This window comes from Palleronia aestuarii (assembly GCF_003253995.1).
GTDB classification, from domain to species: domain Bacteria; phylum Pseudomonadota; class Alphaproteobacteria; order Rhodobacterales; family Rhodobacteraceae; genus Palleronia; species Palleronia aestuarii.
In genome coordinates this window covers 225,917-282,473 of record NZ_QKZL01000003.1, presented here as the reverse complement: position 1 = coordinate 282,473, position 56,557 = coordinate 225,917, and the positions used below count along the sequence as shown (strand labels likewise).

Annotated in this window: 54 protein-coding genes and 2 tRNA genes (2 of these 56 cut by a window edge); 20 read left to right on the top strand and 36 right to left on the bottom strand. The window is 64.8% G+C overall.

Going from position 1 to position 56,557, the window contains the following annotated elements; all coding sequences use genetic code 11:
* From LX81_RS05440 to iscR, 12 genes are all read right to left on the bottom strand, one after another.
* Positions 1 to 299: the start of an ABC transporter permease gene (locus LX81_RS05440; RefSeq protein ID WP_111536272.1), read on the bottom strand. The gene continues 574 nt to the left of window position 1, outside the view; only the first 299 of its 873 coding nucleotides appear in the window; it begins with the start codon at positions 297 to 299; its stop codon lies beyond the left edge, outside the window.
* A gap of 65 nt (positions 300 to 364) precedes the next feature.
* Positions 365 to 441: transfer RNA gene (locus LX81_RS05435), tRNA-Arg, on the bottom strand.
* A 52-nt stretch (positions 442 to 493) separates the two neighbouring features.
* Positions 494 to 1,714, bottom strand: a complete 1,221-nt coding sequence (locus tag LX81_RS05430) for a cysteine desulfurase (RefSeq protein WP_111536271.1) — start codon at positions 1,712 to 1,714, stop codon at positions 494 to 496.
* 13 nt (positions 1,715 to 1,727) lie between these two features.
* A complete protein-coding gene (locus LX81_RS05425) occupies positions 1,728 to 2,321 on the bottom strand; it encodes a YIP1 family protein (protein ID WP_111536270.1) in 594 nt (197 codons plus the stop codon).
* A complete protein-coding gene (locus tag LX81_RS05420) occupies positions 2,318 to 2,806 on the bottom strand; it encodes a YIP1 family protein (RefSeq protein ID WP_111536269.1) in 489 nt (162 codons plus the stop codon). The genes LX81_RS05425 and LX81_RS05420 overlap by 4 nt, the downstream gene beginning before the upstream one ends.
* Positions 2,807 to 2,808: 2 nt before the next feature.
* Positions 2,809 to 4,104 (bottom strand): SufB/SufD family protein, encoded by a 1,296-nt coding sequence (locus LX81_RS05415; protein WP_111536268.1) that lies wholly within the window; start codon positions 4,102 to 4,104, stop codon positions 2,809 to 2,811.
* Complete coding sequence (sufC, locus tag LX81_RS05410) at positions 4,104 to 4,859, bottom strand: Fe-S cluster assembly ATPase SufC (RefSeq protein ID WP_111536267.1); 756 nt, start codon at positions 4,857 to 4,859, stop codon at positions 4,104 to 4,106. Before sufC ends, LX81_RS05415 begins: the two co-directional genes overlap by 1 nt.
* Before the next feature lie 23 nt (positions 4,860 to 4,882).
* Complete coding sequence (locus LX81_RS05405; protein ID WP_111536388.1) at positions 4,883 to 5,203, bottom strand: heavy metal-binding domain-containing protein; 321 nt, start codon at positions 5,201 to 5,203, stop codon at positions 4,883 to 4,885.
* Positions 5,204 to 5,229: 26 nt separating this feature from the next.
* A complete protein-coding gene (locus LX81_RS05400) occupies positions 5,230 to 5,433 on the bottom strand; it encodes a hypothetical protein (RefSeq protein WP_111536266.1) in 204 nt (67 codons plus the stop codon).
* A gap of 33 nt (positions 5,434 to 5,466) precedes the next feature.
* Positions 5,467 to 7,008: a Fe-S cluster assembly protein SufB gene (gene sufB / locus LX81_RS05395; RefSeq protein WP_111536265.1), complete on the bottom strand. Its 1,542-nt coding sequence runs from the start codon at positions 7,006 to 7,008 to the stop codon at positions 5,467 to 5,469.
* Between the two features lie 13 nt (positions 7,009 to 7,021).
* On the bottom strand, positions 7,022 to 8,068 hold the full coding sequence (locus LX81_RS05390; RefSeq protein WP_111536264.1) for a cysteine desulfurase family protein: 1,047 nt from the start codon (positions 8,066 to 8,068) through the stop codon (positions 7,022 to 7,024).
* On the bottom strand, positions 8,065 to 8,538 hold the full coding sequence (iscR, locus tag LX81_RS05385; RefSeq protein ID WP_111536263.1) for a Fe-S cluster assembly transcriptional regulator IscR: 474 nt from the start codon (positions 8,536 to 8,538) through the stop codon (positions 8,065 to 8,067). The genes LX81_RS05390 and iscR overlap by 4 nt, the downstream gene beginning before the upstream one ends.
* A 167-nt stretch (positions 8,539 to 8,705) precedes the next feature.
* Between iscR and LX81_RS05380 the strand changes: the two genes are divergently transcribed.
* Positions 8,706 to 9,359 (top strand): alpha/beta hydrolase, encoded by a 654-nt coding sequence (locus tag LX81_RS05380; RefSeq protein WP_111536262.1) that lies wholly within the window; start codon positions 8,706 to 8,708, stop codon positions 9,357 to 9,359.
* Positions 9,360 to 9,402: 43 nt separating this feature from the next.
* On the opposite strand, the gene wrbA is transcribed toward LX81_RS05380, so the two are convergent.
* On the bottom strand, positions 9,403 to 9,996 hold the full coding sequence (gene wrbA / locus LX81_RS05375; RefSeq protein ID WP_111536261.1) for an NAD(P)H:quinone oxidoreductase: 594 nt from the start codon (positions 9,994 to 9,996) through the stop codon (positions 9,403 to 9,405).
* A 193-nt stretch (positions 9,997 to 10,189) separates the two neighbouring features.
* On the opposite strand from wrbA, the gene LX81_RS05370 reads away from it, so the two are divergent.
* From LX81_RS05370 to typA, 4 genes are read left to right on the top strand one after another with little or no spacing between them, the layout of a single operon-like run.
* Positions 10,190 to 11,401: an NADP-dependent isocitrate dehydrogenase gene (locus LX81_RS05370; RefSeq protein WP_111536260.1), complete on the top strand. Its 1,212-nt coding sequence runs from the start codon at positions 10,190 to 10,192 to the stop codon at positions 11,399 to 11,401.
* 49 nt (positions 11,402 to 11,450) lie between these two features.
* Positions 11,451 to 11,780, top strand: a complete 330-nt coding sequence (locus LX81_RS05365; protein WP_111536259.1) for a DMT family transporter — start codon at positions 11,451 to 11,453, stop codon at positions 11,778 to 11,780.
* Between the two features lie 30 nt (positions 11,781 to 11,810).
* The gene (locus tag LX81_RS05360; protein ID WP_211322709.1) at positions 11,811 to 12,731 is read left to right on the top strand and encodes a mechanosensitive ion channel family protein; all 921 of its coding nucleotides are present in this window, start codon (positions 11,811 to 11,813) and stop codon (positions 12,729 to 12,731) included.
* A gap of 52 nt (positions 12,732 to 12,783) precedes the next feature.
* Complete coding sequence (gene typA, locus LX81_RS05355) at positions 12,784 to 14,601, top strand: translational GTPase TypA (RefSeq protein WP_111536258.1); 1,818 nt, start codon at positions 12,784 to 12,786, stop codon at positions 14,599 to 14,601.
* 196 nt (positions 14,602 to 14,797) lie between these two features.
* Here the strand turns inward: typA and alaS are convergent, their stop codons facing one another.
* The 7 genes from alaS to coaD form a co-directional block, all read right to left on the bottom strand.
* Positions 14,798 to 17,452, bottom strand: coding sequence for an alanine--tRNA ligase (alaS, locus tag LX81_RS05350; RefSeq protein WP_111536257.1), 2,655 nt, complete (start codon positions 17,450 to 17,452; stop codon positions 14,798 to 14,800).
* A 99-nt stretch (positions 17,453 to 17,551) separates the two neighbouring features.
* Positions 17,552 to 18,640 carry a recombinase RecA gene (gene recA, locus LX81_RS05345; protein WP_111536256.1) on the bottom strand — a complete coding sequence of 363 codons (1,089 nt, stop codon included), beginning with the start codon at positions 18,638 to 18,640 and terminating at the stop codon, positions 17,552 to 17,554.
* 147 nt (positions 18,641 to 18,787) lie between these two features.
* Complete coding sequence (locus LX81_RS05340) at positions 18,788 to 20,980, bottom strand: hybrid sensor histidine kinase/response regulator (protein ID WP_234822499.1); 2,193 nt, start codon at positions 20,978 to 20,980, stop codon at positions 18,788 to 18,790.
* Between the two features lie 171 nt (positions 20,981 to 21,151).
* On the bottom strand, positions 21,152 to 22,318 hold the full coding sequence (locus LX81_RS05335) for an RsmB/NOP family class I SAM-dependent RNA methyltransferase (protein ID WP_111536255.1): 1,167 nt from the start codon (positions 22,316 to 22,318) through the stop codon (positions 21,152 to 21,154).
* Positions 22,319 to 22,363: 45 nt separating this feature from the next.
* Positions 22,364 to 22,439 (bottom strand) — tRNA-Val (locus tag LX81_RS05330).
* Between the two features lie 51 nt (positions 22,440 to 22,490).
* Positions 22,491 to 23,423 (bottom strand): Gfo/Idh/MocA family protein, encoded by a 933-nt coding sequence (locus LX81_RS05325; RefSeq protein ID WP_111536254.1) that lies wholly within the window; start codon positions 23,421 to 23,423, stop codon positions 22,491 to 22,493.
* A 114-nt stretch (positions 23,424 to 23,537) separates the two neighbouring features.
* Positions 23,538 to 24,029, bottom strand: a complete 492-nt coding sequence (coaD, locus tag LX81_RS05320; protein WP_111536253.1) for a pantetheine-phosphate adenylyltransferase — start codon at positions 24,027 to 24,029, stop codon at positions 23,538 to 23,540.
* A gap of 269 nt (positions 24,030 to 24,298) precedes the next feature.
* Here coaD and LX81_RS05315 point away from each other — a divergent pair, with 269 nt between their 5' ends.
* On the top strand, positions 24,299 to 25,807 hold the full coding sequence (locus LX81_RS05315) for a malonate--CoA ligase (RefSeq protein ID WP_111536252.1): 1,509 nt from the start codon (positions 24,299 to 24,301) through the stop codon (positions 25,805 to 25,807).
* Positions 25,808 to 25,822: 15 nt separating this feature from the next.
* On the opposite strand, the gene LX81_RS05310 is transcribed toward LX81_RS05315, so the two are convergent.
* The 6 genes from LX81_RS05310 to mgtE form a co-directional block, all read right to left on the bottom strand.
* Entirely contained in the window at positions 25,823 to 26,563 is a 741-nt protein-coding gene (locus LX81_RS05310; RefSeq protein WP_111536251.1) for a YebC/PmpR family DNA-binding transcriptional regulator, read from the bottom strand.
* Positions 26,564 to 26,624: 61 nt separating this feature from the next.
* Complete coding sequence (locus tag LX81_RS05305) at positions 26,625 to 26,984, bottom strand: hypothetical protein (protein ID WP_111536250.1); 360 nt, start codon at positions 26,982 to 26,984, stop codon at positions 26,625 to 26,627.
* Positions 26,984 to 28,756, bottom strand: a complete 1,773-nt coding sequence (locus LX81_RS05300; protein WP_111536249.1) for an SLC13 family permease — start codon at positions 28,754 to 28,756, stop codon at positions 26,984 to 26,986. Before LX81_RS05300 ends, LX81_RS05305 begins: the two co-directional genes overlap by 1 nt.
* A gap of 70 nt (positions 28,757 to 28,826) precedes the next feature.
* Positions 28,827 to 29,651, bottom strand: coding sequence for a TIGR00282 family metallophosphoesterase (locus LX81_RS05295; RefSeq protein ID WP_111536248.1), 825 nt, complete (start codon positions 29,649 to 29,651; stop codon positions 28,827 to 28,829).
* Between the two features lie 65 nt (positions 29,652 to 29,716).
* Positions 29,717 to 30,274 (bottom strand): 5-formyltetrahydrofolate cyclo-ligase, encoded by a 558-nt coding sequence (locus LX81_RS05290; protein WP_111536247.1) that lies wholly within the window; start codon positions 30,272 to 30,274, stop codon positions 29,717 to 29,719.
* On the bottom strand, positions 30,271 to 31,665 hold the full coding sequence (gene mgtE / locus LX81_RS05285) for a magnesium transporter (protein ID WP_111536246.1): 1,395 nt from the start codon (positions 31,663 to 31,665) through the stop codon (positions 30,271 to 30,273). Before mgtE ends, LX81_RS05290 begins: the two co-directional genes overlap by 4 nt.
* Before the next feature lie 130 nt (positions 31,666 to 31,795).
* On the opposite strand from mgtE, the gene guaD reads away from it, so the two are divergent.
* Positions 31,796 to 33,094: a guanine deaminase gene (gene guaD / locus LX81_RS05280; RefSeq protein ID WP_111536245.1), complete on the top strand. Its 1,299-nt coding sequence runs from the start codon at positions 31,796 to 31,798 to the stop codon at positions 33,092 to 33,094.
* Here the strand turns inward: guaD and LX81_RS22705 are convergent.
* From LX81_RS22705 to LX81_RS05265, 3 genes are all read right to left on the bottom strand, one after another.
* Positions 33,077 to 33,943, bottom strand: coding sequence for a CAP domain-containing protein (locus tag LX81_RS22705; protein WP_234822498.1), 867 nt, complete (start codon positions 33,941 to 33,943; stop codon positions 33,077 to 33,079). The genes guaD and LX81_RS22705 overlap by 18 nt on opposite strands.
* A 121-nt stretch (positions 33,944 to 34,064) precedes the next feature.
* Positions 34,065 to 34,862 carry an inositol monophosphatase family protein gene (locus LX81_RS05270; protein ID WP_111536243.1) on the bottom strand — a complete coding sequence of 266 codons (798 nt, stop codon included), beginning with the start codon at positions 34,860 to 34,862 and terminating at the stop codon, positions 34,065 to 34,067.
* An 80-nt stretch (positions 34,863 to 34,942) separates the two neighbouring features.
* The gene (locus LX81_RS05265) at positions 34,943 to 35,320 is read right to left on the bottom strand and encodes a helix-turn-helix domain-containing protein (RefSeq protein WP_111536242.1); all 378 of its coding nucleotides are present in this window, start codon (positions 35,318 to 35,320) and stop codon (positions 34,943 to 34,945) included.
* A 194-nt stretch (positions 35,321 to 35,514) separates the two neighbouring features.
* On the opposite strand from LX81_RS05265, the gene LX81_RS05260 reads away from it, so the two are divergent.
* On the top strand, positions 35,515 to 36,477 hold the full coding sequence (locus LX81_RS05260) for an NADPH:quinone oxidoreductase family protein (RefSeq protein WP_111536241.1): 963 nt from the start codon (positions 35,515 to 35,517) through the stop codon (positions 36,475 to 36,477).
* 9 nt (positions 36,478 to 36,486) lie between these two features.
* Here the strand turns inward: LX81_RS05260 and LX81_RS05255 are convergent, their stop codons facing one another.
* Positions 36,487 to 37,383 carry a LysR family transcriptional regulator gene (locus tag LX81_RS05255; RefSeq protein ID WP_111536240.1) on the bottom strand — a complete coding sequence of 299 codons (897 nt, stop codon included), beginning with the start codon at positions 37,381 to 37,383 and terminating at the stop codon, positions 36,487 to 36,489.
* Between the two features lie 69 nt (positions 37,384 to 37,452).
* Between LX81_RS05255 and LX81_RS23295 the strand changes: the two genes are divergently transcribed.
* The 3 genes from LX81_RS23295 to LX81_RS05240 all read left to right on the top strand — a co-directional run bounded on the left by LX81_RS23295 (position 37,453) and on the right by LX81_RS05240 (position 39,280).
* A complete protein-coding gene (locus LX81_RS23295) occupies positions 37,453 to 37,713 on the top strand; it encodes a DUF1127 domain-containing protein (RefSeq protein WP_111536239.1) in 261 nt (86 codons plus the stop codon).
* A gap of 138 nt (positions 37,714 to 37,851) precedes the next feature.
* Positions 37,852 to 38,628 (top strand): Bax inhibitor-1/YccA family protein, encoded by a 777-nt coding sequence (locus LX81_RS05245; protein WP_111536238.1) that lies wholly within the window; start codon positions 37,852 to 37,854, stop codon positions 38,626 to 38,628.
* 208 nt (positions 38,629 to 38,836) lie between these two features.
* On the top strand, positions 38,837 to 39,280 hold the full coding sequence (locus LX81_RS05240; protein WP_111536237.1) for a lipocalin-like domain-containing protein: 444 nt from the start codon (positions 38,837 to 38,839) through the stop codon (positions 39,278 to 39,280).
* A 217-nt stretch (positions 39,281 to 39,497) separates the two neighbouring features.
* Here LX81_RS05240 and LX81_RS05235 read toward each other — a convergent pair whose 3' ends face one another.
* The gene (locus LX81_RS05235) at positions 39,498 to 41,156 is read right to left on the bottom strand and encodes an NAD+ synthase (protein ID WP_111536236.1); all 1,659 of its coding nucleotides are present in this window, start codon (positions 41,154 to 41,156) and stop codon (positions 39,498 to 39,500) included.
* Between the two features lie 141 nt (positions 41,157 to 41,297).
* Between LX81_RS05235 and LX81_RS05230 the strand changes: the two genes are divergently transcribed.
* Both LX81_RS05230 and LX81_RS05225 read left to right on the top strand, forming a co-directional pair.
* Entirely contained in the window at positions 41,298 to 42,818 is a 1,521-nt protein-coding gene (locus LX81_RS05230; protein ID WP_211322708.1) for an MORN repeat-containing protein, read from the top strand.
* Positions 42,819 to 42,873: 55 nt separating this feature from the next.
* Positions 42,874 to 43,869 (top strand): LLM class flavin-dependent oxidoreductase, encoded by a 996-nt coding sequence (locus LX81_RS05225; RefSeq protein ID WP_111536235.1) that lies wholly within the window; start codon positions 42,874 to 42,876, stop codon positions 43,867 to 43,869.
* 40 nt (positions 43,870 to 43,909) lie between these two features.
* Here the strand turns inward: LX81_RS05225 and LX81_RS05220 are convergent, their stop codons facing one another.
* From LX81_RS05220 to LX81_RS05210, 3 genes are read right to left on the bottom strand one after another with little or no spacing between them, the layout of a single operon-like run.
* Complete coding sequence (locus LX81_RS05220) at positions 43,910 to 45,433, bottom strand: cryptochrome/photolyase family protein (RefSeq protein WP_111536234.1); 1,524 nt, start codon at positions 45,431 to 45,433, stop codon at positions 43,910 to 43,912.
* Positions 45,430 to 46,092, bottom strand: a complete 663-nt coding sequence (locus tag LX81_RS05215; protein ID WP_111536233.1) for an SDR family NAD(P)-dependent oxidoreductase — start codon at positions 46,090 to 46,092, stop codon at positions 45,430 to 45,432. Before LX81_RS05215 ends, LX81_RS05220 begins: the two co-directional genes overlap by 4 nt.
* A 3-nt stretch (positions 46,093 to 46,095) precedes the next feature.
* On the bottom strand, positions 46,096 to 46,797 hold the full coding sequence (locus LX81_RS05210) for an SDR family oxidoreductase (protein ID WP_234822497.1): 702 nt from the start codon (positions 46,795 to 46,797) through the stop codon (positions 46,096 to 46,098).
* A gap of 226 nt (positions 46,798 to 47,023) precedes the next feature.
* Here LX81_RS05210 and LX81_RS05205 point away from each other — a divergent pair, with 226 nt between their 5' ends.
* From LX81_RS05205 to LX81_RS05175, 7 genes are all read left to right on the top strand, one after another.
* Positions 47,024 to 48,595 carry a 2-isopropylmalate synthase gene (locus LX81_RS05205; protein ID WP_111536231.1) on the top strand — a complete coding sequence of 524 codons (1,572 nt, stop codon included), beginning with the start codon at positions 47,024 to 47,026 and terminating at the stop codon, positions 48,593 to 48,595.
* Between the two features lie 215 nt (positions 48,596 to 48,810).
* Positions 48,811 to 49,848, top strand: coding sequence for a rod shape-determining protein (locus LX81_RS05200; RefSeq protein ID WP_111536230.1), 1,038 nt, complete (start codon positions 48,811 to 48,813; stop codon positions 49,846 to 49,848).
* 53 nt (positions 49,849 to 49,901) lie between these two features.
* Complete coding sequence (gene mreC, locus LX81_RS05195; protein WP_111536229.1) at positions 49,902 to 50,807, top strand: rod shape-determining protein MreC; 906 nt, start codon at positions 49,902 to 49,904, stop codon at positions 50,805 to 50,807.
* Entirely contained in the window at positions 50,800 to 51,339 is a 540-nt protein-coding gene (locus tag LX81_RS05190) for a rod shape-determining protein MreD (RefSeq protein WP_111536228.1), read from the top strand. Before mreC ends, LX81_RS05190 begins: the two co-directional genes overlap by 8 nt.
* Positions 51,336 to 53,258 (top strand): penicillin-binding protein 2, encoded by a 1,923-nt coding sequence (gene mrdA, locus LX81_RS05185; RefSeq protein ID WP_111536227.1) that lies wholly within the window; start codon positions 51,336 to 51,338, stop codon positions 53,256 to 53,258. Before LX81_RS05190 ends, mrdA begins: the two co-directional genes overlap by 4 nt.
* Positions 53,255 to 54,400, top strand: a complete 1,146-nt coding sequence (gene rodA / locus LX81_RS05180; protein WP_111536226.1) for a rod shape-determining protein RodA — start codon at positions 53,255 to 53,257, stop codon at positions 54,398 to 54,400. The genes mrdA and rodA overlap by 4 nt, the downstream gene beginning before the upstream one ends.
* A gap of 131 nt (positions 54,401 to 54,531) precedes the next feature.
* Complete coding sequence (locus tag LX81_RS05175) at positions 54,532 to 55,461, top strand: 2-hydroxyacid dehydrogenase (protein ID WP_111536225.1); 930 nt, start codon at positions 54,532 to 54,534, stop codon at positions 55,459 to 55,461.
* 1 nt (position 55,462) lies between these two features.
* Here the strand turns inward: LX81_RS05175 and LX81_RS05170 are convergent, their stop codons facing one another.
* Together LX81_RS05170 and LX81_RS05165 are read right to left on the bottom strand one after the other, a co-directional pair.
* Complete coding sequence (locus tag LX81_RS05170; RefSeq protein ID WP_111536224.1) at positions 55,463 to 56,239, bottom strand: SseB family protein; 777 nt, start codon at positions 56,237 to 56,239, stop codon at positions 55,463 to 55,465.
* Positions 56,236 to 56,557 carry the 3' portion of a uracil-DNA glycosylase family protein gene (locus LX81_RS05165; protein WP_111536223.1) on the bottom strand. Its footprint extends 263 nt past the window's final position, so 322 of the gene's 585 nt are visible here — the last part of the coding sequence; the start codon falls outside the window, past its right edge; it ends in the stop codon at positions 56,236 to 56,238. The genes LX81_RS05170 and LX81_RS05165 overlap by 4 nt, the downstream gene beginning before the upstream one ends.

Genomic DNA, 56,557 nt, shown 5'->3' with positions numbered 1-56,557 from the left:
GGCACATGGAAGGACAGGAAATAGGCGACCGGATAGGCCAGGATCACGGTCACCGCCGTGACCGTGGCCGCGATCCAGACCGAACGGAACAGGAGCTGTCGGTAGAGCGGATCGGTCAACGCCTCGCGATAATTGGCGAGCGTGAACGTCCGGTCGAGGGTCAGGAAATCCTGCGACCAGAAGCTGAAAAGCACGATGACGGTGAGCGGGACCGCGAGGAGGAGAAGGGCGAAGAGAAACGGCGGTGCGACCAGAAGGCGTCCCCTGGTCCGATCGGCCCGCGATGCGCCTGTCGCCATGCCCCTCCGTCCGTCTTCAGGGGCCGGTGTCCGGCCGGTTCCGTTCCGCGGCAGGACGCGGGATTTGGCGGACCCAAGAGGATTCGAACCTCTGGCCTCTGCCTTCGGAGGGCAGCGCTCTATCCAGCTGAGCTATGGGTCCACTCGGCACGTGCATACAAGCCCGTCCGGGAAGCCGCAACGCCAAACCGGCGTCACGCGAAGAGGTCGTGGCAAAGCTCGAGCGCATCGGCGAGCGCGTCGACCTCGCCTTTCGTGTTGTAGAGCCCGAAGGACGCCCGGCAGGTCGCGGTTACCCCCAGATGGTCCATGAGCGGGCCCGCGCAATGATGCCCGGCCCTGACCGCGATGCCGCGCTTGTCGAGCACGGTGGAGATGTCGTGCGGATGCGCGGCACCATCCAGGGTGAAGGAGAAGATCGCCCCCTTGCCCGGCGCGTTGCCTTGAACATCCAGCCAGTTGAGCCCGCCGAGCCGGTCCTGCGCATAATCGCGCAGACCCGCCTCGTGGGCCGAGATCGCCTCCATCCCGAGATCTGACATGTAGTCGAGGGCGGCGCCGAGACCGATCTGCTGCACGATGCCGGGTGTTCCGGCCTCCAGCATCATCGGCATTGACGCATATTCGATCGTATCGCGGTGAACCTCGCGGATCATGTCGCCGCCACCCATGAAGGGCCGCATCTCGGCATGACGGTCGGGATGGATGTAGAGCGCGCCGGAACCCGACGGACCGTAGAGCTTGTGTCCGGTAATGACGTAGAAGTCGCATCCGATGGCAGCCACGTCGACCGGCAGGTGGACCGCCGCCTGGCTCCCGTCGACGAGGACGGCCACCCCCCTTTCATGGGCGGCGGACGTGATCGCGGTCACGTCGACCACGGTTCCGAGCACGTTCGACATGTGGGTGATGGCGACGAGCTTCGTGCGCGGGCCGATCGCGTCGATCACCGCCTGCGGGTCGAGCGCGCCGGTCGCGTCCACATCCACCCATTTTAGCACCACGCCTTGCCGTTCGCGCAGGAAATGCCACGGCACGATGTTCGCGTGATGCTCCATCACCGAAAGGACGATCTCGTCTCCCGGCTCGAATCGCGGTGCGGCCCAACCGTAGGCGATCGTGTTGATGCCTTCGGTCGTGCCGGTGTTCATGACAATCGAACTCTCGTCCGCCGCACCGAGGAAACGCGCGATCTTGCCGCGCACGGCCTCGTAATTCTCGGTAGAGATGGTCGAAAGCGTGTGCAGGCCGCGATGGACGTTCGCGTAATCCTCGGCATAGGCCCGGTTCATCGTCTCGATCACGCTCAGGGGCTTCTGCGCGGAGGCGCCGTTGTCGAGATAGACGAGAGGCTTGCCGTTGATCTCGCGCGCAAGGATCGGGAAATCGGCGCGCACGTCGGTCACGTCGTACATGCTGACGGTCCTTTTACCTGGAGACGGTGACGCCCGCGAGCGTCGCGATGAGCGAAAGGGCGAGGCCGACACCGACTAGGACGAAGAGGATCATGCCGAAGACCCGCCCGAGGGAGGAAAAGCCGTGCAGTTCCGCCACAAAACAGGTGAGCAGCACCAGAAAGAGGACGAGGCCGGCGGTAACGACGAGCGCACCCAGCGAGGGGACGAGCAGGATGACCACGCTCTGGACGACCTGAAGGCAAACCATGATGAATTGCAGCCAGGTCACGGCCAGAAGGGCGCCGCGCAGATCACCGGTACCACCGAATTTCCGTCCGACCCCGTCGATCAGAAAGACGGTGGAAAGTAGGACCACGAACTGAATCGCACCGAAGATGAAAGGTGCTGCGAATCCCGGTCCCGCGGGACCATCGGTCTCGGCGGCGAAAAGGAGGAGATTGGTCGCTTCGGCGAGAAGGATCGACAGTACGACGACAAGAAGAAGCGCTTGCCACAACGCCTCGCGTCCGACCGGCAGTTCCATGAGGCGGGCAAAGGTGCGCCGGGGCGCGCGCAGGGTCTCGCCCGCAAGGGGCAGCAACGTAGAGAACGACAGGAGGTTCATCGTGTCGTCTCCACACTCCAGAGGCCCGCGAGCCACAGACCGAAAAACGCCAGCAAAGCGACGAGCCCGGTCAAATCCTGCGCCGGACCGGGGCCGACGAAACCCGCGACGAGCCCCCAGAGAAGCCAGAGCGGAGAAGCCGCGAGTAGCCCCCAGAAAAGCGCCATGCGCGCCTGCAGGAAGTTAGCCCGCCCGCCGAAGAGACGCGCGACAAGATGGCTGAGCCCGGCAACCCCGTAGAGAACGAGCGGCGCGATGAAGAGCCAGCCGAGAAGCGCCGCGCCGATCAGCATGTCGAGCTCTCGCCCCGTCAAATAGCTTTCCCGCGACAGGCGCGGCCATTGCGCCACGAAGATGAGCGCGCAGGCGAGCATCAGCGTGATGAGCGCCCGCCCCTCGCCGCGGCCGTCGGACGTGTCGAGCCTGCGGCGCAGGACCTGACCCGGCCGACGATAGCTGGCGGCGATATCGGCGGTGAGCGCCATGCTCAACGCGTTGCGTGACGCGAGAGCCAACCCGAGAGCTGGTCGCGAAGCACACCCGCAATATCGGGATCGTCGATCTCGTCGAGCGCCTCGGCGAGGAAGGCCAGAACCAAGAGATCGGTCGCCGGTCCCTCCGGCACACCGCGCGAACGGAGATAGAAGAGCGCTTCCTCGTCGATCGCGCCCGTGGTCGAGCCATGGGAGCAGGCGACGTCGTCGGCGTAGATCTCGAGCTCGGGCTTCGCGAGGAACTGGCTGTCCTCATCGAGGAGGAGCGACTGGCTGATTTGGTAGCCGTCGGTCTTCTGGGCCCCCTCACGGACGAGGATCTTGCCCTGAAAAACGCCCACCGCGCCGTTCTTCAGGACCTTCTTGAAGACCTGCCGGCTTTCGCAATCGAGCGCGTCGTGGGTGATGAAGACGGTGTCGTCGTGGTGGAACGGATGGGCCGCCGCATCGCCGATCGCCGCTCCGGCGACATGCGCGATGCCGCCGTTGCCCAGACATTCGATCACGTGCTCGTTCCGGGTCAGCGCGCCGTTCGCGCTCAGCGTGAAGGACTTGTAGACCGCCGCCTCTCCGAGTCGGGCGAAGCCCGCCGTCGTCGCGGAGCGATCGTGCTCCCGCCCCTGATCCCGAACATGGTGAAAGGCACCGCCCTGGGCGATATCGGCCTCGATCACGATGTTCGAACGTGCCCCTGCCGGACCGGCCTCCACGAGGGTCAGTGCGGCATCCGCATCGATACGGATCACGTGATGCAACAGCACGTCGGACCGTGCATCGCGATGACGGTACACGATGGAGACGGGTCGCGTGACCTTGCCGCTCACACGGATCAGGACGCCATCGGTCGCGAAGGCGGTGTTGAGCGCCGCGAGCGGCCGGTCGACCGGATCCTGGCCACGCGCTTCGAGCGTGCCGTAGAGGTCGCGCGCCCAGTGGATGTCCGGCGCCCCGGCGAGGCGCGCGATCTCCATCCCCTCACCCTCGAGCGCGTCGGATGCATCGGGATCGAACACGCCGTCGGTAAAGACGACCGTCAGACGATCGGCTTCCGCGCCGAGAGGGATCTCGTCGGGAAGATCGCGTGACGGCGCCTCGGCGACCTCCGGAGCCGTGAACGCCGACGGATTGGTGAAGCGCCAGTACTCGTCCCGCCGCTGCGGCACGCCCTGGGCCTGGAGACGTGCGAGGGCGTCTTCCCGCGCGGCCCGGCTCCATCCTGCATCGGCAGGTAGGCTCAATCCCGCGAGGCGGGTCGCCGTCGCGTCCTCCTTGGCCTTCGGCAATGCCATCACGCACCCTCCGCGATCAGGTCCGTATAGCCATTCTTCTCGACCTCTAGAGCGAGATCCGGGCCGCCGGTCTTCAGGATGCGACCGTCCGCCATGATGTGGACCACGTCGGGCGTAATGTGGTCGAGCAGGCGCTGATAATGCGTGATGACGAGAAAGCCCCGCCCCTCGTCGCGCAACGCGTTCACGCCGGAGGCCACGAGCTTCATCGCGTCGACATCGAGCCCGGAATCGGTCTCGTCTAGGATACACATCTTAGGCTCGAGCATCGCCATCTGCAGGATCTCGTTGCGCTTCTTCTCGCCGCCCGAGAAGCCGACATTGACCGGCCGCTTCAGCATGTCGGCGTCGATCTGCAACTCCTGCGCGCGGGCACGCACGAGCTTGAGGAAATCGGCGGAGGAAAGCTCGACCTCGCCGCGCGCCTTGCGCTGAGCGTTCACCGCGGTGCGCATAAAGGTCATGTTGCCCACGCCCGGTATCTCGACCGGATACTGGAACGCGAGGAAAAGGCCCTCGGCCGCGCGCTCTTCCGGCTCGAGCGCGAGGATGTCCGTCCCGTCGAGCGTCGCGGAGCCTTCGGTAACCTCGTAGCCTTCACGGCCAGAGAGGACGTAGGAGAGCGTGGACTTGCCCGATCCGTTCGGGCCCATGATCGCGTGGACCTTGCCCGCCTCGACGGTCAGATCGACCCCCTTCAGGATCTGCTTGTCCTCTTCCTCGAGCTTGACGTGCAGGTTCTTGATTTCCAGCATATTTCCTCTTGTACCTTCTGCGGTCAGCCGAGCACGACGGCGGTGCCCGATGCGGACACCATCAACATGCCGTTCTCCTTGCCGACGACCTCGTAATCCAGATCGACGCCGACGACCGCATTGGCCCCGGCATCCCTCGCGCGATCCTCCATTTCCCGGATCGCCGTTTCCCGTGCCTCGTTGAGGCTCTTCTCGTACGCGCCCGAACGTCCGCCCAGGATATCGGTGATGCCCGCGAAGAGATCGCGGAACACGTTCGCCCCGAGGATCGCCTCGCCGACGACGATGCCGCGATATTCGCGGATCGGCCGCCCTTCGATGCTCGGTGTCGTCGTGACGATCATGTCGGACTTCGATTTCGACCAGAGACTCATCGTTTCCCCCTGAACATCATCCGACCCGCGATCCAGCCGATCGCCGCCGAGACGGCGATCACGATCAGGACCCGCGGCATCGGCGATTGCAGCCACCATTGCAAGCTCGCGATGAGCCCGAGCGCCAGCGCCACGCCGATCGCGAGCCGCCGGAAGAAGCGCGGCCGTTCCGGTGCGCGGATCGGGTCGAGCTCACCCATCCTGTGCTCCCAGCCTTGCGTCCAAGCGCATCATCAGCCGACCGAACCCTCGAGGCTGATCGCGACCAGTTGCTGTGCTTCCATCGCGAACTCCATCGGCAGGGCTTGAAGCACCTCCTTGCAGAAGCCGTTGACGACGAGCGCCACCGCCTCCTCCTCGTCCATGCCGCGCTGGCGGCAATAGAAGAGCTGGTCCTCGTCCACCTTCGACGTCGTGGCCTCGTGTTCCACCCGCGAGGAATTGTTCTTCACCTCGATATAGGGAACGGTATGGGCCCCGCAGGTGGAGCCGATGAGAAGGCTGTCGCACTGCGTGTAGTTGCGGCTGTCCTTTGCTTTCGGGTGCATGGAGACAAGGCCGCGATAGGTGTTCTGCGCATGGCCCGCGCTGATCCCCTTCGAGACGATCCGGCTTCGCGTCCGCTTGCCGAGGTGGATCATCTTGGTGCCGGTATCGGCCTGCTGCCAGTTGTTCGTGATGGCGATGGAATAGAACTCGCCCTGGCTATCGTCGCCCCGCAGGATGCAGGACGGGTACTTCCACGTCAGCGCGGAGCCCGTCTCAACTTGCGTCCAGCTCACCTTGGAGCGGTCGCCTCGGCAATCGGCGCGCTTCGTGACGAAGTTGTAGATGCCGCCCTTGCCGTTCTCGTCGCCCGGATACCAGTTCTGGACCGTGGAATACTTCACCTCCGCATCCTCCAGCGCAACGATCTCCACCACCGCAGCGTGCAACTGGTTGGTATCGCGCATCGGTGCGGTACAGCCCTCGAGGTAGCTGACATAGGCCTGCTTGTCGCAGATGATCAGCGTGCGCTCGAACTGACCGGTATTCTCGGCATTGATGCGGAAATAGGTCGAGAGCTCCATCGGGCAGCGCACGCCCTCGGGGATGTAGACGAAGGAGCCGTCGGAGAAGACCGCGGAGTTCAGCGTGGCGAAGTAATTGTCCGAAGCCGGCACGACGGAGCCGAGATACTTGCGCACGAGCTCCGGGTGCTCACGGATCGCCTCCGAGATCGAGCAGAAGATGACGCCCGCTTTCTCGAGTTCTTTCTTGAAGGTCGTCCCGACGCTTACACTGTCGAAGACGGCGTCCACGGCCACCTTGCGCTCGCTGTCCTTGGCCTCCGACGGCGCGGCCTCCGCGCCCTCGACACCCGCGAGCACCATCTGCTCCTTGAGCGGAATGCCGAGCTTGGCATAGGTCTCGAGAAGCTTCGGATCGACGTCGTCGAGGCTCTTCGGCTTCTCCTTCATCGAGGCGGGCTTGGCGTAGTAATACTGCTCCTGGTAGTCGACCGGCGCGTATTTCAGCATCGACCAGTCAGGCTCCTTCAGCGTCTGCCAGCGGCGAAACGCCTCGAGCCGCCATTCGAGCATCCACTCCGGCTCCTCGTTGCGCTCGGAGATGAGGCGCACGATATCCTCGGTAAGGCCCTTCGGCGCGAAATCCATCTCGATCTCGGTATTCCAGCCGTGCTTGTACGCACCCGAAAGCTGGGCCACCGCATCGACCGTCTCACGGTCGACGGATTCTTTTGCCTTGTCGCGCAACGTCGTCTGGTCGGTCATCTTCGTCTCCTTCTCAGGCGGCGCGGGCCTGGTGTCTGCTTCTCCGGCTCAGCCAGCATTCGGCGAACCGGTCAATATCCTCGTCCGTCGTCATCAGGCCAAGCGATACGCGGATCGCCGAACCTGCCGTCAACTCGTCGTGGCCCATCGCGGCGAGCGTGCCGCTCCCGCGGAGCTTGCCGCTCGAGCAGGCGGATCCTGCCGAGATCGCGAAACCGGCGAGATCCAGCTGCATGACCTGCGTCTCGCCCTTCCAGCCCGGCGTCGCGAGCATCGTCGTATTGGGCAGGCGCGGTGACGTTCTGGCTATGCAGATAGTCCCCGAAGCCTCCGATTCCAACGCCCGTTCGAGCCTGTCGCGACGTTGCGCCACTGCGTCCCACGCTCCGGCGCGCAAATCGCGCGCGGCCGCCTCGGCGGCTGCGCCGAAGCCCGCGATCGCCGCCACGTTCTCGGTACCCGAGCGCCGCCCCATCTCCTGACCGCCGCCGCGGATACGTGCGCGCAGATCGAGGCCGCGGCGCAGGACGAGTGCGCCTACGCCTTTCGGCCCGCCGATCTTGTGCGCCGAAACGAAAATCATCTCGATACCGCTGGCGTCGAAGGCGAACGCGACCTTGCCGAAGGCTTGGGTCGCGTCCGAGACCGCGAGACCGACGGGCAGGTCCTGAAGCACACCGGTTTCCGGATTGGCGGCTTGGAGAGCAGCGCGGGACGGATCAGGTGGAGCGATCGATCCGTCGCGGGCCACGGGAAGCTCCGGTCGGCACCAGGCCCCCACCGCCGCATGCTCCACCGGCGCGCAGACGAGATCTCGACCGGCGCACGCCAGCGCCGCGGCCTCCGTCGCGCCGGAGGTGAAGACGATGTCGGCCCCCTCCGCCCCGAGCGCCGCTGCCACCTGGGCCCGGGCGTGCTCCACGACGGCGCGTGCCGTGCGTCCCTCCGCATGGATGGCCGAAGGGTTGCCCGCAAGATCGAGCGCCGCGAGCATCGCGTCCCGCGCCTCGCCCCGCAAAGGTGCGGAAGCGTTATGGTCGAGATAGACGCGGCCGCTCATGCGGGATCCGCCGGATCGTCCACCAGTTCGAATAGGTTCGGCACCGCCGGACAGGGGGCGAGCTCGTTGCCCACCACGTCCGAAAGTCGGGTCTGGTGCAGGAAGACATAGACATGGGCGCTCATGCTCTCCCACAGGCGGTTCGTCAGGGATTGCGCCTTCGTTCCCGAAAGCCCCCCCGAAGCGCCGGCGCCCTGATGCAATGCGCTCACCGTCTCGTCGACCGCACCCAGTATCTCGCAGATGCGGATCTCCGCGGAGGGCCGGGCGAGGCGGTACCCCCCTCCCGGCCCGCGCACGGATGTCACGAGCTGGGCACGCCGCAGCTTCACGAAAAGCTGCTCGAGATAGGGGAGCGAGATGTTCTGCCGCTTGGAAAGTTCGGAAAGCGAGACGAGGCCCCTCCCGTCGTGGAGCGCGAGATCGCAGAGCGCAACCATGGCGTAGCGGCCCTTCGTGCTCAGCTTCATCCGCGATCTCTCCCTCCGAAACCGGGCAGTTGACGATAGAGCGCCCGTTAATTACCTGCAATCCAGTCCGGGCTGCACGCGGCCCTCTCTTTAGAAACGTTCTAAGGTTTTTGGCCGATACCGTCAAGGATGTCGGCCGAACCTCACCCCAAAAGTCGGAGCCGTACATGCCCGAAGTCATTTTCGCCGGTCCAGAAGGCCGGCTCGAAGGGCGATACCATCCCCAGAAGCTCCGCGACGCCCCGATCGCGATCATTCTGCACCCGCATCCGCAATTCGGCGGCACGATGAACAATCGCGTGGTCTACAATCTGCATTACGCGTTCCGGAACCTCGGGTTCACGGTCCTGCGCTTCAATTTTCGCGGGGTGGGAAGATCTCAGGGCGAGTACGACCAGGGGATTGGAGAGCTGTCCGATGCCGCTTCCGCGCTCGATTACCTGCAATCGATGAACAACAACGCGAAACATTGCTGGGTCGCGGGCTTCTCGTTCGGGGCCTGGATCGGGATGCAGCTCCTGATGCGGCGGCCGGAGATCACCGGCTTCATCTCCGTCTCGCCGCCGGCCAACATGTACGATTTCAGCTTTCTCGCGCCCTGCCCGAGTTCCGGCCTCATCGTGAACGGTGCGGCCGACCGTGTCGCGCCGCCGAAGGATACCCACGCGCTCGTGCGCAAGCTGCACGAGCAGAAGGGGATCACAATCAGCCATGAGGAAATCGAGGGGGCAGGACACTTCTTCGAGGATCCCCACATGGAGCCGATGATCGGCCTCGTGCAGGATTACGTGAAGCGTCGCATGGGCGAGACGACGAGATAGGCCTTACCGGCGCCGCCCGGAAAGCGGCGCCGGGTCTTTTCGATCAGGCGATGATCTTGCCGGTCATCTCCACGAGGCGGCGCGCCTGGTAGGAGATCGATTTCTCGTCCGTCCCGTCGAGCTCACCGGCCTTCTTCGAGAAGCCGTAGGGATTGCCGTTATCCTCGAACTTGATCGGGTCCGCATATCCCGGCGGAACCAGGATCGCGCCCCAGTGCATCGCAGAGATGTAGAGCGACAGGAGCGTCATCTCCTGCCCGCCGTGGCTGGTGTTCGAGCTCGTGGTCGCGGTGAAGCCCTTGTTGGCGAGCTTACCCTCCTGCCAGAGCCCACCGAGCGTATCGATGAAGGCGCGCATCTGGCTGCAGACCACGCCGTAGCGCGTCGGGGCCGAGAAAAAGTAGCCGTCGGCCCATTCCATGTCGTCCGGCGTCGCCTCCGGTATATCCTGCATGGTTTCGTGCTGCGCCTTCCAGGCATCCTGTGCCTCGACGACCTCGCGCGGCGCGGTTTCCTTCACGCGGCGCAGGCGAACCTCCGCCCCAGCGGCTTCAGCCGCCTCGGCAGCGACCTTCGCGACCGCATGGTTCGTGCCGTAGGTGGAATAGAAGATGACTGCGATCTTCGGCGTCGGCATGTTGAGATCCTTCTCTCAGTGGATGCGCGAAAGATAGTGCCATGCGCTCCGCTGCGCCACACGGCCCGGTGAACCGCTCCTGTGCGTGAATGCGGGAGGTTACGGTATACATCGGTACACCCTTCCATCCCGTTCGCCACTGGTCTAGACCCGGGCACAAGCCACCACCTGAAAGCAACGAGGGACCCGCCCCATGTCGAAGATCAAGGTCGAGAACCCCGTCGTCGAGCTCGACGGCGACGAGATGACGCGGATCATCTGGGACATCATCAAGAAGAAACTGATCGAGCCGTATCTCGATATCGATCTTCTCTACTACGATCTCGGGATCGAGGAGCGGGACCGCACCGACGACCAGATCACAATCGACGCGGCCGAGAAAATCAAGGAGATCGGCGTAGGCGTGAAATGCGCCACGATCACGCCCGATGAGGGGCGGGTCGAGGAATTCGGCCTGAAGAAGATGTGGCGCTCGCCCAACGGGACGATCCGCAACATCCTGGGCGGGGTCGTCTTCCGCGAGCCGATCATCTGCTCGAACGTGCCGCGGCTCGTTCCGGGCTGGACGAAACCCATCGTCATCGGCCGCCACGCCTATGGCGATCAGTACCGCGCCACCGACATGAAGTTCCCCGGGCCCGGCACGCTCACGATGAAGTTCGTGGGCGAGGACGGCACGGAGATCGAGGAAGAGGTGTTCAAGGCGCCCTCCTCCGGCGTCTTCATGGGGATGTACAACCTCGACGATTCGATCCGCGACTTCGCCCGGGCCTCCTTCAACTACGGCCTGAACCGCGGCTATCCGGTGTATCTCTCGACGAAGAACACGATCCTGAAGACCTATGACGGCCGCTTCATGATCCTCTTCCAGGAGGTCTTCGACGCCGAGTTCAAGGATGCGTTCGAGAAGAAGGGCCTGACCTACGAGCACCGCCTCATCGACGACATGGTGGCCGCGTCGATGAAGTGGTCCGGCGGCTATGTCTGGGCTTGTAAGAACTACGACGGGGATGTGCAGTCCGACACCGTGGCGCAGGGCTTCGGCTCGCTCGGCCTTATGACCTCGCGGCTGATGACGCCCGACGGAAAGATTGTGGAGGCGGAAGCGGCCCACGGCACCGTCACGCGGCACTTCCGGCAGCACCAGAAGGGCCAGTCGACGTCGACCAACTCCATCGCCTCGATCTTCGCCTGGACGGGCGGGCTGCGCCACCGGGCCGCGCTCGACGACAATTCGGAGCTCAATACCTTCGCCGACACGCTCGAGAAGGTCGTGGTCGACACGGTCGAGAGCGGTTTCATGACGAAGGATCTGGCCCTTCTCGTCGGCCCTGACCAGGAATGGCTCACGACGGAAGGGTTCCTCGACAAGATCGACGCCAATCTCGACAAGGCGCTCGCCTGACATCGCGGCGCGGGCGGAGCTTCTCCGCCCGCCTCCCCGGAGGTTTCGGATGGTCTATGTCTATCTCGTCCTGGCCGTCCTGGCCGAAACAGTCGGCACGTCCGCCCTCCAACTCAGCCAGCAGTTCACCCGCCCCCTCCCCTCGCTGGTGGTCGTCCTGGCCTACGCCATCTCCTTCTATCTTCTGTCGCACGCGCTTGCCTCGATGCCCGTGGGCGTCGTCTATGCGCTCTGGTCGGGTCTCGGTATCTGCTTCATCGCGGTGATCGGCTTCTTCGCCTTCGGCCAAGTTCTCGACACCGCCGCGATCATAGGTCTGCTCCTCATCATCGCGGGGATCGCCACCCTGCACCTGTTCTCCGACACCACCCCGCACTAGATTTCCGCCGTGGCGGGAGGAACATGGATGATGCGTGAGATTTTTGGCTCGCTCTGGGCCTATTTCCCGGAACCGCTGCGCGAGCAGTTGAACGGATACGGCGCCGTATTCTGGAAGGCATTGCCCAATGTCGTCCTTTCCGCCGTTTTCCTCGTCGTCGTCCTCTTCGTGGTGCGGATGGTGCAGTGGCTGGTCCCGCGCACCTTGCGCCGCGCGCACATGCGGCGGGCGCTGCGGGATGTCATCGTGATGCTGCTCACCGTGGGCATCTGGCTTGTGGGGATCCTGATCGCCGTGACCATCGCCTTTCCTACGATCACGCCGGGCCGGACGCTCACCGCGCTCGGAGTTGGCGGCGTGGCCATCGGCTTTGCCTTCAAGGACGTGTTCGAGAACTTCATGGCCGGCATCCTCCTCCTGATCCGGGAACCCTTCTCGGTGGAGGATTACATCGAATGCCAGGGCATCGACGGACAGGTCGAGGACATCACTATCCGCGACACCCATGTGCGGCAGACAGATGGTCAGCTCGTCGTTGCGCCAAATGCGATGTTCTTCAAGAACCCCGTCACGATCCGGACGTCGACGAGCTTCAGACGGACGACGATCATCTGTGGCGTTGCCTATGGCGAAGACGTGGATCGCGCGCGGGACGTCATCACGGAGGCGGTTCGTCATGTCGATTCCGTGCGGGACGACGTCCGCGATGTGCAGATTTTCGCCCAGGAATTCGCCGACAGCTCGATCAATTTCGAGGTGACCTGGTGGACCGGTTCCCGCCCCGTCGACATCCGTGCGAGCCGTGACAAGGTGGTCGCAGCGGTCAAGCGCGCCCTCGACGATGCCGGTATCGAGATCCCCTTCCCCTACCGGACTCTCACCTTCAAGGAGCCCCTGTCGATGCAACGCGCGCCGCGTGACGAAGACAAGGACGGCTTTTCTTCTGGCTAATGCTGCGGATGCACGGTAAGCGCTCGGCCAATCCCGTCATCGAAGGCTTCTCATGGATCTGCGTAACATCGCCATCATTGCCCATGTCGACCATGGCAAGACCACCCTCGTCGACGAGCTCCTGAAGCAGTCGGGTGCGTTCCGCGAGAACCAGGCCGTGGCCGAGCGGGCCATGGATTCCAACGATCTCGAGCGCGAGCGCGGCATTACGATCCTCGCCAAGAACACGTCTGTCGAATGGAAGGGCACGCGGATCAACATCGTCGACACGCCAGGCCACGCCGATTTCGGCGGCGAGGTGGAGCGGATCCTGTCGATGGTCGACGGCGTCGTGCTGCTTGTCGATGCTGCCGAGGGGCCAATGCCCCAGACGAAGTTCGTTACGTCAAAGGCATTGGCGCTCGGCTTGAGGCCCATCGTTGTCCTGAACAAGGTCGACAAGCCCGATGCGGAGCCGGATCGTGCGCTCGACGAGGTCTTCGACCTTTTCGCCAACCTCGATGCGGATGACGACCAGCTCGATTTCCCGCATCTCTACGCGTCCGGCCGCAACGGCTGGTGCGATTCAGAACTCGACGGGCCGCGAAAGGATCTCTCCGCCCTCTTCAATCTCGTCGTCCGCCACGTTCCTGCGCCGAAGCAGCAGAAGCGGCAGGACGAGGATTTCCGCATGCTTGCGACGACCCTCGGCGCCGATGCGTTCGTGGGGCGCATCCTCACCGGACGCGTTGAATCGGGAAAGCTGAAAGTCGGCGCGACGGTTCAGGCACTGAGCCGGATCGGCCAGAAGATCGAGCAGTTCCGTGTTTCCAAGATCCAGGCGTTCCGCGGCCTCGCTCAGCAGGACATCGAAGAGGCGCAGGCCGGCGACATCGTCTCGCTCGCGGGCATGTCGAAGGCGACCGTCGCCGACACGATCTGCGCGCTTGCCGTCGACGAGGCGCTGCCCGCGCAACCGATCGACCCGCCGACCATCACGGTGACCTTTGGCATCAACGACAGCCCGCTCGCGGGCCGTGACGGAAAGAAGGTCCAGTCGCGCGTCATCCGTGAGCGGCTTCTGAAGGAAGCAGAATCGAACGTGGCGATCAAGGTCACCGACACGCCCGGCGGAGAGGCGTTCGAGGTCGCGGGCCGCGGAGAACTGCAGATGGGCGTTCTCATCGAGAACATGCGGCGCGAGGGGTTCGAACTGTCGATTTCCCGCCCGCAGGTCCTCATGCGCGACATCGACGGGCAACAACACGAGCCGATCGAGGAAGCGACGATCGACGTCGACGACGAATATTCCGGAGCCGTGATCGAGAAGATCACCGGTCCCCGGAAAGGCGAACTGGTCGAGATGAAACCCGCGGGCGCCGGCAAGACGCGGATCGTTGCGCTTGTCCCCTCGCGCGGGCTCATCGGCTATCACGGCGAATTCCTGACCGACACGCGCGGCACCGGTGTGCTGAACCGGGTCTTCCATTCCTGGGCACCCTATCGCGGGACAATTCCGGGTCGGCGGCAGGGCGTGCTCATCTCGATGGAGAACGGTACCTCCGTCGCCTACGCGCTCTGGAAGCTCGAGGATCGGGGCAAGTTCTTCATCGGCGCGCAGGAGGCCGTCTATACCGGCATGATCATCGGCGAACACAGCCGGGACAACGACCTCGAGGTGAACCCGCTCAAGGGCAAGCAGCTGACAAACGTGCGCGCGTCCGGCACGGACGAGGCCGTGCGGCTCACCACGCCGGTCACGCTCTCGCTCGAGCAGGCGATCGCCTATATCGACGACGACGAGCTGGTCGAGGTCACGCCGAACGCGATCCGGCTCCGGAAGCGGTTCCTCGATCCCCACGAGCGGAAGCGACAGGCAAAGAGCGCCTGACGGATTTCGGGCCGGATCACTCCGGCCCGAGTCGTCGGATTGCGGGCCGGATCATTCCGGCCCAAGACTTCGAGATGTGATATCGATCAGTCAGCGCGGCCGTGGTCGGAGTATCTCCCGATACGGAATGCATCGAAGGCCGTGAGGTCTTGTGACGGGCGCGCCGGTTCCCAATGATCGGATCCGGCTGCCCCGTTCAGGCGCTTTCGACAAGACGCGTAGCCGCGCTGATCGCTTCCTCGGCACGGGAGGCATCCTTGCCGCCGCCCTGCGCCATGTCCGGGCGACCGCCGCCACCTTTCCCGCCGAGTTCCGCCACGGCTGCGCGAACGATATCGACAGCCGAGTAACGCGCGGTCAGATCGTCCGTTACGCCGGCCGCGACAGCCGCCTTGCCGTCGGTGTCCGCGATCAGAAGAACGATCCCACTCCCGAGCCGCGCCTTCTGCTCGTCGATCAGGGCCGGCAGATCGCGCCCGCCGACCCCGTCCAAGGTCTTTGCAAGGAACTTGGTCCCGCCCAGATCCATTATTTCGGGGCCACCTTCACCGCCCCCCATCGCGAGACGCCGACGCAATTCGGCCGCTTCCGACACACTCTGCTTCGCTTTTGCCGCGTCGGATTTGATACGCTCCACGACCCGATCTGGTACGGTCTTGAGCTCGTCGGCGGCGCCCTGCGCGATCTCTCGCAGCGTGGTGAGATAGCCGAGCGCAGCCTCTCCCGTCAGCGCCTCCAGGCGACGGACACCTGAGGAAGACGCGGAATCCCCGAGGATCACGCAAAGTCCGATATCGCCGGTTCGCGCGACATGGGTTCCGCCGCAGAGTTCGATCGACCATGCCTGACCATCGGCGCCCTTGCCGGTCGCGGCGCGTCCCATCGAGATGACACGCACCTCCTCGCCGTACTTCTCCCCGAAGAGCGCCTGCGCACCGAGTGCGCGGGCCTCGTCGGGCGTCATGATGCGGGTCTCGACGGCCGAGTTCTGCCGGATGAATGCGTTCACATCGGCCTGCACGCGCGCGATCTCTTCGGCCGACATCGCTTCGGGGTGAGAGAAATCGAATCGCAGACGGTCGGGTGCGTTGAGCGACCCGCGCTGCGCCACGTGCGTACCCAACACTCCGCGCAACGCTTCGTGAATCAGATGGGTCGCGGAATGGTTGGCACGAATGCGCGCCCGCCGATCCGCGTCCACGGCCAACTCGACGGACATCCCCTCACGCGCGCCGCCGGATGCGATCTTGCCGAAGTGGATGAAGACGCCGGCGATCTTGCGCGTGTCGGTGATCTCTACCTGCAGACCGTCACCGGTCATGCGACCGGTATCACCGACCTGGCCCCCGGCCTCCGCGTAGAACGGGGTCTGGTTCGTGACGATCTGTACCTCGTCACCCGCCTGCACCGATCCGACCCGTACCCCATCGCGGACGAGGGCGAGAATGCCCGCTTCCGCCTCTAGCATATCGTAGCCAAGAAATTCCGTGATGCCGTGCTGTTCCGAGATATCTAGCCAGATCTCGGCATCCGCCGTCTCGCCCGACCCGGACCACGCGGCACGCGCCTGCGCCTTCTGCTTGGCCATCGCGCTGTCGAAGCCCTCGGTGTTCACTCCGCGCCCCTTCTCGCGCAAAGCGTCCTGCGTGAGGTCGAGCGGGAAACCGAACGTGTCGTAGAGCTTGAATGCCGTCTCGCCCGGAAGATCGACGGCCTCGGGAAGTTGCGCGAGCTCGTCATCGAGAAGCCGCAACCCACGCTCGAGCGTCTGGCGGAACCGGGTCTCTTCTCCCAGGAGTGTGCTTTCAATCACGGATTGGGATCGCACGAGTTCCGGGAAGGCCTGACCCATCTGGTTCACCAGCGCCGGCACCAGGCGATACATGACCGGATCGGCGGCACCGAGAAGATGGGCGTGACGCATGGCCCGCCGCATGATCCGGCGCAGGACGTATCCGCGACCCTCGCTCGACGGCATCACCCCGTCCGCGATCAGGAAGGCGGTGGAGCGGAGATGGTCCGCGATGACCCGGTGATGCACGTTGCCCGGACCGTCGGGCTCCGTCCGCGTGGCGAGGGCGGAGGCCTCGATCAGGCTTCTCAACAGGTCGGTGTCGTAATTGTCGTGCTTGCCCTGGAGAAGCGCGCCGATCCGCTCGAGACCCATCCCGGTATCGATCGACTGGTTCGGCAGATCGCGCTGCGTTCCGTCGGCGAAACGCTCGTATTGCATGAAGACGAGGTTCCAGATCTCGATGAACCGGTCGCCGTCCTCGTCCGGAGAGCCCGGCGGGCCGCCCGGGATGTGATCGCCGTGATCGTAGAAAATCTCGGAGCACGGGCCGCAGGGACCGGTCTCTCCCATCATCCAGAAGTTGTCGTTGGTGGCAATGCGGATGATCCGCTCGTCCGGCAAGCCGGCATGCGCCTTCCAGATCCGTACCGCCTCTTCGTCGGTATGATAGACGGTGACGAGAAGTCGGCTCGGATCGATCCCGAATTCCTGCGTGATCAGATCCCAGGCGAAGGGGATCGCGGCCTCCTTGAAGTAATCACCGAAGCTGAAATTCCCGAGCATCTCGAAGAATGTATGATGGCGGGCCGTGTATCCGACATTGTCGAGATCGTTGTGCTTGCCGCCCGCGCGCACGCATTTCTGGCTGGTCGTGGCACGGACGTAGTCGCGCGTCTCGTGACCGGTGAACAGGTTCTTGAACTGCACCATGCCCGAATTGGTGAACATCAACGTCGGATCGTTACGCGGCACGAGCGAGGATGACGGGACTTCCGCATGCCCGTTCCGAACGAAGAAATCGACAAAGGTGGAGCGGATGTCGTTCAGGCTTGGCATGGGGCACGGCTCCTTCGGGGCGTCGACAGACATGCCATCTATCGTCCGGATCCGTTCCGGGCAAGCGGAACGCATCCGGCTGACGCTACCCCCGCGGGATCATTCCTCGGCGAATGCCGATCCGCTGTCATCCACGACCGCGTCGTCCTGTCCCTTGGCGAAATCGAGCCCGTGGCTCGCACGGATCTTGTCCTCGATCTCGAGCGCGATGGCGCGGTTTTCCTTCAAAAAGGTCTTGGCGTTCTCGCGACCCTGGCCGATCCGCTCGTCACCGTAGGAGAACCACGAACCGGACTTCGCAAGCACGCCCGCCGTGACGCCGAGATCGAGGAGTTCGCCCATCTTCGAGATCCCCTCGCCGTACATGATGTCGAACTCGACGATCTTGAACGGCGGCGCGACCTTGTTCTTGACGACCTTGACCCGCGTCTGATTGCCGACGACCTCGTCGCGGTCCTTGACCGATCCGATCCGGCGGATGTCGAGCCGCACGGAGGAATAGAATTTGAGCGCGTTGCCGCCTGTCGTCGTCTCCGGGCTGCCGAACATGACGCCGATCTTCATCCGGATCTGGTTGATGAAGATCACCATGCAGCCGGAGCGGTGAATGGACCCGGTAAGCTTGCGCATCGCCTGGCTCATCAGGCGGGCGTGAACGCCGACGCTGCTGTCGCCCATATCGCCTTCGATCTCGGATTTGGGCGTCAGCGCGGCGACCGAATCGACCACCACCATGCTGACGGCACCCGAGCGCACGAGCGTATCGGTGATCTCGAGCGCCTGCTCCCCGGTATCGGGCTGGGAAATCAGCAGGTCATCGAGATCGACGCCAAGCTTGCGGGCGTATTGCGGATCGAGGGCATGTTCCGCATCGACGAAGGCACAGACGCCGCCCTTCTTCTGTTCTTCCGCGACGGCGTGGAGCGTGAGCGTCGTCTTGCCCGAACTCTCGGGGCCATAGATTTCAATGATCCGGCCCTTCGGAAGGCCGCCGATACCGAGCGCGATGTCGAGGCCGAGCGAACCGGTCGAGGTCGACTCGATATCCGGGATCGGGTTCTCGCCGCCGAGCTTCATGATAGAGCCCTTGCCGAACTGACGTTCGATCTGGGCCAGGGCGGAATCCAGGGCCTTCTGCTTGTCCGCGCTTCGTCTGTCCGCCATATCCAGAATGCTCGCTGTGCCCATGATCTCGATCCTTATTCCATGCCCGCGAAGGGGCGGCAATGCCGGTACGTGTTCACCTCTCGTTCACTTCGATATGGGATCAAACCGGGAACAGATCAACGCCTAAGTGGTGATCCGCCCCGTAATTCGCGTTCGACGGTTAATGCCTCAGGATTCCAGCTGGGCACGCACGGTCTTCGTTAGGTCGACGAGCGAGAACGGTTTGGGCAGGAAAACGGAGTTCGGGATCCGCGCCTGATTGCCCGAAAAGCTCTCCTCGGCGTAGCCCGAGACGAAGATGACTTTGGTGTCCGGACGCTCCACCAGCGCCTCTCGCACCCAGGCGGGACCGTCTTTCCCAGGCATGATGACATCCGTAACGAAGACATCGACGAAGAGATCGGGATCGGAGAGGATCTCCAGCGCAGCCTCGGCATGCTCGGCTTCGAAGACGGTGTAGCCCTGCATCCTCAGCGCGCGGGCCGCGAAGGCGCGTACCGGCGCCTCGTCCTCGACGAGGAGAACGACACCCTCCCTTTGTTCGACGACCTCCTTCTTGGATGCGGCGATTGACTGCGCCGGCGCGATAGGACCGGCATCCCCGAACGACGGGAAATAGAGCGAGAAGGTCGCCCCTTCCCCGAGTACGCTGTCGGCGAAGATATAGCCGCCGGTCTGCTTCACGATCCCATAGGCCGTCGAGAGGCCGAGGCCGGTTCCCTCTCCCGTCTTCTTGGTGGTGAAGAAGGGTTCGAAGATCTTGTCGAATTTGTCGGGCGGAATTCCCTTGCCCTTGTCGATCACCTGTACGAGCACGTAGCTGCCCGGTGGGACCTGGACGCGATTGCGCTTGAGCGCTTCCTCGAGGACCAGCTGTTCCGTGCGGATGCGGATCGGGCCGCCATCCGGCATAACGTCACGCGCGTTCACGACGAGGTTCATGATCACCTGTTCGAGTTGTCGGCGGTCGGCTCGGACCATTTGCAGCGCCGGGTCGTTCTCGAAGGACAGGCGAATGCGTTCACCAACGAGGCGATTGAGCAGATGCGTCAGGTCGGACAGGATGTCGCGCAGGTCGATGGGCTCTGGCCGCAGGTTCTGCTTGCGGGAGAATGCGAGGAGCTGCCCCACGAGGCTCGCGGCGCGGCTGGCATTCTGGTTGATTTGTTCCAGATCGGCGAAGTCCTGGTCCCCGGGCTCGTGGCGCAGCAACAAAAGGTCACAATGTCCACTGATCGCGGTCAGCAGGTTGTTGAAATCATGAGCCACGCCGCCGGCAAGCTGTCCGATCGCCTGCATCTTCTGGCTCTGCACGAATTGCGCCTCCAGCGTCTTCAACTCGGTCGCATCATGCAGGACGGCCATCATCTGCCCGTCATCCTCCGATCCGGCATAATCGAGCGTGATCTGGACGTAGAGGTCATCAACCGATCGCGATGCGCGGACAACTTCGGGGTTAAGAGCCCGCCCTTCGAACGCATCCGTGAGCCAATCCGCGACCGGCCGGCCGAGGCCTTCGACAAGGTCGGAGAGAAAGACCGTCTCACCCTTGCCGATCGTTAGAAGCTCGCGCGCCATTCGGTTGGCGAGCTTTACGGCACCATCCTTTTCGAGTTGCAGGATCGGTACAGGCAGGCGGTCGAAATGTCCGCTCGGTTCGCTTGCATCCGTCGGGACGATCCGGGCAAGCTTTTCGTCGGCGTTCATCTGCTCGATCGCGACGAAACAGGGCAGCCTGACCTCGCCCATCCGCACTTGCTGAAAAGCGTTGGGCCGAAGTGGCGGATCGCAGAGCAGCGCGTCGATCGTCGCGGGAACCGTGCCGATCGCATCTTGCAATGCCGCCGACATCCAGCCGATCCGTCCTTCCGCGTCGAACCTGACGCCCAGATCGGCCTCCGCGACGCCGGCCCCGGCGCTGTCGCCGATACGCCACAGATATCGCCGGGACGCGATCTCGCGAACCGAAAGCTGGGCTGGACCGGACGGCAGGATCACGCGCTCCGCGGTCCGCACCTCGCTCCCGGCACGGGCAAGCAGACGCTGCAGGCTGCGCTGCGTATCGGCGTAGAGGGTGGCGAGCGTTGCGTCCACCGAAACGCCTTTGCACAGATGGGGCTCCGCATCTGCGCGTTCGTTGGTCCAGAGGATACGGCCATCCGAATCGGTCGTGAAAACGATCGCACCATCGGACCGGAATGCCTCGGCGATCGTCGCATCGACACGGCGGAGCCGCAGCAGAGGCAGGACGCCGATGACCCCTGCCGCAGCGATGAAGAACAGTCCCAAGACGAACAGGACGGGGACCACTGGGCCGGAGAACATCGAAAGCCCCGCAAGCGCAAGAAGAGAAGTGACCACGGCTATTGTCGTCAGGACCGGAGGGAGCGATCTGCGTGGAACCGTACCGGCTGCGGCATGAGACATCATCGATACGGAGCCCCCTCTCGGTGCCGATCGACTGACCGGCATGATGCCCCTACAAGCGGAGCGATGCCGCCAGGATCTGACAAAACCAGAAATAAATCAACCTCAGGTTGCTAGTTGTAGAACAGAGAGATGAAATCCGTCGCCTCCGTCGAGCGGAGTCCAGCTTTGCGAAAGCTTCAGTTCCGCTAGGGGGGTCGCGTTCAGGAGGTGCGAAATCTGCATTTCGTTCTCAGCCGGAAGCAAGGAACAGGTCGCATAGGCGAGCAGGCCTCCGGGTGCGACATGGGTGCAGGCTCGTTCCAGAATCTCGCGCTGAAGCGCGAGCAGTCGCTCGAGCTCCGCCCTGTCGAAGCGTATCTTGCCCTCTGGAGACCGTCGCCAGGCGCCGCTGCCCGAACAGGGTGCGTCGACCACGACGAGATCGTAAGGGGCCTGCTTTCGCAATTCCGCGGAGCCGAGAACGTCGATCCGCACACCCGATCGCGCGGCACGCGGTGCGATGTCGCGCATCCGCTCCGGCGCGACGTCATGCGCGTGGATCGTGGCGTCGGTCCGTGCGGCGAGGGCCAGCGATTTGCCGCCACCCCCGGCGCAGTAGTCGAGGATCCGCCCGACACCGTCCAAAGGGATCGCGTCGACGACCGCCTGGCTTGCCGCATCCTGGATTTCGACGAGCCCGTCCCGGAATGCCGTAGTACGACTTGCCATTCTCGGATTGTCGATGACCTCGATGGCCGTGGGCGAGAGGTCGTGAGCCCGTGACGCGACGCCGTCCCGGGCGAGCGCCTCCATCGCCGCTTCCCTGTCGGTTCGCGCGAGATTGGCCCTGAGGAACAGCGGCGCCCGGCTCTGCAGGCTGGTCATGATCGGGGCGAAATCCTCTCCGAATGCCGACCGGAGATCGTCGGCCAACCAGGTGGGGCAATCGAGAGCGGCCAGGGGATCGGGCGCATGGCCGGATGCCGCCTCGATCTCGTCGATCGGCGCCGGATCGTAGCCCCGTCCGGTAAAGAACGCGGCCGTATCATGCCCGTCGAGGCGGAGCAGACCGATCATCCTCGCGCGTCCGCTCTCTCCGCCGCCAATCGCGGCCGTAGACCACCAACGGCGCAATACGTCGAAGACGTGATCGCGCACGGCGGCGCGATCCTTCGACCCCGCGTGGCGTGCGCCCCGCGACCAACGCAGGAGCGCCTGCTCCGCCGCCTGCCCCTCGGCAATCCGGTCGAGGCACTCGATCGCCGCCTGGACACGTGCACCCGGCGTCATCGAGGAAGGACACGCATTACAGCAACAGCCGAAGGTAGAACGCAATGGTGGGCGATGACGGGTTCGAACCGCCGACATCTTCGGTGTAAACGAAGCGCTCTACCAGCTGAGCTAATCGCCCCCGCGCAAGTATCGCGAAGTGCCGGCGACAGGGCAAGTCGATCCTGCCGCATCACCAGTCAAATGGCTCGACGATCGACCGCCGCCCGATCAGATGCGCATCCGCGGTGTGATGCAGTGGCCGCAGATCGAAATCGCTCTCGCCCGCATCGACCAGTTCGGCGAGCCGTCGGTAGAGGAGCGGATATTCTTCGCTCTGATTGCCCGGGACATCGCCATCGTCGGCCTCCAGCCGCGACCCGCTATCGCGCAGGGCGAACCGGCCCGCTTTCGTCTCGATCCACATGTCCCAGAGCGGATCGCCGTCGTGGCGGAAATCGAATACTCCCGAAATCTCCGCACCGGAAGGATGGGTAAAGGCGAAATCGGCGGCGATGGGCGTCTGTCGGTTCGACGGGATTTCCATGCTCACCTCGCGAAGCGCGATCGGCATGTCGAGGATCTCCCCGAGGATCGAGAAGGCGTTGATCCCCGGATCGAAGACGCCGAGACTGCCTTCCTCCCAAATCCAGTCCTGACGCGGATGGGTCTTGCGAACGTCCTCGCGCCAGTCGATCCGGATACCGACGAGCCCCTCTTCACGAATGCGCGCGGCCGCGCTTTCGACGGCGTGCCCCATGCGGGAATGCCACGTGGCGAAAAGCGTGACGCCAGCCTCCGCCGCGAGGGCTTCGAGCCGCAGGCATTCGGCCATCGTACGGGCGGGCGGCTTCTCGAGCATCACGTTGCGGCCGGCGCGGATCGCGGCCTCCGCATAAGCGGTGCGCGGTCCCGGCGGGAGGGCGAGCGAGATCGTGTCGATATCGGGCCGGGCCTCGAGGAAGCTCTCGATATCGGCGTGGCTCTCGATCCCCTCGACCTCGGAATTCCTGCTGATCGTCGCCTCCAAGGACCAGTCTTCGCTGTCCTCCAGAGCAGGAATATGTCGATCGCGTGCAATCTTGCCGATCCCGGCGAGGGCGATGGGGCGTCGGTCGGCGGTCATGGAAACTCCTGGTACTGTCTTGCGGCAACACGGCCCCGTTCAAGGCCTCGACCCGCAATGATAGATTGCCGCGGCGCGGCGACCAGAAGTCTGGAAATGCAGGTGGCGTTCGTCCTAGCCGAAACGCTGTCGCAGGGCTCGCCCGACGGCGCTCGGAACGAAGGGGCTGACATCACCCCCAAGCCTGGCGATCTCCTTGACGAGCTTGGACGCGATTGCCTGATGTTCGGCCTCCGCCATCAGGAAGATGGTCTCGATCTCGTCATCGAGCACGCGGTTCATCCCGACCATCTGGTACTCGTACTCGAAATCGGCCACCGCTCGCAGGCCGCGGACGATCATCATGGCGCCGACGTCGCGCGCGCATTGGATGAGCAGGTTCTCGAACGGGTGGACGACGATCTCCGTCTTCGATCTCTCGCGGATCACCTGGCATTCCTGCTCGAGCATCGACACGCGCTCGTCGAGCGAGAAGAGCGGGCCTTTCTCGCGATTGATCGCGACGCCGATCACCAGACGATCGACCAGAACGGCCGCGCGCCTGATGATGTCGAGGTGACCGAGCGTCACCGGATCGAACGTTCCCGGGTAAAGCGCGACACGCATACCGTCCTCCTCATCCCCTCGTGCGTCACGCAATAATATTGCGCGGAAGATTGCAAGCCTGCAGCGCGGGATCCATACCGGCCTCGCGGTCGAAAAGGGCACGTTACGACCCGACGTCGCGATCCGTTTTGCAAGATCGGCCGAAACGTGGTCGTCTGGCGCGCAAGAAAAGACGAGGGAGGCATCCGCATGAAAGGCGTCATACGATTGGCCGGCAGGGCCGGTTCTGTCGAACGTCATCCCGTAACACATCCGGGACGAGGCGACGCATGACGAACCATCTCTACGACGGCTTGCTGCGGGCCGGACTTGCCGAACGCGAGCGCGTCTTCGCGTTTCTGCCCGGGGATCGCGAGATTTCCTTCGGGGATCTCGAAACACGGATCGCGCGCCTTGCGAACGTGCTCGTCGAGAATGACGTCGCACCGGGTGACCGGGTCGCGATGCAGGCGGGCAAATCCATCGAGGCCCTCGTACTCTATCTCGCGGCGATCCGTGCGGGGGCGGTCTTTCTGCCGCTTAACACAGGCTACACGCCGACGGAGATCGCCTATTTCCTCGGGGATGCGAAACCCGCCCTTTTCGTCTGCCCTCCCGACCGGGAGGAGGCGCTCGCGCCTCTCGCCGCCGATGCCGGCGCCCGCCTCTTCACGCTCGACGAGGACGGGACCGGAGGCACGCTCGCCGAGCACGCGGCAAAGGCCGGTACGGATTTCACGACGATTTCGCGGGGCCCGGACGATCTTGCGGCGATCCTCTACACTTCGGGGACGACCGGACGGTCGAAGGGTGCGATGCTCAGCCATGCGAACCTTCTCTCGAACGCCGAGGTCCTGCGGGAAACCTGGCGGTTCGACGCGGACGACGTCCTTCTCCACGTGCTGCCGATCTTCCATACGCATGGCCTATTCGTCGCGACGAACACGCTCCTCGTGGCCGGCGGCGCGCTCCTCTTCCTGCCGCGCTTCGATCTCGACGCGGTCTTCGCCCACCTGCCAAAGGCCACGTCGATGATGGGCGTGCCGACATTCTATACCCGGATGCTCGACGATCCGCGACTGACGCGGGACGCCACGGCGCATATGAGGGTCTTCACCTCCGGCTCCGCGCCGCTTCTTGCGGAGACCCATACGGCCTTCGAGGCGCGGACGGGCCAGCGCATCCTGGAGCGTTACGGCATGACCGAGACGAACATGAACACGTCCAACCCCTATGACGGCGAGCGCCGCGCGGGGACGGTCGGCTTCCCGCTCGCGGGGACGGAATTGCGCATCGTGTCGCCCGACGGGGATCCGCTGCCCGACGGCGAGATCGGCGGGATCGAAGTTCGGGGGCCGAACGTCTTCCGGGGCTACTGGGACATGCCGGAGAAGACCGCGCAGGAGTTCCGCGAGGACGGATTCTTCATGACCGGCGATCTCGGACGGATCGACGCGGATGGCTACGTGATCATCGTCGGTCGCGACAAGGACCTCGTCATATCCGGCGGCTACAACGTCTATCCGAAGGAAGTTGAGGAGGTCATCGACGCTCTCCCGGGCGTGGTGGAGAGCGCGGTGATCGGCGTCCCCCACCCCGATTTCGGCGAGGGTGTCGTCGCCGTCGTCGTCGCGCGGGAGGCCCTAGAGGAAGCGCGGGTCATCGCACCGCTAGAAGAAAGCCTCGCGCGCTACAAGCAGCCGAAACGCGTTGTGTTCACCGATGAGCTGCCGAGGAACACGATGGGCAAGGTCCAGAAGAACATTCTGCGAAAGACCTACGCGGATCTCTTCGCCTGACGTTCTCCGCGGGCCTCAGAGCTGCGACATCACCTCGTCCGAGGTCTCGAAATTGGCGGTGACGGATTGCACGTCGTCATCGTCGTCGAGAGCATCCATGAGCTTCATCAGCTTCTGCATCCCGTCGAGATCCATCTCCGTCGTCGTCTGCGGACGCCAGACGAGCTTCGTCGTGTCCGATTCACCGAGTTGTTCCTCGAGCTTCGCCGCGACCTCCGCGAGATCGGTATCCGCGCACCAGATCACGTGGCCCTCCTCGCTGCTCTCGACATCTTCCGCGCCCGCCTCGATCGCGGCCATCATGATGCCGTCGGCATCCCCGGCATCGGCCGGATAGGTCACCTGGCCCTTGCGGTCGAACATGAAGGAGACGGAGCCCGTCTCGCCCAGATTGCCGCCGTTCTTGGAGAAGGTGGACCGGACCGTGGAGGCCGTGCGGTTGCGATTGTCGGTCATCGCCTCGACGATCAGGGCCACGCCGTTCGGGCCGTAGCCCTCGTAGCGGATCTCCTCGTAATTCTCGCCGTCACCGCCCTGCGACTTCTTAATCGCGCGATCGATCACGTCCTTCGGCACCGATTGCGCCTTGGCCTCCTTCACCGCGAGGCGCAGGCGCGGATTCTTGTCGGGGTCCGGGTCGCCCATCTTGGCGGCCACGGTGATCTCCTTGGCGAGCTTCGAGAAGAGCTTGGAGCGCGCGGCGTCCTGACGGCCCTTCCGATGCTGGATGTTCGCCCATTTGGAATGGCCCGCCATGCGTCGTCTCTCCCGATGTCTGCGATCCGGACCGCCCTATACGCCAGCCCGGCGGGTCGGTTCAAGTCCCGGGAACCGCGTTCCGCGGTTCCGGTGCGAAACCGAGGGGGCCGCGGCCCGGCGGGGTGACGGTCACCCACGGGTCGGACGCGGCAGGCGACAGCGGAAGGCGGGGCACCGGTGCGGTACGCTCGACGGCCACGGGCCAGCCATGCGGGCAGCCGCCAAACGCCGTGCGCCACGGACCCGACCGGGCATCGCGGACCCCGGTGCAGAGCGTGCCGTCGCTCATGCGCGCGGTGACCGTATCGCGGTAGAGTGTGACCGCGACCGGCGACACGTCCCCCGATGGCGGGACGGTCGAAAGGTCTGGCGCGGCGCCGCAGGCACCAAGCGCGAGGCAGATCAGGATCGCACGCATCACAAAGGCCATATCAGCGGAATGAAGAGGCTCGCGGAAATGCCGAGCATCAGGTTCATCGGTATGCCGACCTTCATGTAGTCGGTAAAGCGATATCCGCCTGGCCCATAGACCATCATGTTCGTCTGGTAGCCGATCGGCGTGGAGAACGCGGCCGATGCCGCGAACATCACAGCGACAACGAGGCCGCGGGGATCGAGACCGAGCGATGCGCCCAGTTCGATGGCGATCGGGGTCAGGATCACCCCCACCGCATTGTTCGACACCATTTCCGTGAGCGTCGTCGCGATGAGGTAGACGGCGAAGAGGAGAAGCACCGGCGGCGCATCGGCCAGGAGGGGCGAGAGCCATCCCACGAGCAGGGCGATCGCGCCCGATTCCTGCAAACCGACCCCCACGGCGAGCATCGCGAAGATCAGCGCGAGGAGCCGTCCCTCGATGAACGAGAACGCCTCGTCGGCATCGATGCAGCGCAGGAACAGGATCACCGCCACCGCAACCATCGCCAGGCCCAGGATCGGCGCCACGCCCAGCGCGGCCAGCACGACGACGGCGGCGAGGGAGCCGATGGCGACCGGGGCGAGGTTGCGTCGGTAGGCCTGCGCGGTCGGACGCGCGATGTCGAGAAGCTCCATGTCCTGCGCGAGCCGCCGGATATCCGCACTCGCCCCCTCCAGAAGCAGCGTGTCGCCAACGCGGACGACGACCTCGTCGAGCTGGCGGCCGATATTCTCGTTGCGGCGATGGACCGCCAGGGGATAGACGCCGTAGCGCCGCCGCAGACGCATCGCGCCGAGCGACCGCCCGATCATCCGGCAGCCCGGGGAGATCAGGACCTCGACCGTCTCCGTTTCGACGGAGGAGAGCTTGTCGACGCCGCGCAATTCCTGCTGCAGGCTCAGGAGTTCCGCCATCTCCGTGCGCAACACGACGCGGTCGCCCTCGGCAAGCTCGACCGATCCGAGGTCGCGGCGGAGCGAGGCGTCGCCGCGCAGCACGTCGATCAGACGTACGCCCTCGCGCTTGAAGAGCTCGACGCCCAGCACGGGCCGTCCCGCAAAGCTCGATCCTTCCGGAATCGCGACCTCGGTGAAGTATTTCATCTTGCTGCGATCGCTCAGCATGACACCCAGGGATTGCCGCTTCGGCAGCAGGTGGCGGCCGACCAGGGTCATGTAAAGACCGCCCAGCGCGACCTGGATGATCCCGAGCGGCGCGATTTCGAAGATCGAGAAGGGCTCGAGCCCCTGGGACCGGGCCACGCCGTCGACGAGCAGGTTCGTGGAGGTCCCGATGAGCGTGATCGTCCCCCCGAGGATCGCCGCGTAGCTGAGCGGGATGAGGAGTTTCGAGGGGGCGACCCCGAGGCGTTTCGAAAGCTGGATGAAGACCGGGATCATCACCACCACGACGGGCGTGTTGTTCATGAACGCCGATCCGACCGCCACGGCGCAGAGCAGCAGGACGAGCGTCAGCCTCGGATTATGGGCCGCCCGCGCATCGGCAACGCCCGTCAGCCATTGCAGTGCCCCGGTACGCACGAGCCCCCCCATGATGAGGAACATCGCCGTGATCGTCCAGGGCGCGGGGTTCGACATGACGTCGAGCGCCGCGTCGTAGGGCAGAAGGCCCAGCGCGAACATGAGTGCAGCCCCACCGATCGCCACGACTTCGGTGGGATAGACCTCGCGTGCGAAGAGGACGAACATGCCGATCACTATGCCGAAGGCGAGAATTGCCTGGAGCGTCGGATCGAGGATCATGGGCAGCATTGCGGCGATCCCTTCGGAAACGGGCGCGGCGAGGGCCGCGAGACGGCGGGGGATGCGGGCATCCGGGTGGCTATTGTACGGCAGACGGGCCGGACGTCTCCAGCTTTCCACCCTGCCGTACCGGAACCGCACGGATCGCCCGACCGCTCGCATCGTCGGTCTCGACGTAAAGACCGCAAAGGGTGGCGGCCCCGCGCGCCGGCTCGAACCGGGATTTCGGCATGCCGGTCACGAAGCGGCGCAGCGGCTCCTCCTTCTGCATGCCGATGACGCTGTCGTAATCGCCACACATGCCCGCATCGGTGAGATAGGCGGTTCCGCCGGGCAGCACGGTCGCGTCCGCCGTCGGAACATGGGTATGGGTTCCCACGACCACGCTCGCCCGCCCGTCGCAATAATGGCCCACAGCCATCTTCTCCGACGTCGCCTCGCAATGGATGTCGACAAGCGCCGCCTGCACCGCACCGCCCCGCGGCGCGGCGCGCAGCACCGGATCGAGTGCCGAGAACGGATCGTCGTAGGGCCGCTTCATGAAGACCTGGCCCAGAACCTGGGTCACAAGCACGCGCTTCCCGCCGGGCGCCGCATAGACTCGAGCGCCCTTGCCCGGCGCCGATTTCGAAAAATTCAGCGGCCGGATCACGCGGGGCTCCGTTTCCACGAAACGAAGCATGTCGCGCTGGTCGAAGGCATGATCGCCGAGTGTCAGAACGTCCGCCCCGGCATCGAGAAGCCCCTTCGCGTGATCGGGCGACAATCCCGCGCCGTTCGTCGCGTTCTCGGCATTCACGACGACGAAATCGAGCGACCACGCCTCCCGCAATGCCGGCAGGCGGTCGACGATGCCCGTTCGGCCGGAACGGCCCATGACGTCCCCGAGGAAAAGAAGTCTCATGCGATCGCCCTAAATCACGCTTGCGCGAAGGGCAATCGGCGCTGCGACGACCCCGCGCGGAATGCTCATGCGGGATCGATGATCGCGCGTTCCGTCACGATCAGGTCGAGCGGCTCGTCGGTCGGCTCGAGCGGCAGATCGCACGCCTCCTGCGCGGCGAAGGCGAACCCCACGGCGAGTACGTTTCGATTCCGGCGCAGAAGCGCGAGCGTCCGGTCGTAGAAACCACCGCCATAGCCGAGCCGTCCACCCCTCTGGTCGAAGGCCACGAGTGGCACGATGACGATCTCCGGGATCATCCAGTCGCCCGTCGCCGGCACGGGGGCGCCGAATGGACCCGAGGTCATCTCGACGCCCGAATGCCAGGATCGGAAGCGCAGAGGCTGCCCTGCCCCGACGACGACCGGGAGCCCCACTGTCGCGGAGCGCGCGGCCCGCGCCAAAGCCTCCGACGGGTCGATCTCGGTCCGCAGGGCGGCATAGCCCGCGACGGGCCGCCCCGGATAGCGATCGAGAACCTGCGAAAGAAGATCGGCCTCCCCGGGACCTGCGGCGGCCCGTGCGGCCGTGCGGCGGAGGAAAGCCGCTTTCCGCGCCTCGTCCTTCCGCGCCGCGAGGCTCATAGCAATACGATGCCGGCAAGTCCCAGGAAAGCGAAGAACCCGATCACGTCGGTCACGGTCGTGACGAAGGTCCCGGAGGCCAGTGCGGGATCGACGCCCACGCGGGCAAGGCCCAGCGGCACGAGAACGCCCGCGAGACCCGCGACGATGAGGTTGATGATCATCGCGAGCCCCAGCACCACCCCCAGCATCATCGTGCCGAACCAGATCCAGCCGATCACGCCCATGATAACGGCAAAAACCAGTCCGTTGAGAAGAGATGCCGTCACCTCGCGCCGCAAGACCCTGAGCGCGTTCGAACCGGTGAGGTCGCGGGTGGCGAGGCCACGGACGGCGACGGTCATAGATTGCGTGCCGGCATTGCCGCCCATCGAGGCCACGATCGGCATCAGCACGGCAAGCGCCACGATCGCAGAGAGCGTCGATTCGAATTGTGCGATGACGAGCGAGGCGAGGATCGCAGTACCGAGATTGACGAGGAGCCAGGGAAAGCGCTGCCGCGCGATCTGCATCGTGCGATCGGTGATGCTCTCGTCGCCAACACCTGCGAGGAGCAGAAGGTCCTCCTCGTTCTCCTCGGACAAGACCGACATCGCGTCGTCGATGGTGATGACGCCCACGAGACGACCATCCTCGTCCACGACCGGCGCGGAGATCAGGTGATACTGATTGAAGGCATAGGCCACGTCCTCCTCGTCCTGCGTCGCGGGGATCGTACGGAAGCTCGGCTCCTGCAGCTCCTTCAGCGGCGTCACGCGGTCGGCCGACATGACCTTGCCGAGCGTCACGTGCCCGACGGGCCGATGGCGCGGATCGACGAGCACGATGTGGTAGAACTGCTCCGGCAAATCGAGGCTCGCGCGCATGAAGTCGATCGCATTGCCGACCGTCCAGTGCTCGGGCGCGGTGACGACCTCGCGCTGCATGAGGCGCCCGGCGGATCCGTCCGGGAACGACATGGCACGCTCGACGGCCACGCGGTCGCCCATCTCGAGCGCTTCGAGGATCGCCTCCTGCTGCGGCTCGTCGAGATCCTCGAGGAGGTCCACGACATCGTCGGATTCGAGTGAGCGCACTGCCTCGGTCAGGACGCGCGGCGACAGCGCGGCGATCACGTCCTCGCGTACGGATTCGTCGAGTTCGGAAAGGATCTCGCCGTCGAAATCCTGGCCGTAGAGGTCGATCAGGCGGTGACGTGGCCCCTGATCCATCTGCTCGAGGAGGTCGGCGATGTCGGCGGGATGGAGCGGCGCCATCAGCGCCTTCAGCGCCGCGCCATCGTCCCCCTCGACCGCGTCCCGGATCGCCCGGACGGTCTCGCCATCGAGGGCGTAGGCGTCGTCCTCGATCTCCCGCTCCGGGAGGATGGCGGGCTCTTCCGGTTCAGCCATGAGGTCCTCCTGAGGGGCATATCGAGAGATCGCGCGGAGGTTATGCGATCCCGCCGGGGCCTGCCAGTAGCCCGGGTGATTTACCTGGCCGCGATGCTGGCCTAGAGCGTCAGAAACCTTGGGAGCCGGAATGAACCATCTTGTGACCGGGCAGGTCCTCCTCTTCGACGACGACCCTTTCACCGTCCCTCCGACCGAAGCCGCTCGGGTGCTTTCCGACGGTGCCGTCGCGATCGACGGGGATGGCCGCATTGCCGGGGTGGGCGAGCGAGGCAGGCTCGAGACCGAGTTCCCCGGCGCCGCGCGCTCGGCGATGGGCGACGCGCTGATATTGCCGGGCTTCGTCGACGCCCACATGCATTATCCGCAGACCGGTATCGTCGCGAGTTGGGGCAAGCGGCTGATCGACTGGCTGAACACCTATACCTTTCCGGCCGAGATGCAGCTCGCAGATCCCGCCCATGCGGCCGACCTCGCGAAGCGGACGCTCGATCTGGCGCTTGCACACGGCACGACCACGCTGGCGAGCTTCTGCACGATCCATCCTCAAAGCGTCGACGCCTTCTTCGCGGCGGCGGCGGAACGGTCCATGGCAGTAGTTGCCGGCAAAACCTGCATGGATCGCAATGCGCCTCCGGGCCTTCTCGATACCGCCCAGACCGCCTACGACGAGAGCAAGACCCTGCTCGCGCACTGGCACGGGACGGGTCGGGCCCGTTACGCGATCACGCCGCGCTTCTCGCCCACCTCCACGCCCGACCAGCTCTCGGCGCTCGGGGCACTCTGGTCGGAGCATCCCGATTGCCTGATGCAGACCCACCTGAGCGAACAGCTCGACGAGATCGCGTGGGTTCGGGACCTGTTTCCCGACGCGCGCGACTATCTCGACACCTACGAGAGCCACGGCCTTCTCGGCGGGAACGGGCTTTATGGCCACGCCATCCATCTCGAGCCGCGCGAACGCGACAGGCTGCGCGAGGTCGGTGCGGCACTCGTCCATTGTCCGACCTCGAACACCTTCATCGGGTCGGGGGTTTTCGACATGGGCCAAGCAAAGGCCGAGGGGCTTCGCGTCGGGCTTGCCACCGATACCGGCGGCGGCTCGTCCTTTTCGATGTTGCGCACCATGGCGGCCGCCTACGAGATCGCGCAACTCGCAGGCACCGCGCTCCATCCCGCGCAACTGCTCTGGCTCGCCACCGAAGGCTCCGCCCGGGCGCTGAAGATGGAGGCGGAGATCGGCACGCTCGAGATGGGGAGCGCGGCGGATCTCGTAGCGCTCGACCTGGCCTCCACACCCGCGATCGCACAGCGCGTCGCCCAAGCGGAGGATCCATGGGAGGCGATCTTCCCGACGATCATGATGGGCGACGACCGTGCCGTGGCGGGCGTCTGGGTAGCCGGTCGCCGCTCAGCAGGATCGTGCTAGGACGAGCACCCAGGCATCGCCGACCTGCGCGAGCCCATAATGCTCGACGCGAGCGAGTACCATGTTGCTGCGGTGCTTGGGTGAGCCCCACCACGCCGCCATGACGGAGTGGTGCGAAAAGGGCCCCTTGGCGACGTTCTCGGCGGCCCCGCAGTAAGGATAACCGCTCCGTCGGATGCGGGTCGCATGGGTCGATCCATCGGACCCCCGATGATCCATGAAGCCGTGACGCGCCATATCGGCCGCATGGCTCCGGGCCGCGCGATCGAGGCGGTGGTCCCGTGTCACGGGTGGCACATTCGCCGCCGCGCGGTAAGCGTTGAGGCCGCCTTCCACCGAAGCCGCGGATCGGTCCGGTGAAAGCACCGGAGACGTCGTTCCCTGACAGGCGACGAGCAAGAGCAAAGCGATGAAGACGAACGCGCGCATCTTCGACCTCCGTGATCCGGGTATCGCCCAGAACAGATCGAAAAGGTGAATAAACTCTTGCGATTGCTTCAAGGCGAGCTCGCGAGTGCCTTCATTCTGCCGATAGATCTTTTCGGATGGATTGGTCGTCGTCTGTGTCCATCGCGATGGATGCGATAAACTTCGGCAAGGGGCGATCGATCTTGCGAGCCCCATGGTCAGACGATGCGATCGCCTAGGCTCTCCGGCACAGGCGAGTTCAAGGTTAGAGCAACAGGCGATGGATGTCGGCGACAACGCTTGGGCCTGGCAGATGTAGCGGTCGGACATCCCCGTTTTGACCGGTACGCCAAGCGCGTCTGAAGAGATACCGGCTACATCGTTGCCCGCGTTACTGAGGCGGTCGTACCGCATGGCGACGAACTTTTTCGCGGGCTCCAACGAACAAATCCCGGCCCCGGAAACAATATCACTTTTGCGATCTGATCGTTTTTGTGAGTTTCGTTGAGACAATCAGGTCGGGAAAGGCCCGGACCCGTTTCGCGAATCGGCTGCGCTCGCGTCACGTCGCAAGAAGGGCGAGAGCCTGTTCGTGAAGGGCTCTGTTCGCGGCCGCGATCACACGACCGCCGTTGGACGCGTCTCCACCCTGCCAGTCCGTGACGATGCCACCCGCGGCGCGGACGACGGCCATCGGGCCCTGAATGTCATAGGTCTGCAATCCCGCCTCGACCACTAGGTCGATCTGACCGGCCGCGAGGAGCGCATAGGCATAGCAGTCGAGCCCGTATCGCGTCAGTTTCACGCGGGCCGCGAGGCGCCAGAATGCCGCGCTTTCTTCTTCGGTGCCGACTTCCGGATACGTCGTGAAAAGAATGGCCTCGGAAAGGTCGGACGTATCCCGCGTCTCGAGGGCAATGCGTCCTGCGGGGCCATCGAGCCAGGCGCCGTCAGGTCCTCCCACGAACCGCTCGCCGATATAGGGCTGGTCGACGATCCCGAGGATCGGGCCATCCTCGTCGGCCACGGCGAGCAGGATACCCCAGCTCGGCGCGCCGGACATGTAGGCCCGGGTCCCGTCGATCGGATCGAGGATCCAGGTCAGCCCGCTCGTACCTGAGACGGGCGGGAATTCTTCGCCCAGAACGGCATCGTCTGGCCGTTTGCGGGCCAAAAGCTCCCGCATGGCCCGTTCCGCGGCTCGATCCCCTTCGGTGACGGGATCGAAACCATCCGTCGTCTTGTTCGCCGTCATCAGTCCCGGCTTGCGGAAATATCGCAATGTCTCGGGTCTCGCGATGTCGACGGCCGCATGGGCCGTCTCCATCAGTTCCTGGATGAGGCCTGCATCGTGCGGCATGGAGGCGACCGATCTCTTTCACGGCCGTCCCGCCCCCTTGTGATCCGTGAGCTGGACCAGGGGCGGGAACGGCCGTTCCGTCAGGCGACGTCGCTCAGAACGCGCGCTAGTTCGAAGAGCCGGCGGCGCTGCGCCTCCGGGATCGCGTAATACGAGCGCACGAGTTCAAGCGCTTCGCGGTCGGCGAGCAGGTCCGTCTTCGGGCCGAGGCCTTCGGACATCGGCATGTCTGCCTCGGCCTGATCGATCCCCTCGAAGAAGAACGCCACCGGAACCTCGAGCGCATCTGCGATGTCCCAGAGACGGGAGGCACTGACGCGGTTCATGCCGGTTTCGTACTTCTGGATCTGTTGAAACTTGATGCCGACTTTTTCGGCAAGTTGTTGCTGGGTCATGCCGACCATCCATCTGCGATGGCGGACACGTTTGCCCACATGAACGTCTACCGGGTGCTTCATATCATCCCATCCCCTATCATCCTGGTTGAACCAAATCGCTCGCAAACAACCATTTGCGCAACCTGCCCAAATAGACAGGTCGCAAATTAACCCTGTATCACGCTGGGGATAGGTCGGGTTCCTATCGACGATCGCAAAGTACATTCCGGCAAGGTTGTATAGCACGAATTGGTTTCCACTAAAAGGAACATGCCATGCAGGCGCTTCAAGTTCATTCGCATACGCAGCAGCCACAAATGCGTGAAATTGATTGCCCTCCTCCAAAAACCGGGGAAATCCGCCTAAAGATTGCCGCATGCGGACTGAACTTCGCCGACCTTCTCTTGGCGCGTGGATCGTACCAGGAGCGGCCTGCCTTGCCCTTCACGCTCGGGTTGGAGGTCGCGGGCACGATCGATGCGGTGGGGTCGGATGACGTTGCGTTCGCTCCGGGAGATCGCGTCGCAGTCTATGCCGGTCAGGGCGGATTGGCGCATTTCGGTGTCTTCGACGCGGACCGCGCGATCCGGCTGCCCGACACGATGCCCTTCGACATCGCCGCGGGGTTCCAGATCGCCTACGGGACCGCGCATCTCGCTCTCGACCGCCGCGCTCGCCTCGCCCGGGGAGAGACGCTCGTGATCCTCGGGGCCGCCGGTGGCGTCGGGCTTGCCGCTGTAGAGATCGGCCGCCATCTCGGCGCCAGGGTCATCGCCGTGGCGCGCGGGCGCCAGAAGTTGTCCGTCGCGCAGGAGGCGGGCGCCCATTACGTGATCGACGCGGAGACGCCCGACCTGCGAGCCGCCCTCCTCGATCTCGGCGGCTGCGACGTCGTCTTCGATGCCGTGGGGGGCGAGGCGATGAAGCATGCCCTCCGCGCGTGCCGCCCTGAAGGTCGTGCGCTCGTCGTGGGGTTCGCGAGCGGCACGGTTCCGGAGGTGGCGCTCAACCATCTTCTCGTGAAGAACACGAGCCTGATCGGGATTTACTGGGGGGCCTATGCGCAGTTCGCCCCGGAGGTCTTGAAAGAAAGCCTGGCAACTCTCATGAAGTGGCATGCCGACGGGCATCTGCGGCCGCACATCTCCCAACATCTGCCCTTCGAGCGTGCCTCGGAGGGCCTTGCACTCCTTCGCGAACGCAAGGCCACCGGGAAAATCGTCATCACGATGGGATAGCTACGGCTCTCATTCGGCCGCTGCGACGCCCCGGATCGCGCTGCGCGGCCGGGACATCGTCCGGTAGTTCTGCCGCAGCAGATCAGTGAGGACCTGCGCGACTTCCCCCTTCACCATTCCCGATGCATAGAGGTTGATGTTCTGCGCCGCGAGATCGGGCAGTCCGGAGCCTGTGGGGACGCGCTCGATATAGGGCGGTTGCGTGCCGTCGAGCACGGCATAGACCCCGAGATCGGCGGCCACGGTCGCTTCGGCGGCGTGGTCGGAATCGGACTCGATGGCCATCTCCCAATCGATCCCCGCCGCATCGAGAGCGCGCTGCGCGCCCTTGCGAAAGATGCAGTTGGTGCAGAATGCAAGTCGCAAGGGCCGTTCGCGCCATGCCGTGCCGTTCGGTGCCCCGATCCAGACGAGCGGGATGGTCGCGAGCGTTTCGCCTCCGGGATCGAGCGTGTCTTCCGTCGTCAGGATGAAGTCGCATTGCCCGCGGGCGAGCATCTCCTTCAGGCCGCTCGTGTGCTGGGAGTGGAGCTTAACCCGCATCCTCGGAAAATCGGTCGCGAACTGGTGCAAGACGTTGGGGATCGCGGGATATATGACGTCATGCGGCACGCCGAGGACAATCTCCCCCTCGAAGGCCGTATCGGTCATCCGCGCCATGACCTCATCGTTGAGATCGAGCATCCGTCTTGCGTATGACAGCAGCTGCTCCCCGGTGGCCGTGAGGGAAACGCTGCGGGCCGATCGGTCGATGAGGCCGAGGCCGAGGCTTTCCTCGAGACGCTTTAGCTGCATCGAGACCGCCGATTGCGTCAGGTTGAGATAGCCCGAGGCACGCGTGACCCCACCCTTCTCCGCGACAGCAACGAACGAACGCAGGGCAGTCAGGTCGAGGTTCTTCGGCATATCAAATTTCCTGATGCGTCACGTCAATATCATTCGTTTTCGGTATAGCTCTCGCTTCCGTATAGATCAATGGAACTGATCAAACGTCCCCCTCCAATCACGGAGACAAAATCCACGAGCTATTCGATATCCGGTACATATCTACCCCGCATACCGGTCCACTTCAGCCTGCGTGCAACCTTCGCGCGCTGGAGCCAACTCCGTCGGGGACGGCAGGCGCTGGCATATCTAGGACCCGAACATCTTGCCGATATCGGGGTGACACGAGAGGACGCGCGCAGAGAGACGGCCAGACCTTTCTGGGACGATACCTCGAACCACCGGACCTGAACCTACGAATTGCCGCCGGAGTTCACGATCGCGCGATGCCAATGTATCTTGAAATATCGTGCTCTCCTGACAATATCGATGTGGAGGGTACGGGATCCATTCACCGCCCGGCATAACTAGGCATCTTGGAGGCGATCAATGGCTGACTATCAGACGATCCGGACTGGCGCAGGGACGCGCGCCGCCGAGATCGATCAGGGTCTACGGGCTCACATGAACAAGGTCTACGGAACGATGTCCGTCGGCATGGTCATCACGGGTCTTGCCGCTTGGTCCTTCGCCGGTCTAGCCACCACGGCCGATCCGTCGGGTGCCACCGCGCAGATCGCCAACGACACGTTCCTCACGCAGTTCGGGCAGGCCATCTATGCCTCGCCGCTGCGCTGGCTCATCATGTTCGCACCGCTGATCATGGTCTTTGCGTTCGGGGCGGTCATCAACCGCATCTCCGCGGCCGGTGCGCAGCTCTTCTTCTACACCTTCGCGGTGCTGATGGGCCTGTCGCTGAGCTCGATCTTCATCGTCTACACGGGTGTGTCGATCGCGCAGACGTTCCTCATCACGGCGATCGCCTTCGCGGGCCTGTCGCTTTGGGGCTACACGACCAAGAAGGATATCTCCGGCTGGGGCAGCTTCCTTATCATGGGCGTGATCGGCCTGATCGTCGCGTCGATCGTGAACATCTTCCTGGCCTCGCCCGCGATCATGTTCGCGATCTCGGCGCTCGGCGTGCTGATCTTCGCGGCCCTGACCGCCTATGACACACAGCGGATCAAGAACGACTACATCCAGCATGCGCATTCGATGGACCGTGAATGGCTCGCCAAGTCGGCGATCATGGGGGCGTTGAACCTCTATCTCGACTTCATCAACCTCTTCATGTTCCTCCTGAGCTTCATGGGGAACCGCGAATGATCCGCTGATCGGATCATCGGACGACGATGCCAGGCCCGCCGGTTTTCCGGCGGGCTTTTTTTTGTTTGGGCATGACCGCGAACTTCATTGGCAGCTTTTAGGGTCGCTTGGGATCGGCCAGTCTTGCATGACCCGCGCGCAGGCGCACTGGCGACAGGATCGAACCGCGTGCATTATTAAGAACGCAAGTCGGCGGGAGGATGCATTGGTGGCGGGACTCGAGGCATTGATCGGTTCGTGGCGTATGGATGCCTGGACCCGAACGTCCGTCGCGACCGGAGAGATCACAGACGCGTTGGGGCCCTCTCCGATCGGCTATATCGCATACCATCGCTGCGGGCGCGTGATGGCATCGGTGTTCCGTCGCGATCGTTTCCCGCCACGAGATCGGGCGTGGACGATGGAGGAGAAAGCGAGGCTCTTCGACGACATGCTCGCTTATGTCGCCTCGTACCGTATAGAGGGAAATCGGGTCATCCATGAGGTCGACGGGTCGTGGAACCCGACCTGGCGCGGGGCGCTCGACCGTCCGTTCACGCTCGAAGGAGATCGGCTGTTCATCAACGGAGCTCCTGGCGTCGATCCGACCACCGGAGAAGAGGTGGTCTACCGGATGGAATTCACAAAGGATCGAGCCGTTGGCGCATCATAAGTGTCCGTTCTAAAAATAATATTGCGGACCAAACGTTTCGTGGGCATTCCCACGCTCTTCCTGAACCTGTCGGCGGACACCTACGGAGAATGATGTAGGCGAAGGGTCGAAGAACGCGCGTACTGCCTGACCCGATCAGGTGATCCCGGATGCCTGCTGTACTAGGACCGGGAGCTGTCCGATCCGAGGTCGCGTGAACTGCACCGTCCGGACGGGATCAGGAGGGATCGCGCCAGCGATTGACGATCGGGTAGCGGCGATCGAGCCAGAAGCTCCGGCGCGTCAGGCGGGGACCCGGCGCCGATTGCATGCGCTTGTATTCGCTTGCATAGATCAGCGCCTCGACCTTCTTCACCATATCGCGATCGAAGCCCTTGGCGACGATCTCGGCCACCGACGCCTCGTTGTCGATCAGCTCTTCGAGAAGGACGTCGAGCACCTCGTAGGGCGGCAGACTTTCGTCGTCGCGCTGGTCGGCACGAAGTTCGGCGGTGGGCGGCTTGTCGATCACGCCCGGCGGGATCACCTCTCCGGATGGGCCGAGCATCCAGTCGCGATGGTTGGCGTTGCGCCAGCGGCAGGTCTCGAAGACGCGCGTCTTGTAAAGATCCTTGATCGGATTGTAGCCGCCCGCCATGTCGCCGTAGATCGTCGCGTAGCCGACCGCCACTTCGGACTTGTTGCCGGTGGTGAGCAGCATCTCTCCGAACTTGTTGGAGATCGCCATCAGGCTCAGGCCCCGCAGGCGGGACTGGATGTTCTCTTCGGTGAGATCCGGCTCGCGCCCTTCGAAGAGATGCGCCAGCGCCTCCGTCACCGCCTTTCGCGGCCCCTCGATCCCGACCTCGTCGAGACGGCAGCCGAGATTGCGTGCCACCGCCGCGGCGTCGTCGAGGGAGGCTTTCGACGTGTATTCGGACGGCAGCATCACGCAGCGGACGTTGTCGGGACCGAGTGCGTCGGCGGCGATCGTCGCGACGATGGCGGAATCGATTCCGCCCGAAAGACCGAGCAGCACCTTGCCGAACCCGGACTTCCCGCAATAGTCGCGCAGACCCACCACCATCGCGTGGTAATCCTGTTCCCAGGCATCGGGCAATTTTGACTTCTCGCCGTCCTTCGCCCGCCATCCCGCTTCGGTCCGCACCAGATCGACATGGGCAAGTGCGCTATCGAAGGCCGGCATCTGATGCGTGAGGACGCCGCCCGGATTGAGGACGAAGGAGGCGCCGTCGAAGACCTGATCGTCCTGTCCGCCCACCATGTTGAGATAGATCGAGGAGAGCCCCGTCTCGATCGTCCGCGCCACCATGAGCGAGAGCCGGGTGTCGAACTTGCCCCGATGATACGGCGAGCCGTTCGGGACGAGCAGGATCTCCGCCCCCGATTCCGCCATCGCCTCGGCAACGTCGCCGGTCCACGCATCCTCGCAGATCGGTGTGCCGATCCGGATGGGGCCGACGCGATAGGGCCCCGTGATCGGACCGGAATCGTAGATGCGGACCTCGTCGAAGACCTCCTTGTTGGGCAGGCGGTGCTTCAGGACCCGCGCCGCGACGCGCCCACCCTCGAGAATCCAGTAGGCGTTATAAAGCTTGCCCTCCACCGCATAGGGGCCGCCGATCCCGATAGCGGGGCCGTCCGCGCACTCGACGGCGAGCCGCTCGATCGTGTCCATCGCGGCCGCGGCGAAGGCAGGCTTCATCACCAGGTCCTGGATCTGGTAGCCGGTGATGAACATCTCGGTGAAGGCGATCATGCCGGCGCCGGCGGACCGCGCCTCCCCCCATGCCTCCCGGGCAAGTTTCGCATTTCCGTCGAGGTCGCCCACGACGGGATTGAGCTGCGCCAGCGTGAGGCGAAATTCGTCGGTCATTCCACGCCTTTCTTTGGCGACGGGCTTAGCAGAACTGCTCCGGATGGAAAGATACGGGCGGGCGAAAATCATTGCGGCGCGCGGACGCGACCCTTACTTTCGACGCCAACTCGCAACCCGGGCGGCGGACGAACCGACGCCATGCAAAGGGGGCATATCGTGCAGCAGACCCTGTTGGCCCTGGCCGTCGGCCTTCTTGCCGGAACGGCTTCGGCACAGTCTGGCGGCGATGTCGTCACCAAGCAATACGAGGACGGCGGTGTCTACGAGGGCACCTTCGCGAACGGACTGCAGGACGGCACCGGAACCTACCGACTTCCCAACGGCTACGAATATTCCGGCGAATGGGTCGAAGGCGAGATCCGCGGCCAGGGCGTGGCCCGTTTTCCCGACGGCTCCGTCTACGAGGGGACCTTCGCGCGGGGCAAGCCCGAGGGCGACGGCCGGATCACCTTCGCGGATGGATCGACCTACGAGGGCCAGTGGACGGACGGTCGGATCGACGGCCAGGGGGTCGCGACCTATGCCAACGGCACGCGCTACGAGGGGGGCTTCCGAAACGCCCGGCGCCACGGCTTCGGCCGGATGGAGGGCGAGGACGGCTACGTCTACGAGGGAACCTGGGTCGACGGCGCGAAAAGCGGACAGGCGCGGATCACCTATCCCGATGGAACGATCTACGACGGCGGCATCGTCGATGGTGCGCGCGAGGGGACAGGGCGGCTTGAGATGGCCGATGGCACGACCTACGACGGCGAATGGCAGGGCGGCGAGATCACCGGCACGGGAACGCTGACGCAGCCCAATGGCGACGTCTACGAGGGCACGCTCGTCGGCGGGGAACGCCAGGGCGAGGGGCGCGTCACCTACGCCAACGGTGATGTCTACGAGGGCCTCTTCGAGGCGGACGAGCGGGCCGGAACGGGGACGTTCACGCGGCCGGATGGATATGCCTATGCGGGCGAGTGGTCGGACGGGCGGATCGAGGGTGAGGGCCGCGTTACCTATTCCGACGGATCGGTCTACGAGGGCATGTTCCAAAGCGACCTGCCGGAGGGCACCGGGAAGATCACCTATCCCGACGGCAGCACCTACGAGGGCGAGTGGTCGGGCGGGATGATCGAGGGTACGGGCATCGCCACCTATCCGGACGGCGCCGTCTACGAAGGTACCTTCGTCGCCGCCCGCAACGAGGGCCAGGGCACGATGACCTATCCGGACGGCTACCGCTATACCGGCGGCTGGGTCGCGGGGAAGCGGCAGGGCACGGGCACCGCGACCTATGCCGACGGTACCGTCTACGAGGGAGAGTTCGCCGATGGCCTGCGCAACGGTACCGGAACGATCACCTATCCGGACGGATCGAGCTACGCGGGGGAGTGGAGCGGGGGCGAGATCGACGGGTCCGGTATCGCGCGCTACGCCAATGGCGATGTCTACGAGGGGATGTTCGTCGATGGCGAACGCCAGGGTGAAGGGACGATCACCTATGCGGGCGGCCGTTCGGCCAGTGGTCGCTGGGAGGACGGCACGCTTGTGAGGGTCGAGGGCAATGCCCCTCCCGTCGAGGAGTCGGCGCCCGACCAGGATGCGGATACAGCCCCCGGGCCTGCCGCGACCGAGGACGACGAGACCGGGGCGCAGGAAGCGGTCGACGGCTGACCCTTTACCGTTGCGCCCGGCACCCCCAAATGGAGGGGAAAGGAGACCGCGCGCCATGCACCATTCCGTCCTCGACCTCGCCCCCGTTCCTGAAAACTCGGATGCCGGGCAGGCGATCGCCAATTCCGTCGACCTCGCCCGCCATGCCGAAGGCTGGGGCTATCACCGCTACTGGCTCGCGGAACATCACAACATGCCCGGCATCGCGAGCGCCGCGACGAGCGTCCTGATCGGCCACATCGCGTCGGCCACGCGCACGATCCGCGTCGGTGCCGGCGGCATCATGCTGCCCAATCACGCCCCCCTCGCGATCGCGGAGCAGTTCGGCACGCTCGCCACGATCCATCCGGGCCGCATCGATCTCGGCCTCGGCCGTGCGCCGGGTGGAGACATGGCCGTCATGCGGGCTTTGCGGCGGCCCGGAAGCGACGATTTCCCGTCCGACGTGATGCAGCTGCAAAGCTATCTCGGCGCGCCCGACCCCGCTGCCGCCGTCCATGCGCATCCGGGTGAGGGCACGCACGTGCCCCTCTGGATCCTTGGCTCCTCCCTTTACGGGGCGCAACTGGCCGCGCATCTCGGCCTGCCTTACGCATTCGCCTCGCATTTCGCGCCGGACGCGCTGGAAGAGGCGCGCGACATCTACCGCGCCCGGTTCCGCCCCTCCGCGCAGCTCGACCGGCCGCATTTCATGCTGGCCGTCAACGTCTTCGCGGCGGATACGGAAGCGGATGCGCGGTACCTGCGCACCTCCATGCAGCAGGCTTTCGCCCGTTTGCGGACCGGTATGCCGGGCAAGCTTCCGACCCCGGTCGATGATATCGACGCGGAAATCGGCGAGCCGATCCGCCGCAATGTCGACCATGCGCTCAGGATCAGTGCCGTGGGTGACCGCGGCCAAGTGCGTGACGCGCTGCGCCGCCTCATCGCGACCCACCGGCCCGACGAGCTGATCCTCACGGGACAGATCCACGACCATGCCGCGCGGCTCCGCTCCTTCGAGATCGCCGCGGATGTGCTCGGCGAGATGGAAAGCGCCGAAGCCGCCTGAGCGCCACGGCGTCCCGGCCACCGCGCCGGGACCTCCGCCGTCAGACCAGAGCGCCCTGCGCCATGCGGTTGAGGAACGTCTCCGCTTCCGACAGGACCGCCTCGCGCTTTTCCTCGTCCATGCGGTCGAAGGTGGCGTACATCTGCGCCATGCGCGGATTGCGCTCGAACCGCTCGCGGTGGCGGTCGAGGAAGGCCCAGTAGAGCAGGTTGAACGGACAGGCCCCCTCGCCCACCTTCGTCTTCACGTCGTAGGCGCATCCCTTGCAGTAATCCGACATCTTGGCGATGTAGTTGCCGGACGAGACATAGGGTTTCGACGCCATGAGCCCACCATCGGCGAACTGGCTCATGCCGATCACGTTGGCGCTCATCACCCATTCATAGGCGTCGGCATAGACCGACATGTACCAATGCTGGACCTGCTGCGGCTCGATCCCCGCGAGGAGGGCGAAATTGCCCGTCACCATCAACCGCTGTATATGGTGGGCATAGGCGTTCTCGCGTGTCTGGGCCACCGTGCGGGAGATGCAACGCATCTTCGTCTCCGCCCCCCAGTAGAAATCCGGGAGCGAACGGCCGTGGCCAAGCTCGTTGCGTTGTGCGTAGTCCGGACCTTGCAGGAAATAGATGCCGCGGATGAATTCGCGCCAGCCGATGATCTGGCGGATGAAGCCCTCGACCGCGTTGATGGGCGCGTCCCCTGACCGGTAGGCCTCTTCCGCCGCGCGGCAGACCTCGAGCGGTTCGAGGAGACCCGCATTGAGATAGAGCCCGATGATGCCGTGGTATAGGAACGCCTCCTCGTCGAGCATCGCGTCCTGATAATCTCCGAAGAGCGGCAGCGCCTCCTTCACGAAACGCGTCAGGGCCCGGCGCGCCTCACCCTGGTCGGTGGCAAACCAGAAGGGACGCAGGTCGCCGAAATTGTCACCGAACCGCGCCTCCACTAGGTCGAGCACATCCTCGGTGATCTCGTCCGGCGTGAACTGCATGGGCCCGCCATAGGCGATCTCCCCCGGATTGGCCTTCCTATTGTCGTGGTCGAAATTCCACTGCCCGCCCGCAGGATCGTCTCCGTCCATCAAGAGCCCGGTCTTCTTCCGCATCTCGCGGTAGAACCATTCCATGCGAAGCTCCGACCGCCCCTCGGCCCATGTCTCGAACTCTGATCGCTTCGCCACGAAGCGGGTATCGGGGCGCTGCGTCAACCTGAGCGGGCAATCGTCGAGCGCCTCGATAAGCCGCCATTCGCCGGGCTGGGTCACGATCACCTCGTCCGTTCCGTACGCTTCCGCCGCGCGGAGCAACTCGCCGGTGATTGAGCCGGAATTTTCGGAATCGTCGAGCGTGACATAGCGCACCTCGACCCCCTCCTCCCGAAGGCCGGCCGCGAACTTGCGCATGGCGGCAAAGAGGAAGGCGATTTTCTTCGGATGATGCGGGACGTAGGACGCCTCCTCCATCACTTCCGCCATGAGAACGACGTCACCCGCCCCGAGATCCTCGAGCGCCGAGAGGTTGCGTGTGAGCTGGTCGCCCAAGACGAGGATCAGCCGGCTCACCAGACGATCTCCGTCCCGGCGTAGTCGTAGAACCCTCCGGATTGCGAAGTTTCGAGACCCACGATTACGTCGAGGAGGTTCTCCGCCGCCGTTTCGGGCGAGACCTTGTCGTGACCGGGATAATCTTCTGTGAAGGTCGTCGCCACGGTGCCCGGATGGAGGCAGACGAGGATCGCGTCCTTCTTCGACCGGCGAAGTTCGACCGCCGCGCCATGCATCAGGGCGTTGAGCGCGGCCTTCGACGTGCGGTAGGAATACCACCCGCCCATACGGTTGTCGCCGATCGACCCCACCCGCGCCGAGAGCACCGCGAAGACCGAGCGACCGTCGCGCGGCAGGAGCCTGCGCGCGTGTTTCAGGACCAGGGCCGGCCCGATGGCGTTCAGCGCGAACTGCCCCGACAGCTCTTCCGCACCGAGATCGCCCAGCGACTTTTCCGGCGCCTCCCGCGTGGAGGTAAGCGCGCCCGTGGCGACGAAGATCAGGTCGAAGGGGCCATCGAGCGCGCCGAGCGATTGCTCCACCGACGCCTCGTCGGTCACGTCGAGCCCATCCCCGCTGCGGGAAAGTCCGGTGACCTGCGTATCACGGCTTTCGAGCTCCCCAACCAACGCCCGACCGATGCCACCCGACGCGCCGATCACCAATGCCCGTTCCATCCGCTATTCCTCGTAGATCATCTTCACGCTCATGCCGCCATCGACCACCAGCGTCTGCCCGGTGACGAAGCCCGCGCCGGAAAGATAGAGGACGGCCTCCGCGATGTCCTGCGGCCGACCGGCGCGGCCGACGGGATGCTGCGCGTGATCGACGGGGCGAAGTTCGTCCCATCCTTCGGTCACGATCCAGCCCGGTGCGATCGCGTTCACGCGGATATCGGGGCCGAGGGAGATCGCGAGGGAATGGGTGAGCGCCGTGAGCCCGCCCTTCGAGGCGGCATAGGCTTCGGTCCGGGGCTCGCTCATGAAGGCGCGCGTGGACGAGACCAGAACGAGGCTCCCGTTCCGCTCGCGCAGGAGCGGCGCCCCGTACTTGGCCATGAGAAAGGCGCCGGTCAGGTTCGTCCCGATCCAGGCGTTCCAGTCCGCGAGGGCCAGTTCCTCGACGGGCCCGTTCGACGGCCCGGCAAGACCCGCATTGCTGACGAGAAGATCGAGGCCATCGAGCGATTCCATCGCGTCCCGCACCGACGCTTCGTCGGAAACGTCGGCCTCACATGTCAAAAGCCCGTCCCGCTTCCCGAAAGCGCGGAGCGCGTCGCCATCACGGTCGAGCGCCATCACGCGCCAGCCCTGTTCCAAAAGGTGCTCGACGATCCCTCGCCCGATCCCCTTCGCTCCCCCGGTGACGAGGGCCTGTCTCACTGTGTTGTCCATTTCCGGCGATCTAGGGGGAGGATGAAAACGGTCAAACTTGGGGTTTTCTTCACGAGGATCGTCTGTATCATACGCACCATGTCACTCGGGACTCGCATCACGGCCCTGCGCCGCCGGCTTCTCCTTACGCGCCTCTGAGCGTGCCATTCGGCGCGACCGCTCAGGGGTGGAAGAAGCGCCGGATCAGCGAGACACCAACGAGAAAGACAATCCCATGACGACCGACATCGACGCCGACCGCGTCCTGATCTTCGACACCACCCTGCGCGACGGCGAGCAGAGCCCCGGCGCGACCATGTCGCATGCCGAGAAGCTCGAGATCGCGGAGATGCTCGACGAGATGGGCGTCGACATCATCGAGGCGGGCTTCCCCATCGCGTCCGAAGGCGATTTCACCGCCGTCCGCGCCATCGCGGAACGTGCGAAGGACGCCACGATCTGCGGCCTCGCCCGTGCGAACATTACGGATATCGACCGCGCCTGGGAGGCCGTCGCGCCCGCGCGTTCGCCCCGGATCCACACCTTCATCGGCACCTCGCCGCTCCACCGCGCCATTCCCAACCTCGACATGGACCAGATGGCGGAGCGCATTCACGAGACCGTCACCCATGCGCGTAATCTCTGCGACAACATCCAGTGGTCGCCGATGGACGCAACGCGGACGGAATGGGATTTCCTCAAGCGCACCGTCGAGATCGCGATCAAGGCAGGGGCGACGACGATCAACATTCCCGACACCGTCGGCTATACCGCGCCCGTGGAATCCGCGGAGCTGATCCGCCGCCTGATCGCGGAGGTCGATGGCGGCGAGGACGTGATCTTCGCCACGCATTGCCACAACGATCTCGGCATGGCGACGGCCAACTCGCTGGCCGCCGTCGCGGGCGGCGCGCGGCAGATCGAATGCACCATCAACGGCCTCGGCGAGCGGGCAGGTAATACCGCCCTCGAGGAGGTGGTGATGGCGCTCAGGGTGCGTCGCGACATCATGCCGTGGAGCACGCGGATCGACACGACGAAGATCATGAACATTTCCCGCCGCGTCGCCGCGGTCTCGGGGTTCCCGGTGCAGTTCAACAAGGCCATCGTCGGCAAGAACGCCTTCGCGCACGAATCCGGCATCCACCAGGACGGGATGCTGAAGAACGCGGAAACGTTCGAGATCATGCGCCCGTCGGATGTCGGCCTGAAGGAAACCTCGCTCGTCATGGGCAAGCATTCCGGCCGCGCCGCGCTTCGCTCGAAGTTGAAGGAATTGGGCTACGAGGTGGGCGACAACCAGCTCAAGGACGTCTTCGTCCGCTTCAAGGCGCTCGCCGACCGCAAGAAGGAGGTCTACGACGAGGATCTCGAAGCCCTAATGCGCGAACAGGCGGGCGGCGAGGATACACTCTCGCTGAAGTTCCTGCGCGTCATCTGCGGGACCGAAGCGCCCCAATCGGCCGACATGACGCTGACCATCGACGGCGTCGATCATCAGGTTACCGCCCAGGGCGACGGACCCGTCGACGCTGTCTTCAAGGCGGTGAAGGAGCTCGTGACGCACGAGGCTCGGCTGCAACTTTACCAGGTCCATGCCGTAACGGAAGGTACCGATGCCCAGGCGACGGTGACCGTGAGGCTCGACGAGGCGGGCCGCATCGTCACGGGGCAATCTTCCGATACCGACACGGTCGTGGCCTCCGCCAAGGCATATATCGCGGCGCTGAACCGGCTTCTCGTGAAACGCGCGAGCTCGCCCGAAGGCAACGACACGAAGGTGGTGAGCTACCGCGACGCGGTCTGATCGCCCCCGCTCGCCATAAATCCGGGATGTCACGAAGGACAGGAGACTTGTTCGCCTGGAAGTTGTGACATCCCTGCGTGGATTTAGCGAGAAAAGATGCGCCCCGGCTTGGGCCCTGCCCTTTTCCCCGGCGGAAGCCATCCCTATAAGGCGAAAAACCGGAGGTGCCGCGCCGGCGCCAAATCCGGTCTCTCGAGCGGTACGGGGATCACAGAATGAGCAGTTTCGCGGGGATTTTCTCCTCCGACATGGCGATCGATCTCGGGACCGCCAACACCCTCATCTACGTCAAGGGACGCGGGATCGTCCTTAACGAGCCCTCGGTCGTGGCGTTCCACGTCAAGGACGGGCGCAAGCAGGTCCTGGCCGCGGGCGAGGACGCGAAGCTGATGCTCGGCCGCACGCCCGGCTCGATTCAGGCGATCCGGCCGATGCGCGAGGGGGTGATCGCCGATTTCGACGTCGCCGAGGAGATGATCAAGCACTTCATCCGCAAGGTCCATCGCCGGTCGACCTTCACGAAACCGAAGATCATCGTCTGCGTGCCGCACGGTGCGACGCCGGTGGAGAAACGGGCGATCCGGCAGTCGGTCATCAGCGCCGGCGCCCGTCGCGCGGGCCTGATCGCGGAGCCGATCGCCGCGGCGATCGGTTCGGGGATGCCGATTACCGACCCGACCGGCAACATGGTCGTCGATATCGGCGGAGGCACGACGGAAGTCGCGGTGCTCAGCCTAGGCGACATCGTCTATGCCCGCTCCGTCCGCGTCGGCGGCGACCGGATGGACGAGGCGATCATCAACTATCTCCGCAGACAGCAGAACCTGCTGATCGGAGAGGCGACGGCGGAGCGGATCAAGACCGCGATCGGCACCAGCCGGATGCCCGACGACGGGCGCGGCGCCTCGCTGCAAGTGCGCGGTCGCGACTTGATGAACGGGATCCCCAGGGAAATGGAGATCAACCAGGCACAGATCGCGGAAGCGCTGGCCGAGCCTGTCCAAGCGATCTGCGAAGCGGTAATGATCGCGCTCGAGGCGACGCCGCCGGACCTCGCCGCCGATATCGTCGATCGCGGAGTCATGCTGACGGGTGGCGGCGCGCTTCTGGGTGATCTCGACCTTGCGCTGAGGGAACAGACCGGTCTCGCCATCTCCGTGGCCGACGAGTCACTCAATTGTGTGGCACTCGGAACCGGCAAGGCGCTGGAATACGAAAAACAACTTAGACATGTAATAGACTACGACAGTTGACCGCGCCCGCGTTCCGTGGCGGCGTGGCGTGATCGTCGACCGGAGATCAGCCCTTGGCGACAGGCAGACGCAACAGCAAGGATTTCACGCGACCGGCGCGCCGGATCGTCGTCGGGATACTGCTTGTCGCGCTGGTCGGATTGTTCCTCTTCTGGCGGATCGACAGTCCCCGTGCCGAGCGTTTGCGTGCGCAGATCGTGGATCAGGTCGTCCCGACATTCGATTGGGCGCTGATCCCGGTCACGAAACTTGTCGGCATGGTCGAGAACTTCGATAGCTACAGAAGAATATACGAACAGAATCAGGACCTTCGGCGTGAACTGCAGCGTATGAAGGCCTGGAAGGAAGCGGCCTTGCAGCTCGAGCAGGAGAACGCGAAGCTGCTCGACCTCAACAAGGTCCGCCTCGATCCGGCGCTGACCTTCATCACCGGCGTCGTTCTCGCCGATTCGGGCTCGCCGTTCCGGCAATCGGTCCTGCTCAACATCGGCGCGCGGGACGGGATCCGCGACGGCTGGGCCGCGACCGACGGTCTTGGCCTCGTCGGGCGGGTGTCGGGCGTCGGCGCGACGTCGTCTCGGGTCATCCTCATGACCGATAGCAACAGCCGCGTGCCGGTGATGGTTCAACCCTCCGGGCAGCGCGCGATCCTCGCCGGAGACAACTCCAAGTTGCCACCGCTCGATTTCGTCGAGGCGCCCGACGCGGTCCGTCCCGGCGACCGGGTGGTCAGTTCCGGAGATGGCGGGGTGCTGCCCGCCGGACAGCTCGTCGGACAGGTCGTTCAGAGCGCCGATGGGCGGCTTCGCGTCCGGCTCGCGGCGGATTACGAGCGACTGGAATATCTCCGCGTCCTGAGGTTCCAGCCGAACGAGGCGATCGGCGATCCGGGTGGGCTGGTCCTGCCGCTCGCACTGCCCGCTTTCCTGACGAACCTTAGCGAGCCCGGCGATGGTTGAGACGTTCGTCTCCCGGCGATGGTCGTTCCGCATGCTCTTCGTCGCAACGGCGGCGGCACTTCTCTTCGTTAGCGTGTTGCCCGTCAACCTCGGACGCGGCACGGTCCCTGCGCCCGATCTTCTTGTCCTTCTGACAATCGCATGGCTTCTGCGCCGCCCGGATTTCGTGCCGGCGCCGCTGATCGCCGCAGTCTTTCTCTGCGCCGATATCCTGCTCATGCGTCCGCTCGGCCTCTGGTCGGCGCTGGTCGTTCTCGGCACCGAATACCTGCGCGGACGGCACCGGGTTGGAGGCGACATGCCCTTCTTCGCTGAATGGATGCAGGTCGCGGGCGTTCTCTTCGCCCTGACGGCCCTCGAATGGCTGATCTTCACGATCTTCATGATCCCCCAGGCGAGCGTGGGGGCGCTGGGGCTGCAATGCGTCATCACGACGGCGCTCTATCCCGCGGTGGTCTTCGCCACGCAGTCGCTTTTCCGTGTCCGCCCCCCACGTGCGGCGGAACGCGATGCGGTGAGGCGCGGCGCATGAACCGATCGCCGAAGGATCTCGACACGTCCCGGCGCCGGATCGCCCGTCGCGCGGTCATCCTGGGCGGGCTGCAACTCGGCGGCGCGGGCATCCTCGGATGGCGCATGCGACAGATGCAGGTGGAGCAGGCCGATGCGTTCCGCATGCTGGCCGAAGAGAACCGCATCAACATGCGGCTCATCGCGCCACCGCGCGGCCTCATCTTCGACCGCAACGGCATCCCACTCGCGGAGAATGCCCAGAATTACCGCATCGTGATCGTGCGGGAGGATGCGGGCGACGTCGACGAGGCGATCGAGAAGCTCAAGAAGCTCATCGAGATCGATCCGATGGACCTCGAACGCGCGCACCGCGAACTTGCACGGCGCTCGCCCTTCGTGCCGGTGACGCTGACCGACCAGCGCTCCTGGGAGGATGTCGCGCTCATCGCGGTCAACGCCCCGGCCCTGCCGGGTATCACGCCCGATGTGGGCCTGACCCGCAATTACCCGCTCGCGGAGGATTACGCGCATATCGTGGGCTATGTCGGGCCCGTCAGCGATTACGATCTGAGCCGGATGGACGACGACGATCCGCTCTTGCAGATCCCCAAGTTCCAGATCGGCAAGACCGGGGTCGAGCAGAAATACGAGCGGCGCCTGCGCGGCAAGGCCGGCGCGCGCCAGATCGAGGTGAACGCCGCCGGACGCGTGATGCGCGAGCTCGGTCGCGACGACGGCGTGCCGGGCGACAGCATCCAGCTCACCGTGGAAAGCCGGCTGCAGAACTTCGTGGAGGCGCGCCTGGGCCTCAACGAAAGCGCCAGCGCCGTGGTGATGGATCCGCGCAACGGCGACCTCCTTGCGGTGGGCAATGCCCCGAGCTTCGATCCAAACCGCTTCGTGCGCGGCATCTCGGTCGACGGCTATCAGGAGCTAACCGGAAACCGCTATCGCCCGCTCGGCAACAAGGCCGTCCAGGGCGCCTACCCGCCAGGTTCCACCTTCAAGATGATGGTGTCCCTCGCGGCGCTTGATGCGGGCCTTCTGAAGCCGGAGGACCGGTTCTATTGCGGTGGCCACACGCAACTTGGCAACAGGCGCTTCCATTGCTGGAAGCGCGGCGGGCATGGCTGGGTCGATCTGGAGAAGAGCCTCGAGCAATCCTGCGACGTCTATTACTACGAACTCGCGCAGCGGGTTGGTATCGACCGCATCGCCGCGACGGCCCGGCGCTTCGGCATCGGGCAGCAGATGGACCTGCCGATGTCGGCGGTGACGGCGGGGGTGATGCCCGACCGGGACTGGATCCGGGAGCGCTATGACCAGTCCTGGCGCGTGGGCGACAGCCTCAACGCGGCGATCGGACAGGGCTACGTCCTGGCCTCCCCGCTGCAACTCGCGGTGATGACCTCACGGATCGCGACGGGCACGCGGATCGAACCGCGTCTCGTCAAGATGGTGGGCGGCGTCGAGCAGGCGCCGCGGGGGCTCGAGCCTCTCGGCTTCGACGAGAACCATCTCAGGGTCATCCGCGACGGCATGCATGCCGTGTCGAATTCCGCCCGCGGCACCGCCTACCGCTCGCGGATCGATGCGGATGGCCGGATCATGGCGGGCAAAACCGGAACCTCACAGGTGCGCAGCGTCGTGGTGAACAACCAAGACGTCCCCTGGGAGGAACGCGACCACGCGCTCTTCGTCGGCTACGCTCCCTATGACGCGCCGAGCGTCGCGGTGTCCGTCGTCGTCGAACATGGCGGCGGCGGTTCCTCCACGGCAGCGCCGGTCGCGCGGGATATCCTGCTCTACGCGCTTTACGGTACGCTGCCGCCGCTCGACAGCTATCCGCCCGAGCAGCGCGGCGATATCGAGACGCTGCAGAGCAGCCTGACGTTGAGGCAGGATTTTCGCCCGGGCAACCGGTTGTCGCGCGCGTGAGTTATCTCGAGAACAACCTTAGAACCGTTCCGACGGGCCCCACAAAGCTTCTCTACCTCAACTGGCCGATCGTCCTACTGCTGGCAACGGTCGCCTCGGTGGGCTTCCTGATGCTCTACTCGGTGGCCGGCGGATCGCTCGAGCCCTGGGCGGAGCCGCAGATGAAGCGGTTCGCCCTCGGGCTCACGGTCATGATCGCCGCCGCGATGGTTCCCGTCTGGTTCTGGCGAAACGTATCCGGTCTCGCCTACGGGGTCTCGCTCCTGCTCCTGCTTCTCGTGGAGTTCCACGGCACGACCGGGATGGGGGCACAGCGCTGGATCGATCTCGGCATCATCCGGCTCCAGCCCTCGGAGCTGATGAAGATCACCCTCGTGATGATGCTCGCCGCCTATTACGACTGGCTCGACATCGGCAAGACATCGCGACCGCTCTGGGTGATCATCCCGCTCTTCCTGATCGCATTGCCGACATACCTCGTCCTGCGGCAGCCGGACCTCGGCACCTCCATCCTGCTCGTGACGGGGGGCGGGATCATCATGTTCCTGGCCGGCGTCTCCTGGTGGTACTTCGTGGGCGTGGTCGGTGCCGGTGTGGGCGCGGTGACCGCGGTCTTCTCCTCCAGGGGGACGGATTGGCAGCTCATCAAGGACTACCAGTTCCGCCGTATCGACACTTTTCTCGATCCGGCCTCCGATCCGCTCGGCGCGGGCTATCACATCACGCAATCGAAGATCGCGCTCGGATCGGGCGGCTGGACGGGGCGCGGCTTCATGCAAGGCACACAGTCGCGTCTCAACTTCCTGCCCGAGAAGCATACCGACTTCATCTTCACCACGCTTGCAGAGGAGTTCGGCTTCGTCGGCGCCTTCTCCCTCCTCTCGCTCTACGTGGCGGTGGTCTTCTTCTGCGTCGTCTCCGCAATCGCGAATCGCGACCGGTTCGGCTCGCTCGTCACGCTCGGGATCGGCGCGACCTTCTTTCTCTTCTTCGCCGTCAACATGGCGATGGTCATGGGTCTCGCCCCCGTCGTGGGCGTGCCGCTCCCGCTCGTCAGCTATGGGGGCTCGGCCATGCTGGTGCTGCTCCTGGGGTTCGGCATCGCCCAGTCGGCACATGTCCACCGGCCGCGAACGCGGTAGGGCTGGCGTGCCGGCAGCCGCCGTGGAATAGTCCGGAGCATGATACGATCCCTTACTCCCGGCGCCCGGATGCCCTGCTCGGTCGTCCGCATCCACAGGCTCTCAGCATTGGCCCGCATGATCGCGCTGCCATGGTAACCATCCTCTTCTCGGCGAGCGACGAATCGTGGGAAAAGTACCGCGCCCCGCTCGAGACGGCCTTCGACGCGGTTGGCCTCGACGTCACGCTCTCGACCCGGCACGACCCCGAAACCGTGGAGTACATCGTCTACGCGCCAAGTTCCGGGCTCGTCGACTTCTCGGCCTTCACCCGCCTGAAGGCCGTGCTGAACCTGTGGGCCGGGGTGGAAGCCGTCACCGGAAATCCGACACTGAACGTGCCGCTCGCGCGCATGGTCGATCCGGGGCTGACGTCCGGCATGGTGGAATACGTCACCGGCCACGTCCTGCGCCATCACCTCGGGATCGACGATCACATCCACAATCAGGACGGCGTCTGGCGTCCTGAAGCGCCGCCCCTGGCACAGGACCGTCGTGTCGGCATCCTCGGAATCGGCGCGCTCGGCGCGGCCTGCGCGACCACGCTTGCGGGCCTGGGTTTCGACGTCGCGGGCTGGAGCCGTTCGCAAAAGACGATCGACGGGATCACGACGCTTTCGGGGACGGAGGGGCTGCACGCGATCCTCGCACGCTCCGATATCCTGGTCCTTCTCCTGCCGCTGACAGAGGCGACGCGGGGCGTCATCGACGGCCACGCGCTCGACCGGATGCCGCCGGGGGCCGTCATCATCAATCCCGGGCGGGGGCCACTCATCGTCGATTCCGCGCTGATATCGGCGCTGGAGACCGGACAGATCGCCCATGCCACGCTCGACGTCTTCGCCACCGAACCGCTGCCGCGCGATCATCCGTTCTGGAGCCATCCCGGCGTGACCGTGACGCCGCATATCGCGTCGAGCACTCGTCCCCCGACCGCCGCCACCGTGATCGCGGAGAACGTCCGGCGCGGCGAGGCGGGCGAGCCCTTCCTCCACCTCGTGGACCGCGACGCCGGCTACTGAGCTAGCGCAGGCGCGGCGGACGGTCCGGATCGCTGCCCGGAGCGTCGCGCGGCCCGGGCTCCTCCGGAACGGGAAGGTCGATCCTGAGCCCGACCTTCGCGAGGCGCGCCGCGATCGCGTCGGACGGATCGAAGAACGCGACGTCGATCTGCCCCGCTTCGAGGCCGGAAAAGACCAATGCCTCGCGCACCGCGCCCGCGAGCGCGCGTTCCGCCCCCGGTGTCGCGCCGACGAAGGCCAGCATGTGGCCGTTCGTCCCGTCGGCGTAGCGAACCGCGGCAAGATAGGCGAACCTCGCCCGTCCCGAGGCAAGCCCGAGCTTCGCATCGAGCGCGGGTAGGAGCCGCTCCGGCAAGCCCGCGGGGAAGGTAAGCTCCACCGGCCGCGCCTCGTGTTCCGTGGCCTCCTCCGCAAGCGTGGCGGCGATCCATCCGACCGCGTCCGCGGGCAACAGGATGGAAGACGGCGCCACGCCGGGATTGAGCGCTATCCCGCATCCCTGCCCCGCCACCATGCCGACGAGAAGCCGGCCGGAAAGTGCCGCGTAGGGCGCGGGGCCGCCTGCGAATTCCGCGAGCCGATCGGCCAGATCGAACACGAGCGCGAAGGCGCCTTGGCTCGTCTCGAAGATCCGCGGGTCGAGGACGTCACCCGAAGGCTCCCCGTCGAGTAGGAGATAGAGCTCCGCATCCGCCACCCGTTCGTAGAAGGCGAGCCGTGCGGCATCGTCGGCCTCGTCCGCCATCATCGCGTCATGGGCCCGGTCGAGCGGTGTCATGATAGGACCTCCTTCACCCGGTCGCGCAGGGCAGGCAGCACCTCCGCCTCGAACCAGGGGTTGCGCTTCAGCCAGCCTGTGTTCCGCCAGCTCGGATGAGGCAGCGGAAAGATCGCGGGAGCGTAATCGCGCCAAGCCCGCACCGTCTCGGTCACGGACCGCTTGCCCCCCAGGTGCCACTTCTGCGCATGTCCGCCGATCAAGACGCTGAGTTCGATCTCGTCTAGCCCCTCGAGGATCGGCCTTCGCCACGTTCGCGCACAGATCGCCGGTGGCGGGAGGTCCGAGCCCGCCTTGTCGTAGCCGGGAAAACAGAAG

Coding starts and splice junctions, on each gene's coding strand:
- LX81_RS05430 (WP_111536271.1), bottom strand. CDS start 1,714: ATGTACGACGTGACCGACGTGCGCGCCGATTTCCCGATCCTTGCGCGC.
- LX81_RS05425 (WP_111536270.1), bottom strand. CDS start 2,321: ATGAACCTCCTGTCGTTCTCTACGTTGCTGCCCCTTGCGGGCGAGACC.
- LX81_RS05420 (WP_111536269.1), bottom strand. CDS start 2,806: ATGGCGCTCACCGCCGATATCGCCGCCAGCTATCGTCGGCCGGGTCAG.
- LX81_RS05415 (WP_111536268.1), bottom strand. CDS start 4,104: ATGGCATTGCCGAAGGCCAAGGAGGACGCGACGGCGACCCGCCTCGCG.
- sufC (WP_111536267.1), bottom strand. CDS start 4,859: ATGCTGGAAATCAAGAACCTGCACGTCAAGCTCGAGGAAGAGGACAAG.
- LX81_RS05405 (WP_111536388.1), bottom strand. CDS start 5,203: ATGATCGTCACGACGACACCGAGCATCGAAGGGCGGCCGATCCGCGAA.
- LX81_RS05400 (WP_111536266.1), bottom strand. CDS start 5,433: ATGGGTGAGCTCGACCCGATCCGCGCACCGGAACGGCCGCGCTTCTTC.
- sufB (WP_111536265.1), bottom strand. CDS start 7,008: ATGACCGACCAGACGACGTTGCGCGACAAGGCAAAAGAATCCGTCGAC.
- LX81_RS05390 (WP_111536264.1), bottom strand. CDS start 8,068: ATGAGCGGCCGCGTCTATCTCGACCATAACGCTTCCGCACCTTTGCGG.
- iscR (WP_111536263.1), bottom strand. CDS start 8,538: ATGAAGCTGAGCACGAAGGGCCGCTACGCCATGGTTGCGCTCTGCGAT.
- LX81_RS05380 (WP_111536262.1), top strand. CDS start 8,706: ATGCCCGAAGTCATTTTCGCCGGTCCAGAAGGCCGGCTCGAAGGGCGA.
- wrbA (WP_111536261.1), bottom strand. CDS start 9,996: ATGCCGACGCCGAAGATCGCAGTCATCTTCTATTCCACCTACGGCACG.
- LX81_RS05370 (WP_111536260.1), top strand. CDS start 10,190: ATGTCGAAGATCAAGGTCGAGAACCCCGTCGTCGAGCTCGACGGCGAC.
- LX81_RS05365 (WP_111536259.1), top strand. CDS start 11,451: ATGGTCTATGTCTATCTCGTCCTGGCCGTCCTGGCCGAAACAGTCGGC.
- LX81_RS05360 (WP_211322709.1), top strand. CDS start 11,811: ATGCGTGAGATTTTTGGCTCGCTCTGGGCCTATTTCCCGGAACCGCTG.
- typA (WP_111536258.1), top strand. CDS start 12,784: ATGGATCTGCGTAACATCGCCATCATTGCCCATGTCGACCATGGCAAG.
- alaS (WP_111536257.1), bottom strand. CDS start 17,452: ATGCCAAGCCTGAACGACATCCGCTCCACCTTTGTCGATTTCTTCGTT.
- recA (WP_111536256.1), bottom strand. CDS start 18,640: ATGGGCACAGCGAGCATTCTGGATATGGCGGACAGACGAAGCGCGGAC.
- LX81_RS05335 (WP_111536255.1), bottom strand. CDS start 22,318: ATGACGCCGGGTGCACGTGTCCAGGCGGCGATCGAGTGCCTCGACCGG.
- LX81_RS05325 (WP_111536254.1), bottom strand. CDS start 23,423: ATGACCGCCGACCGACGCCCCATCGCCCTCGCCGGGATCGGCAAGATT.
- coaD (WP_111536253.1), bottom strand. CDS start 24,029: ATGCGTGTCGCGCTTTACCCGGGAACGTTCGATCCGGTGACGCTCGGT.
- LX81_RS05315 (WP_111536252.1), top strand. CDS start 24,299: ATGACGAACCATCTCTACGACGGCTTGCTGCGGGCCGGACTTGCCGAA.
- LX81_RS05310 (WP_111536251.1), bottom strand. CDS start 26,563: ATGGCGGGCCATTCCAAATGGGCGAACATCCAGCATCGGAAGGGCCGT.
- LX81_RS05305 (WP_111536250.1), bottom strand. CDS start 26,984: ATGCGTGCGATCCTGATCTGCCTCGCGCTTGGTGCCTGCGGCGCCGCG.
- LX81_RS05300 (WP_111536249.1), bottom strand. CDS start 28,756: ATGCTGCCCATGATCCTCGATCCGACGCTCCAGGCAATTCTCGCCTTC.
- LX81_RS05295 (WP_111536248.1), bottom strand. CDS start 29,651: ATGAGACTTCTTTTCCTCGGGGACGTCATGGGCCGTTCCGGCCGAACG.
- LX81_RS05290 (WP_111536247.1), bottom strand. CDS start 30,274: ATGAGCCTCGCGGCGCGGAAGGACGAGGCGCGGAAAGCGGCTTTCCTC.
- mgtE (WP_111536246.1), bottom strand. CDS start 31,665: ATGGCTGAACCGGAAGAGCCCGCCATCCTCCCGGAGCGGGAGATCGAG.
- guaD (WP_111536245.1), top strand. CDS start 31,796: ATGAACCATCTTGTGACCGGGCAGGTCCTCCTCTTCGACGACGACCCT.
- LX81_RS05270 (WP_111536243.1), bottom strand. CDS start 34,862: ATGCCGCACGATGCAGGCCTCATCCAGGAACTGATGGAGACGGCCCAT.
- LX81_RS05265 (WP_111536242.1), bottom strand. CDS start 35,320: ATGAAGCACCCGGTAGACGTTCATGTGGGCAAACGTGTCCGCCATCGC.
- LX81_RS05260 (WP_111536241.1), top strand. CDS start 35,515: ATGCAGGCGCTTCAAGTTCATTCGCATACGCAGCAGCCACAAATGCGT.
- LX81_RS05255 (WP_111536240.1), bottom strand. CDS start 37,383: ATGCCGAAGAACCTCGACCTGACTGCCCTGCGTTCGTTCGTTGCTGTC.
- LX81_RS23295 (WP_111536239.1), top strand. CDS start 37,453: ATGGAACTGATCAAACGTCCCCCTCCAATCACGGAGACAAAATCCACG.
- LX81_RS05245 (WP_111536238.1), top strand. CDS start 37,852: ATGGCTGACTATCAGACGATCCGGACTGGCGCAGGGACGCGCGCCGCC.
- LX81_RS05235 (WP_111536236.1), bottom strand. CDS start 41,156: ATGACCGACGAATTTCGCCTCACGCTGGCGCAGCTCAATCCCGTCGTG.
- LX81_RS05230 (WP_211322708.1), top strand. CDS start 41,298: ATGCAAAGGGGGCATATCGTGCAGCAGACCCTGTTGGCCCTGGCCGTC.
- LX81_RS05225 (WP_111536235.1), top strand. CDS start 42,874: ATGCACCATTCCGTCCTCGACCTCGCCCCCGTTCCTGAAAACTCGGAT.
- LX81_RS05215 (WP_111536233.1), bottom strand. CDS start 46,092: ATGGAACGGGCATTGGTGATCGGCGCGTCGGGTGGCATCGGTCGGGCG.
- LX81_RS05205 (WP_111536231.1), top strand. CDS start 47,024: ATGACGACCGACATCGACGCCGACCGCGTCCTGATCTTCGACACCACC.
- LX81_RS05200 (WP_111536230.1), top strand. CDS start 48,811: ATGAGCAGTTTCGCGGGGATTTTCTCCTCCGACATGGCGATCGATCTC.
- LX81_RS05190 (WP_111536228.1), top strand. CDS start 50,800: ATGGTTGAGACGTTCGTCTCCCGGCGATGGTCGTTCCGCATGCTCTTC.
- mrdA (WP_111536227.1), top strand. CDS start 51,336: ATGAACCGATCGCCGAAGGATCTCGACACGTCCCGGCGCCGGATCGCC.
- LX81_RS05175 (WP_111536225.1), top strand. CDS start 54,532: ATGGTAACCATCCTCTTCTCGGCGAGCGACGAATCGTGGGAAAAGTAC.
- LX81_RS05170 (WP_111536224.1), bottom strand. CDS start 56,239: ATGACACCGCTCGACCGGGCCCATGACGCGATGATGGCGGACGAGGCC.